Here is a 57,671-nt window from a genome sequence, read left to right on the forward strand (position 1 = left end):
GGGCCGCGGCCCAGCCTCGCTTCTTTAATAGGAATAGGAGGCACGGCATGAGGAAACCACAAGGAACAGCGAGGCGAAGAATGCGGGAAAAGATACGATCTTGTCCCCTCCAAAAGGAGCAGGACGCCTACTTCCTAAGGGTGGACACCCGCAACTACCTAAGGTCCCTTCGGCTGGAGGACCGCAACTCGGTCTCTCGGGACGGGAAGGGTGCGCCTGGTGTGGCGATGGGTTCCTGAGATATCATAGGGTTTGATGCTTGTCACTACCAGGAGCGACAAAGAAGAGCTCATCTGCGTTGGCCTTATGTCTGGGACGTCGGTGGACGCTATAGACGTCGCCATCGTGGGCATTTCAGGGGCACCTCCGGACCTCCAAGTACGGCTCATATACTTCGAGGCCGTTCCCTACGACGAGGAGATCCGCCAGAGGATATTTCGTCTGTTCGACCCCGCGGCGACAGTCGCAGAGCTCTCCGACATGCACTTTGCACTTGGACACGCCTTCGCCGACGCGGTGCTCACCGTCTTCGGGCAGGCAGGTATAGAAACATCTCAGGTGGCGTTCATCAGCTCCCACGGCCAGACGGTGTATCATCATCCAGAGCCTACTCCGATCGGCCCCTACCAGGTCACATCCACCCTCCAGATAGGCGAGCCGGCGGTGATCGCCGAACGGACGGGCATCCCCGTGGTCTCCGACTTCCGTCCGCGAGATATGGCGGCAGGTGGGCAGGGAGCACCCCTTGTGCCGTTCGTGGACTACCTGCTGCTCTCCCACCCCAGCAAGGGGAGGATCGCCGCTAATTTCGGAGGCATCGCCAACATCACAGTCCTACCAGCAGGTTGTCCTCCTGAGCAGGTAATAGCCTTTGATACTGGCCCTGGCAACATGCTCATCGATGGCCTAGTGCGCCGGATAACGGACGGAAGGCTAAATTACGATCAGGATGGGGAGATAGCCCGCCAGGGGAGCGTGAGGCCAGAGATGCTATCCAAGTGGCTGAAGCACCCTTATTTTGATCAGCCTCCACCCAAATCCACGGGACGAGAGCTCTTTGGCGAGCGGTGCGTGCGAGAGTGGTGGGAGGAGGGCCAGCGCCTAGGCATCTCACCAGAGGACCTCGTGGCCACGGCCACCGAGCTCACGGTCCGCAGCTTCACCGAGGCGATCAGGAGGTTCGTGCTGCCAAGATACCGGATCGACGAGGTGATTGTGGGTGGTGGGGGAGCTCACAACCTAGCGATCATGGAGGGAATAGCGCGAGCATTGCCCGACCAGAGGGTGATGACCCAGGAGGCCACAGGCATCCCCAGCGACGCCAAGGAGGCGGTAGCGTTTGCCGTGCTGGGCTACGAGGCCCTGCACCTACGTCCCAACAACCTCCCATCCGCCACCGGCGCAAGACATCAGGTCATCCTGGGCAAGCTCACCCCAGGTGCTAGATATAACCTTCCTAAAGAGAAATAGATGGGAACGGGGGCTTGCGCCCCCGAGGTTAGCCCATGTGGGTGGTGTGCTCAGGCCGCACGACTATAACCACGCGCTCGTCGCCCGGCTGGTGCCAGGGGTACTCGTCGACGCCCAGGTACTTCTTGGCCATGGAGTTGATGAAGCTGCGATCGGGATCTTCGTCGATGCGGACCACCCTGCCGCGGATCTCCAGGTATCTGTAGGGGTTCTCGGGATCCACTATCGACAGGGCGATGCGGGGATCACGCAGCAGGTTGCGGTACTTCTGGCGGGCCTTCGTCTGGCTGAAGAGGATGTGCTCGCCGTCCCAGCCGAACCAGACGGGGTTCACCTGAGGCTCTCCCTTAGGACCGATCGTCGCTACGTGTGCCAGAGCCTTGCTCTCCAGCAGGTCCTTGTGGCTCTCGGGGATAACGGACCTCTGAACCTGAACAGACATATAAACCTCCTTGTTTTGTTAGGTTTTACAACTATACGCTAATATTAGTTTAGCAGCTAATTTATCCCCACCTCAAAAGGGTATTGATTTAGGCGTTGAGCTGTATTAGAATCCGGTATAGACCTCTATATCTATATACCAACATTTGGAGCATGCAGATGAGCGAGCACAGGACGCTCAAACTCAACGCCTTAGATAAGGAGAGCCCAGTGCCTCTCTACTATCAGCTGGCCGAGCTGATACGCGAGAGCATACTCGCAGGAGATCTTCAACCCGGCGACAAGTTACCTGGAGAGCGCGAGCTGAGCGAGCAGGCAGGTATCAGCCGCATGACAGCCAGGCAGGCACTTAGCTACCTAGTGCGCGAGGGCATAGTCACCGTACGTCCGGGGGTGGGGACGTTCGTGGCCGAGCCCAAGCGCACCCATCCAGTGCTGCACCTGCTGGGGTTCACCGAAGAGGTCCTCAGGCAAGGAGGCAGAGCGCACTCTCGAGTGTTGGAGCAGAGGATCATAGAGGCTCCCCCATACGTAGCCTCGGTGCTTGGTTTGGCAGAAGGAGATCTCGTGATCAAGGTCACAAGATTGCGGCACGCCAACGACGACCCCATCCTGCTCGAGACCACGTACGTGCCCCAAGCCTTGTGCCCAGGGCTGGAGGAGTACGACCTGAGCAACAGCTCGATCTACGGGCTGATGGAGTCGCGCTATGGCCTCACCATAGCCGGTGCCCATCAGACGGTAGAGGCCTCGGTGGCCAACGAGTACGAGCTCCAGCAGTTCGGCCTCACACGTCCTATAGGGGTCATCGTGATGGAGGGTGTAACCTACTCCGAGGACGGTAGAGCCGTGGAGTACTCCAAGGCCATCTACAGGGGAGACAGGGTGAAGTTCGAGGTGCAGAGCGAGCGCGCACGTCCCACTTCGGAAACGACCACTGCTGTGGTCAGTCTACTGGTCGAATAAGTATACAAACATCTAAGGAGGTTGCGGGGTGGAAAGAACCATAAGGATAGGTGTGATAGGATGCGGCAGTGTAGCCATGGGGGCCTACCTACCGTTGGTGCAGCGGCTGCAGCTGCAGAGGTACCCATTGGAGCTCGTGTACGCTTGCGACCTCGACGCCTCGAAGGCCGCCGCAGCCCAGGAGAAGTTCGGCATCAAACGCACGACGACCGATTTCGAGGAGGTGCTAGCCTCTGAGGAGGTGGATCTGGTGCTGGTGCTCACGGCCATGCAGGCGCACGGCAAGGTGGCCCGCGCTGCGCTGGAGGCCGGCAAGCACGTGCTGGTCGAGAAACCCATGTCAATGAACCTAGAGGAAGCTGCAGAGATCGTGCGGATCTCTGAATCCAGCAAAGGACTTCTCGTGTGCGCGCCGCACGTGATCCTCAGCGAGACCTTCCAGGAGATGTGGCGCCGGGTGCACGGAGGCGACGTGTGAAAGGTGCACCTAGCACGCGCCTTCTACGGCTGGGCAGGTCCGTTCTGGGGCAGGTGGTACTACCTCCCTGGGGGTGGCCCGTTGTTCGATCTGGGAGTGTACAACGTCACCTCCTTAACCGGCCTGCTGGGGCCTGCCAAGAGGGTGATGGCGATGAGCGGGATAGCCATCCCTAGCAGAGAAGTGGATGGTAAGCTGATCGACGTGCAGACCGATGACAACTTCCAGATCCTGATCGACTTCGGAGATGCCACCTTCGCGGTGGTCACCACGGGCTTCACCATCCAAAGATATAAGGTGCCGGGGATAGAGCTCTACGGTACCGAGGGCACCATCCAGATGATCGGCGAGGACTGGAACCCACAGGGCTATGAGCTTTGGCGCAACGCCGACGGTTGCTGGAGGGTGTACGAGCAGCGCTCTCTCTGGCACTGGACAGACGGCCTCAGACACCTGGTGGAGTGCATCTTGGAACACAGAGCCCCCATCATCAGACCGCAACACGCTTACCACGTGCTGGAGATTATGGTCAGGGCTATGGAGTCCGGTCGAGATGGCACCGCCAAGGAGATAGAGAGCAGCTTCGAGCCACCGAGGTTCGATCTCGAACACGAGACGGTAGCCGCTCACCTAAGACACGATCCTACGAGGGAAGAATGAGCTACGTGCAATCACCGCGCCCAAGATACGATGCCCCTACCTACATCCCGTCCAACGCCGCGGTTCGCCATCTGTGGGGCGACGAGGTCTCTGGAGAGGTAGCAGACCGCATCTACGTCTCCAGCGATCTAATACATCAGCTGGTCTTCACTCTGCCTCCGGGTGGGGCATTCAGGCACTCGGCGGACTACAGGACGATATTCGCAGCAGACGAGGTGTACTACGTGCTCTCCGGCACGCTGGTGCTGTCCAATCCCGAGAGGGGAGAGGTACACCTGCTGCACCCAGGCGAGTACGCCTTCTTTCGCAAGGATACGTGGCACCATGGCTTCAGCTACGGTGAGACGGAGCTATCGGTGCTGGAGATCTTCGCCCCTCCACCAGCGCAGGGCACGTCCAGCGCCTACGCCCGCACGAAGGACCTCCTGCAGAGCCCGAGCTACTCCCAGGACGACCTTATAGGGTGCTGGCCTATGGCCCAGGACGTGGCCAGGAGCCGCAGCAGCATACGGATCATAAGGGAGCCCGATCTGCTGTGGAGGCTGGAAGGCAAGCACGGGCAGCTGCTGCTGGGTATAGCAGTCTCCACCGAGCACCTTACGGTTGGCACGGGGTATCTGCTGCCGGGCAAGCGCTCGGAGATGCACTCACACGGCGGTGATGAGATCATCTACCTGCTATCGGGGCAGATGAGCGTCAGGTCCTTCCATAAAGGCGATCAGGTCTGGGCGGAGCTGAGTCCTGGAGATGCCTTCTACGTACCACAGGGTTGCCCGCATCAGTACTACAACTTGTCGGGCACCCAAGCCAGGTTCATCTTCGGAGTCGCACCTTCGTATCTGCCGGACGAGGAGAGGCCATGAGTGGGGGAGAGGTAGCCATAGGGATAGACGTGGGAGGCACGAAGATAGCCGCGGGACTAGTGGAGATCACCAGCGGCAGGGTCCTATCCATGTACAGGGTGCCTACGGAGCCCGAGAGGGGCGGGGAGGCAGTGCTCCGGAAATGCTTGGATTTGGCGGGGAGGTTGGCCGAGGAGGCCTTGGCGGCGGGGACATGCCTTGCGGGGATCGGAGTGGGAGTCCCGGAGCTTGTGAGCCTCGAGGGCTCTATAACCAGCAACCAGACGATCGACTGGCGAGGCGTGCCCGTCGCCGAGTCCTTCGGCCGTATCGCACCTGCGGGCGTGGAATCCGACGTGCGTGCGGCAGCGCTCGCCGAGTCCACATACGGAGCTGGCAAAGAGTGCTTCAGCTTCCTGTACGTGACGATAGGCACCGGCATCAGCTGCACACTCGTGCAGGGTGGACTCCCCTACCGGGGAGCCAGGGGCAACGCCCTGGTGCTGGCTAGCGGCAAGCTCACGTGCTGGTGCGAGCGCTGTGGTGGGTTGGCGGTCACGGTGGTGGAGGAGTTCTCCTCAGGGCCCGCGATGGCGCGCAGGTACGCTGACCTGACAGGTGACTCGGCAGCCACCTCTGAGAATGTGTTGGCGCTGGCGGAGGCGGGCAATGCGACTGCTAGAGCAGTCGTCGTCAGCGCAGCTGAGCTGGTGGGTGGGGCAATAGGTTTCGCGGTCAACATCCTGGACCCCGAGATCGTGGTGATAGGCGGTGGGCTGGGCACGGCCGGAGGTACTTACTGGGCACACATGGTGAGGTCCACGCGAGAGCATATTTGGAGCGAGCAGACACGTAACCTGGAGATCTTGCGCTCCGAGCTGGGAGAACACGCGGGCTTGATAGGGGCCGCTCTTTTGGGCTGGCGAGCAGGACGTTCGCACGGCGTGGGCCATGAGGAGGATAGATGGTGGGTAGGGTCAAGTTAGCACTATTGGGATGCGGGGACGTGGCACAGCGAGATTACCTACCGGAGATGCACAGGTTGGCTGGTAGAGTGGAGCTGGTGGCCGTGTGCGGCAGATCCTCCGAGAGAGCAAGGCATGTCGCGGCCATATACGGCATCCCCCGTTGGTACACAGACTACAAACAGATGCTCGAGGAATCGGATGCCGACGCAGTGCTCAACCTGACCCCCATCCAGATGCATGCAGAGATCACACTCGAGTGTCTCCTAGCTGGCAAGCACGTCTACTCAGAGAAACCGGTGGCCACGGATCTGGAGGATGCGATGAGAATCCGGGAGGAGGCTTCCAAGAGAGGGCTCGTTGTGGTGTGTGCTCCATCGGTAATGCTCTTCCCGCAGGTTAAATACGTCCAGAGGCTGCTAGAGCGGGGAGCAGTGGGAGAAGTTCACCTGGTACACGCCCATGGGTACGGAGGCGTGCCTCCCTGGAGGGGCTATACCTCTGATCCCACCCCATTCTTCGCACCGGGTGGAGGTCCACTCATGGATATGGGCGTGTACCCACTGCACGTGCTCACGGGACTCTTTGGCCCAGTGAGGATGGTCGCAGCCATGAGCCATAGATCGCGCGAAGCTTTCGTGGTTGATGATGGCCCGTTCGCGGGCAAGCTGGTGCCCATAGCGGTGGACGACTGCTGGGAGTTGGTGCTGGAGATGGCGGTGGGGGTAACAGCAGTGGTGAGCGCCAACAACTGCGTAGTGGATACTCACTCTCCGGAGATGGAGATCTATGGGCTGGACGGAACGATAGGGCTAAGCCTCCTGGATGTATCAGCACCCGTCGCTCTCCTGCGCAGGGGTGGAGGGTGGGAGAGCCTCAAGGTGGATCATGGAGGCAGAGCGCAAGGGCCAGATCACCTGTTAGGAGTAGAGCACCTGGTGGACTGCATCACCAGCAATACTCCGCCCACCCTTAGCTTACAACAAGCTATTCACGTACTGGAGGTGATCAAAGGAGCAGAGAGATCCGCAGCAAGTGGACGTACGCAACAGATATTGTAAGGGCGTGAGGCAAACGGAAGACTCTTAGCAGTTCTCGATAGGAGGAAGGAGCACATAACATGTGGCAGGAAAAGTACTCTCTCACGATGAGCCGACGTAGGTTCATATCCCTGATCGGGGTCGGCAGCACAGCGCTGCTGATCTCAGCATGCGGGTCCAGGGCCCCCACTTCGACCCCGGCGACGGGCAGTACCTCAGAGCAGAAGGTAAAGCTCTCTTTCTGGCTACCGGGAGGCTCAGACACCTACTTTAAAGCCCACCAAGAGATAGCGAAGAAGTACGAGAGCGAGCATACGAACGTGGACGTCGAGGTCACTCGATACACGGGTGATCAGAGCTTCGTGGAGGTGTTGCTTGCGCGCATAGCAGCTGGCAACCCACCTAGCGCCACGGTGATATGGGACACTCCAGTGGCGCTCGGAGTTCGAGGGTCGCTGCTGGAGCTGGACGCGATGATGGCCACCTCGCAGAACTGCCAGGCGGATAACTGGCCCGCGGCGATCCTTGCCAGCTGCCAGTTCGGGGGCAAGACGTATGGCCTACCGGTCACGGCGGGCACCTACGGCATGTGGTACAACCAAGAGCTATTTGAACAGAAGGGGGTGCCATCCGACCCGTCCAAGTTCCCTAAGACCTGGGACGATATGAGACAGCTATCCAAGGAGTTCACCCGATGGCAAGGCGATAAGCTGGAGACCGCTGGCTTCGTCCCCATACCTGATCCCTACGTTCTCCCCATATGGTCAGCGCTCAACGGTTCCCAGATCTACGACGCAAAGAACCAAAAATACACCATAGACTCCGAGAACAACATCCAAATGATGGAGTACTTTCTCTCATGGCTTGACGAGGAGTACAAAGGAGATATCCAGAAAGTCCAGAACTCGGGCGCTTGGGGAGGTTATCCCGGCAGCAAGGGCCAGCCCCCAGCTTTCCAGACCGGCAGGTTGGCCATGATGCTCGAAGGCAGTTGGATGATGGGCGACTTCTATGCGTTCGGGCAGGCCAAGCTCAAGAGGTGGAACGTAGCCTACATCCCCGTTGGCCCTAGCGGCAGCAAGCAGGTCTCCGGCTACTGGCCCAACTGGCTGGCGATACCGAAAGGCTCCAACAACCCAGAGGAGGCATTCAAGTACCTGGACTTCATGAGCGTGGAGGGCGTGCAAGACTGGTTCGCTGCAGTGCCGGACATGCCCACCAACAAGAAGGTCCCCAAGAACTTGGTGCCGAAGGTCGTGGTGGAGAAGCGAGGGGATGCATTCGCCAAGCAGGTAATGGACTTCTTCCGGAAGCAGCAGGAGATCGCCACTCCGATGTGGGACTCACCAATACAGAGCTTTGCCATAGATCAGCTTCAGAGGGCCATAGAGCGCATCATGCGCAAAGCCGCCAAGCCCAAGGATGCCCTTGCCGAGGCCCAGAAGGCTTGCCAGGCCGAGCTGGAGAAGACCCTCAAGGGCTAGATCTGGCGAGGGGGAGAGATATGGTCATTAAATTACGTCATCGCTCCTATAGTCCCCTACGAAGGCGAGAGGCTTACGCCGGTCTGCTCTTCGTGCTGCCCTGGATAGCGAGCCTGCTGGTCTTCACCAGCTATCCAATAATAGCTGCCTTCTACTTCTCCTTTACCAGATACAACATCATAGAACCACCAAAGTGGGTGGGGCTCGAGAACTATAGAACTATGTTCTCGAACGATCCCTACTTCTGGATCTCGGTCAAGAACAGCCTCTACTACGCACTCGTATCTGTGCCGCTCAGCCTGGTAATAGCACTCCTGCTGGCGCTGCTCCTGAACGCCAACACCCGGTTTATAGGCATGTACCGCACGCTGTTCTACCTTCCAGCCCTCGTGCCACCCGTTGCGGGCACGATCGTGTTCATCCTTATGTTTAGCCCCGAGGGAGGACTGCTCAACAGCCTCCTAAGGATGGTGGGGCTGCCGGAGGTGGGGTGGCTGACCGACCCCCGCTGGTCCAAGCCAGCGCTGATCATCCTGAGCCTCTGGGGTGTGGGGACGAGCGCCCTCATCTTTCTCGCGGGATTAAAGGAGGTACCCAGGGTGCTGTTGGAGGCCGCGGAGATCGATGGCGCAGGAGCATGGCAGAAGTTCCGGCACGTCACCGTGCCGTTGCTCTCCCCGGTCATCCTGTTCAACCTGGTAATGGGAGTGATCTACTCCTTCCAGGTGTTCACGCCGGCGTTCGTGATCGGTGGCACTACGGGTGAGCCGCTGGACTCCACGCTGATGTTCATGGTACTGATCTACCGCAACGCTTTCCGCTACTTCTCCATGGGCTACGCCTCGGCTCTCGCCGTGATCCTGTTCCTGGCAGTGCTGTTCGTGACCTTGGTGATCTTCCGCTCAGCCAGGGTGTGGGTGTACTACGAGGGAGGGGAGAGATAGATGCAACTAGCACGTCGAGAGGCAACAAGCACCACCGTCGCCACCAGAAGAGGGCTGATCGGCAGGAGGCAGATGAAGGCGCTCCTGAGGCACCTGTCGCTAATAATGGTCTCAGCCATCTTCATGCTGCCCTTCTATTGGATGATCATATCGGCCCTCAAGGACAACGCTCAAATCTTCGCACAACCCATAAAGTGGTGGCCGGATCCCGTCCGCTGGGACAACTTCACCAGAGCCATGACTTACCCTGGTTTCCCCTACTTCCGCATGCTCTGGAACAGCATCTACTACTCCGGCCTCGTCACACTGGGGACAGTCGTCTCTAGCGCGGCCGTGGGGTACGGGTTTGCGCGCCTGCGTTTTCCAGGAAGGGGGTTGCTGTTCACCATCACCGTCTCCACGCTCATGATCCCCGCGATCGTTACATTCATCCCTACTTACGTCCTGTTCAAAGCGCTAGGCATGATAGGCACCTACGCCCCCCTGATCGTGCCCCGCTTCTTGGGTGATGCGTTCTTTATTTTCATGCTCAGGCAGTTCTTCCTGGGCATACCTTGGGAGCTTTCCGAAGCTGCCAAGGTGGACGGCGCTGGAGAGTTCAGGATCTTCTGGCAGATCATGCTGCCCATGGTCAAGCCGGCGCTGATGGTCACCGCCGTGTTCACCTGCCTGTACACCTGGCATGACTTCTTCGGGCCACTCATATACCTGTCGGACCCCAACAAGTACCCGCTAAGCCTGGGTCTGTTCGCGTTCAAGGCCCAGCGTACCACGGATTGGGATCTGCTCATGGCAGCTTCGACCTTGGTCACGCTGCCCTTGATCGTGCTGTTTGCGTTCACCCAGCGCTACTTCCTGGAAGGCATCACCATGACTGGTATCAAGGCCTAATTTTCATGGAGGTTTCTAACATGCCACAGAAAATCAAAGCAGGACTCATCGGGTGTGGCGCCCTATCGCTGATGGGCATACTACCCCAGATCACGCAGCCGGATGCCAGGGAGAGGCTAGAGCTGCTGGCGGTATGTGACGTGGTGGAGGAACGAGCGCGTGGGACGGCAGAGGCCTTCGACGTGCCGCTGTACTTCAGCGATCCCGGTGAGCTGATCGCCTTGCGAGACATCGACCTGGTGATCGTGGCCACACCCATCCCGTTCCACTACGAGCTGGCGATGCGCGCGCTCCAGGCCGGCAAGCACGTCTACGTCCAGAAGACGATGGCGACGACGTACAGAGAGGCCTCCGAGATGGTGCGCACCGCTCGCAGGTTGGGCCTAAAGCTCGCGGCCGCGCCCGGGCAGATGCTATCGCCCTCCATACGCAAGATGAGGGAACTCGTGACGAACGGCGCACTGGGCAAGGTCTACTGGGCATGGGGGAGCACCGGTGGTTGGGGGCACGACTACGAGCCCCAGCGGCGAGGCGAGGACGTGCTCCACTCAGTGGATCCCACTTGGTACTACAAAGCCGGTGGAGGTCCCCTGGTGGACGTCACGGTCTACGTCCTCCACAGCTTGACGGGCATACTGGGACCCGCGCTGCGCGTGGCGGCGATGAGCGGGATAGCAGTTCCGACACGTCAATGGAGGGACAAGACCATACAGCTGGAGGTGGACGACAACAGCCTGCTGATGCTGGATTTCGGCGACTCCACGTTCGCTGTGGCTGGGGGCCACAGCTGCATGACCGGCAGGCTGGTCACATGGGGATCGATGGGCATATACGGCTCCGAGGGGGCTATAGAGACCTTGGAGATAGAGCCCTTGTCGGGCCACCCCAGCAGGCTGTACATAACCTCCAGCCACGGACTTGCTGAGATCGGGGGCGAGAGGGACGGGGAGTACAGACCTAACACCTGGCTGCCCTACGTGGATGCACGTCACGCCGCCATACCTGAGCCCCATGTCTACGCTGATATCATGCATCTCGTAGACTGCATCATTGAGGACAAGGAGCCCCTTCCCTCCGGGGAACACGCCGCACACGTGGTGGAGATCATCGAGAAGGGCTACGTCGCAGCGCACACAGGCAGGACACAGAACCTGGAGAGCACTTTCAACCTACCTTAACAGGAGAGGACGATGACGAGGAATCCACTGGAGATCATAAGGCATCAGGGCTACATCCTAGGCGATGGAGGCTACCTCATCGAGCTGGAGAGGAGAGGATACGTCCAGAGCGGCTCGGACCGAGAGAAGGTGGGTACGGGCAAGGGCAGTGGGCAGTACACCCCGGAGGTGGCTATAGAACACCCGGACGCACTGAGGGAGCTGCATATGGAGTTCCTAATGGCTGGGTCGCAGGTACTGCAAGCGCTGACGTTCTTTGCCACCAGGGAGAAGCTCTCGCGAGCGGGCTATGGTCCGCAGACGGAGGCGATAAACATAGCGGCGGTGCGCATCGCCCGGGAGGTGGCTGGAGAGCGTGCTTTGGTGGCCGCTTCGGTGGCCCGCACGCAGCTCTTTGAGCGCGAGGGACCGGCGGCCGCTGAGCACGCCCGGGACCTCATAGCCGAGCAGATACGCATCCTTACAAGCGCGGGCGTGGATTTCCTTATCCTGGAGACCTTCTTCCACCTGCAGGAGATGCTCATAGCGCTGGAGTGCGCTCGCGACTGCGGACTCCCGGTTATGGCCACTATGAGCTTCAGGCCCAAGACCACTGAGAGCTCGGACGGTTACACACCCGAGGAATGCGCCCGCGCGATGGTGGATGCTGGAGCTGATATAGTCGGGGCCAACTGCGAGCAGGAGCCAAGCAGGATGCTGCCCATAGTGCTGCAGATGAGGGAGGCCGTAGACGTGCCTATAGCCGCCCAGCCGGCGGCTTTCAGGACCTCGGACGCTACCCCTTGTTTCACGCGCATGCCCCAGTTCCCCGACGATCTGGAGACCATCCAGGTATCCAGGCGAGAGTTCGCCGACTTCGCTAATCACGCACTGGCACATGGCATACAATACATAGGCGGTTGCTGTGGCGCAAACGCCGCCTACATTCGGGCCATGTCCAAAGCACTCTCTCGTGCTCGCACAACGGTCTGACCTTTTCTGGCAAAATACTATCATCAGATCGAGGAGGATATATGGCAAGGATCAAGCTGGCCTACATAGGTGGGGGTAGCACGCGTGCTCCAGGCACGATGGCCTCTTTCATCCACCAAGGCGAGAACTTCGACGGCTCAGAGGTCGTGCTGGTCGACCTCAACGAGGAGCACCTGGAGATCGTGCGCAAGATAGCAGAGAAGATGGCGCGCAACCGTGGCCTCGACATCAAGGTAAGCACCACAACCGACAGAAGGGAGGCCTTAGTCGACTGCGATGCCGTGCTCACCAGCTTCAGGCCTGGGGGCTTCGAGGCCCGATACATCGACGAGAGCGTGCCGCTCAAGCACGGGGTGATAGGTCAGGAGACGCAGGGCCCTGGAGGCTTCTTCATGGCGCTAAGGACCATCCACGTCATGCAGGGGATAGTCCGGGACATGGAGGAGCTGTGCCCCAACGCCTGGTTGATCAACTACACCAACCCCATAAACATAGTGTCCGAGGCGGTCACCCACCACAGCGAGATCCGCACGGTGTCCCTGTGCGAGGGCCCTATAATATTCCCGCGGCACATAGCGGAGATCGCGGGGCTCGATCCAGACAAGGTGGATGCAGTCATGATCGGCCTCAACCACGGCTGCTGGAGCATCAAGCACCTCTACGACGGCCAAGATATGATCCCCCTACTCAAGGAGGCCTACGAGCGCATGAGGGATGACCCATCCGCCGACGTCCACGGCCTGCGGATGCTCAAGCTGACCGCGCTCATGGAGTCCATACCTGCCTATTACTTCCAGTACTACTACTTCAAGGACGAGGTGCTCGAGGAGCTCCGCAACAAACCCACGACGAGAGCGCAGGACATCATGAGCTGGGTGCCGGACTACTGGCAGCACTACCGGGAGCAGGCAGAGGCCGAGGATCCTCAGCTCGATCCTTCTAGGTCGCGCGGAGGCATCCACGAGCTGGAGCTGGCCATAGACGTCATGGATGCCATATTCAACCGAAAGGATGAGGTGTGGCCGGTGAACGTGCCCAACAACGGCGCCATCGCTGATTTCCCCGACGACCTGGTGGTGGAGGTGCCGGGCAGGGTAAATGCTCAAGGCATACAACCCATACCACAGGGGGCTATGCCCAAGCACGTGTCCGGCCTCGTCAAGATGCTGGGGGAGTACCAGGCGCTGGCCGCGGAGGCGGCGTGGAGCGGGACCCGAAAGGATGCCATCAGGGCGCTGGCGAGCAACCCACTCTGCTTCTCTCTGGAGAAGGCTGAGCGCATCTACGACGAGATGGCCGCGGCGCTAAGGGAATACCTACCTGAGCGTCTGCTGAGGTAAGGGCATGAGGTTGGTGATCGCAAGAGACGCTGAGGAAATGCACGAACTGGCCACGGAGTTGGTGGCCTCAGAGATACGCTCCAAACCAAATGCGGTCGTGGTGCCAGCCATGGGCAACACCCCAATGGAGACCTACCGCCGACTGGCGGAGCTGAGGCAAGAAGGGCAGCTCGACACCTCCAGCCTGCGGGTCTGCCAGCTGGACGAGTACTTGGGCGTGTCGGATGACGATCCCAGATCCCTCTACGGCTGGCTGCGGAGGTCCTTCCTGGATCCACTGGGCATACCTCCCTCCAGGGTAAACCGCTTCCACGGGGATGCGTGCGATATCGAACGCGAGTGCCAGGAGTACGACAGGACCGTCGAGGCATGGGGAAGCTACGACCTGGTGATATTGGGCCTAGGGCCCAACGGCCACCTGGGGTTCAACGAGCCCCCCTCGGACAGTACATCGCCCACGCGGGCCGTCGAGCTGACGGAGGCCAGCCTCCTGAGCAACGCCACCTACTGGGGGGGCGTAGACCGAGTACCACGCGGGGCGCTGACGGCAGGGATGACCCAGCTCCTTGCAGCGCGCAAGATACTCCTGTTGGTCTGTGGACGACACAAGAGGGAGATACTCCATAGAGCCCTCAGCGGGCAGATGACACCCGAGGTGCCAGCATCGTTCTTGCAGGCACTCCCACAGGTAACAGTGCTGGCAGATCGGGATGCTTGGGGGAGATAGGTTTATGGGCTACGTGCTCGGGGTGGACGGGGGCAACTCCAAGACTGTGGCGCTCGTGGCCGACCTGGAGGGCCACATCCTCGGCAGCGGGCGCTCGGGCTGCAGCGATATCTACGGTGCGCCTTCGGAGCAAGCTGCGCTTGCGGAGCTGGATTTAGCCGTTGAGAGGGCGCTTGAGAGCGCTGGTGTGGCGGCGGGCTCCCTGGTAGCTGGCGTCTTCTCCCTGGCCGGAGCCGACTGGCCCGAGGACTTCGAGCTGCTCGAGGCACACGTGCGCTCTCGTGGATACGGACAGATGGTCAGCGTCTACAACGATGCCATAGGCGCGCTCAGGGCAGGATCCCCAGATGGCACCGGCGTCTCGGTGGTCTGCGGAACCGGCATGGCCATAGGCGCCCGCAGCGCGGGGGGCAGGATCTGGCACACCAGCTTCTGGCAGGAGCCCCAGGGCGCACAGGAGCTAGGGCACAAAGCCCTGCGCGCGGTGATGCGCGCCGAGCTGGGGATAGACCCTCCCACCGTCCTAAGGGAGAAGCTGCTGGCGCACTTCGGAGAGGAGTCCGTGGAGGCCTTCCTGCATGCCCTCACCGCCAGGGGCAGCCGTCGCAGGTACAACCTGGGGTCCTTCGCCAGGGTCCTGCTCGATACCGCGGTCGAGGGAGATCCCACGGCCCTCAGGATCGTTCTCGAGCATGGGAGATCGATCGGAGACTACGCATTGGCCGCCGCCCGCAAGGTCGAGATCGACCAAGAACCTTTTTACCTAGTACTTGCTGGTGGCGTGATCAGACATCCATCCAAGCTGGTGGCCCAGGCCATCATCGACAGAGTACTGGAGAGCGACCCTGACGTGCGACCAGTCTTCAGCAGGTTCGAGCCGGCAGTGGGAGCACTCCTGTTAGCCTTGGAGCAAGCAGGGGTGCTGATCAACCCTCTGGTGATCGAGGCAATCACCTGCTCACTGCCTCCAGCATCGCTGTTCGAGACATAAGCCCCAAGAGCCTATACCCACACAGGCTATATGAGGCCACCTTCTGTTTCCCCTATAGACGTGCTCCCCTTCTCTGGACCTAGATACTCCAACTCTTACCGCATTCTTATGTAGCCCTGACGATGCTCAGAAGCATGGGGCCTATCCTAATAACAGATCGATGACCGATCCATACCAAGCTCTCAAGGAGGCGATAGATGTCGAACACACGACGGCGCAACAAGCTCGTAGGTAGGGTAAGCGTGCTGCTGGGAACGTTCACCATGATGGGAGCTTTTCTAACGGCAACAACGAAGGCCTCCATCGACGACAAACTCCACGCAAACACCTCAGGGAGCCAGAACACACCCACGGTGGTAAACATACCTAGTTCTGGGCAGGGTATCAGCTCCACGAGCCTACAGGCAATCCCTGACTTCAGGACCAGGAGCTCGTAAGAGGTCTTGAGGATGGATAGATAGCAATATGAGCACAGGAGGTAGAGATGCAGGAGGTAACTAGAACCTTCAGGGCCATGAACACGGAAGTGCAGTTGAGGATCTTAGCTGGCGACGTTGAAGAGGCTCAACAGTATATACAACAAGTCGTAGCACTGTTCGGTGCAGTCGAGAGAAGGTTGAGCCGCTTCCTGCCCGATTCGGAGCTCTGGGCACTCAACGCAGCTGCTGGCAGACCGTTCCGAGCATCCAAGATGTTATTCGATGTGGTCCAAGCAGCAGTGGCAGCAGCCAGGGTAACGGACGGTATATTCGATCCCACAGTGCTACCATCGCTGATGGCCGCGGGCTACGACCGCAGTTTCGAGCTCCTAACAGGATCACAGGACCAAGAGGCCACATTGTCAACCGTCTCTAAGGCAGGCTGCTGGCGAGACATCAGTATGGACCCAGACACCAATACAATAACGCTCCCACCAGGCAGCGCTATAGACCTTGGAGGCATAGGCAAGGGATGGGCGGTAGATAGGGCCGTGGAGATCCTATCCGATTGGGTAAGTTTCGGCATCGACGCCGGTGGCGACCTGTACGTAGGTGGGAGCAAGCAAGGGCGCCCTTGGCTCATCTCGGTCGTCAACCCCAGGTTCCCCAACCGTGACCTCCTGACTCTAGGTCTTGAGGAGAGGGCAGTAGCCACCTCCAGCATAATGCAGCGGCGTTGGCTCCGAGGAGGAGAAGTCATGCACCACATCATAGATCCACGTACAGGTCTACCAGCTCAAACACACGTCGTCTCCGCTACAGTGATCGATGACTCGGTCACAAGGGCAGAGGTGCTGGCCAAATCGGCTATCATCCTAGGAGAGGAGCGGGGCATTCAACTAATCGAGGACGCCGGGGCGGATGGCGTGCTAGTGTTGGCCAACAACGACTATATTATGACAACTAATCTATCGGAGATGGTCTATGGGTAAACTGAAGTCTGCCGCTTTATGGTTAGTACTCTTCGCGCTCGGGATGTTGGTTGTATCATGGACTGTTGAGGGAGCAGTCGGCGGCACAACCAACATACCCTGGTATATCAGCAGAGCTGCGGGGCTAAGCGCCTACGTACTGCTATGGCTCAACATAGCCCTTGGGCTGGTGATACGCGATGGCGCCAGCACGGGCACCTTGCCCAGGTGGAGACTATACGACCTGCACCAATTCACCGCTCCCCTGGGTCTAGGCCTGCTAGCCCTGCACGTGAGCTCGCTGCTGTGGGACAGCTATGTAGGCTTTAGCCTACCACAGCTAGTGGTACCGATGCTATCCGCCTACAGACCCATACAGGTCACACTCGGCATATTGGCGATGTACTTGTTGCTGGTGATAACGCTGAGCTCCTACCTGGAACATAGAATCGGCCACAGAACTTGGCGCATACTCCACTACCTGAGCGTGCCAGCCTATATATTGTCGCTGTATCACGCGGTGCTCTCAGGCACCGACAGCAGAAATCCATGGGCAGTGGCTCTGTACTTGATCAGCTTCGTGATCCTAGCCTATCTCGCTAACAGGCGCTTTCGGTTCACCTCCGATCGCAGAAAGCAAGTTGTCGGGAGAGCGTGATGGGCTCAAACTCCAACGAGAGCATCGATCGGTGACGAAGATGCCTAAGGTAGACATGCCTAAATCGCTGCGGGCCCGCTTGACCACCTGGCATCTACTGGTGCTAGGTGCGGCACTGATCTTGTTCAGCTGCGTGCTCTACAGCCTGCTGTCAAGAAACCTCTACAGTCAGGTGGACCAATCACTGGTCGAGAGGGCATCCCAGGTAAGTAGGGCCATCGACCGGAGCGACAGGTTCCATAGCACAGGAGAGGCGATAGATATTCCACCACCGGACACATTTGCCTTCGCAGATACGTTCGTACAGATATCCGACGCTCATGGCCACGTACTGGCATCTTCCGATGCGCTGGGCAGCAAGTTGATGCCTTTGGAAGGCCAGGAGGTCAGCCAGAGTATCCCTCATTTCAGGACGATCGTGCTGGCTGGAGAGAGCGTACGGGTCTACACCACTCCCGTGGTGCTAGATAATGGTACCTTGTTGGTGGTCCAGGTGGGCAGAAGCTTGATGGGAGTAGAAGGCACGCTGCAGGCAGTAAGGCTGCTGGCTTTGGCGTGCTTCTTGATCGTGATGCTCGTGTCTGGGTTGGTAGTATCGGCCATGGCGAGGTCTGCCCTGTGGCCGCTGGCACAGTTGGTGGCCACGGCACAGGCGGTGGCTCGCTCTGGCGATCTCTCCAAGAGGGTGCAGGTGAAGTACGCACACGACGAGGTCGGCAGGCTGGCAACCACCTTCAACCAAATGCTGGATAGATTGCAGGCCTCTGATAGGCACCTACGAGAGCTGCTAGCCTCGCAACGCAGGTTCGTGGCAGATGCTTCCCATGAGCTGCGCACCCCTCTTACAAGCATCAGGGGGAATGCTGCGATGCTAAGACAGGTACCCCACATGTCGGAGGAGGACAAAGCAGCAGCGTTGGCCGAGATCCACGACGAGGCAGAGCGCATGAGCAGGCTGGTCAACGACCTGCTGACGCTTGCCAGGGCCGACGGTGGGATAGCTCTGAGAAGGGAGGTGGTCGATCTGGCTCAGATAGTGGAGGCCGGTGTCGCCCAAGCAGCACGCATGGACGGCAACAAGGAGCTATCGGTCGCTGAACTTCAGCCCATCCAAGTATGTGGTGACCCCGATGCACTACGCCAGCTGCTGCTGATCCTCCTGGACAATGCCCTAAAGTACACTCCTGCCGGGGGTAGCATCGAGGTGAGGCTGGAGGGGAATGCTTCCGAAGCCAAGGTCGAGGTCAGGGATACAGGCATCGGCATATCTCCCGAGCACCTGCCGTACATCTTCGACCGGTTCTACCAAGCAGACCCAGCACGCAGCAGCGGTGGCAGCGGGTTGGGGCTGTCGATCGCGCGATGGATCGTCGAGGCGCACGGAGGCCATATCGATGTGAACAGCACACCAGGATGTGGGTCGACGTTCACAGTACACTTACCTATATATAGCACCGAGTTGCCAGCATACAAGAATTCCTTGCAACTATCATCACGCTCTAACAGCTAGCGCAAATGTGGGCTGCAACTGTTCATCCCCAATCCGAGCACACCGCTGGGCTGATACTCCCAGGCGTGCCTGCACCGCCTGCAGATTCCCCTAGATCTCAGGCCGGCGGCAGAGACCACGCTCGCACCACCAGCGTAGAGGTATTTAGCGCACTGGGGAGGTGGGCACAAATAACGGACCTTCTTGATGCCTAGCGCCTGACCACCCTTACCAGCCCTCCTATGGCCAGGCACACCCCCGACAACTTGAGGATCGCCTTCAGGTTGTGGGTGCCGTCCTGCTTATAGATCCTCTCAGGAAAGCTGCTGTCTTCCGGCAGTCGGCCGCTCAGTGCCAGGTCCACCACTTCTGCGAGGTGCAACGCACGTCTGTGGGTACCCTGGGCTATCTGCTCCCTGCAGCTGAAGCCGTCGGCAACGATGATCGTCGAGGGGGCGGCCTTGCGCACCGCAGGCAGCAGGACCCTCTCCCCGGCGCACACCGAGACCTCGTAGTGCTCGCCTGATTCGAACCCGAAGGCCCCTGCCATGCCACAGCACCCTGAAGGCAGTACGTCGAACTCCACGCCCATCCTCCCTAGCACCTCACGCTCGTCGCTCATCCCCATGATCGCCTTGTGGTGGCAGTGGCCGTGGACAAGAGCCTTGCGCTCCAGCTTGGGCATCTGCCAATCCGACGCTCTCTTCTGCAGGAACTCGGAGAGCAGGTAAGTCTGCTGGCTGAGCCTTTGGGCGTCTTTGTCCTTCGGGAACAGGTTAGTGAGCTCGTCGCGAAACACAGATGCACAGCTGGGCTCGAGCACCACCACAGGCGTGCCGGCCTGTATCTCCTCCTCCAAGGCCTCGAGGATCTGCCGCAGCTGCCGCTTGGCCAGATCCAGCATGCCCCAGTCGTATAGGGGCCTACCGCAGCAGAGCGATCTCCTGGGTACCTCTACCTGGAAGCCTGCGGCCTCGAGCACGCGCACTGCAGCCTTCGCGGTCTCCGGCATGAAGTAGTTGTTGAACGTGTCGGCCCACAGGATGACCTTGCCCTTATGCCCACGAGATCCGTTGCGCGAGAGGAACCAGGACTTGAACGTCTGCGGGGCAAAGGGCGGGAATCGTCGTCTTGAGTCTATACCGCCCACAAGCTTGCACAACCTGCCCAATACCGGGGCGCGTAGCAGTAGATTGACCACGTCTGGCGCAAGGGTCGCTAGCCGAGCCCACCAGTAGATCAAGCCCATGGAGTAGGCAGCACGGGGTCTGAGTCTACCCTCGTAGTAGTGGGAGAGGAACTCCGCCTTGTAGGTTGCCATATCCACGCTCACCGGGCAGTCGGACTTACAGCCCTTACAAGCTAGGCACAGGTCCAACGCCTCCCTGACAGCCTCGCTCTTCCATCCTTCCGATACAGGATTACCTTGCAGCATCTCGAACAGCAGCCTGGCCCTGCCCCGAGTGGCGTGCATCTCCTCCCGAGTCACCATGTAGCTCGGGCACATGGTATCATCGTCGGGGTCGTTGCTCCCGTGTCGTCGACACTTGCCAACACCCACGCAGCGCAGTGCTGCCTTGGAGAAGTCCCCGTCGTCGCCCACGAAAGCAAAGTGCGTTCGCACCGAGGGCGGATCGTAGTGGGGACCGAGCCTCAGGTTCTCATCGAGCCGGTAAGGGTCTACCACCTTGCCGGGATTCATCTTGCCCTCTGGATCCCATATCGCCTTGAACTCCTGGAAGGCTTCCACTAACTCCTTGCCAAACATCTTCTCGAGCAGCTCCCCCCTGGCCTGCCCATCACCATGCTCACCCGAGAGCGAGCCCCCGTAGCTCACCACCAGGTCAGCGGCTTCGTAGATGAACTCCCTGAACTTCCGCACGCCATCGGCCGACTCCAGATCGAAGTCCGTGCTGGTATGCAAGCAGCCCTGCCCGAAGTGGCCGTAAAGCGAGCCATCGTAGCCGTACTTGTCCAGCAGCTTCCTGAAATCGCGCAGGTAGTCTCCTAGCTTCTCAGGTGCAACCGCCGAGTCCTCCCATCCCGGCCACTCCATGCGCGTGGTGCCAGGGATAAAGGTAGTGGCTCCCAGACCAGCCTCGCGCACCAGCCACATCTGGCGTTCCTCATGGGGATCATCGAACAGCTTCATGCTGGGAGAGGGTGACAGCTTCCGTAGGGCCCCCATCATCTCCCTAGCTCTGGTATCCGACTCTTCTTTGTCCTTACCACCGAACTCCACCAGCAGCCAGCCATGCCCCTTGGGCAGCAGCTTGATGCTGTCGGGGTGCAACCCCTGCATGAGGGAGTAGTCTATGAGCTTCTCGTCCAGACCCTCAAGAGCTATGGGGTCGTGCTCTAGCACGTCCGGCACATGGTCGGCGGCCGTGAAGACGTCCTCAAAACCTAGCACCACGAGGGTACGAGCCGGCGGGCTATCCACAAGCCTTAGCTTGGCATGCAGCACGGTCACGCAAGTGCTCTCGCTGCCCACCAGCGCCCGAGCCACGTTGAAGCCGTGCTCGGGCAGCAAGTGCACTAGGTTGTACCCCGACACCCTGCGGGGGATGTCGGGGAAGCGCTCGCGTATGAGGTCCGCGTATCTGTCCCGCAGGTCCCTGAGGGCCGCGTAGATCTCCCCGCGCCTACCGCCCTCGCTGATGATCTGCTCCAGCTCGGTTTCGCTGGTGGGGCCCACCCACATGCGCAGCCCGTCGTAGGTCAATATCTCCAACGCCTCCACGTTGTCATCGGTCTTGCCGGCCATCACTGAATGGACGCCACAGGAGTTGTTGCCTATCATACCTCCCAGCGTACAGTGGTCGTGAGTGGCTGGATCCGGGCCAAAGGTAAGGTGGTACCTCTCGGCGGCATCGCGCAGCTCGTCCAGGACGATCCCTGGCTCCACCACAGCGTACCGCTTGTCCGGACGGAGCTCCAGCAGCCGGTTGTAGTGCTTGGACATGTCCATGACTACCGCCACGTTGCAACACTGGCCTGCCAAGCTGGTACCCCCTCCCCTGGATAGGATCGGCACCCCGTACCGCCTGCAGGCCGCCACCGTCTCGACCACGTCCTCAGCTGATCGGGGCAACACCACGCCCAGGGGCACCTGCCGGTAGTTGGATGAGTCCGTGGCGTACAGCGCTCTGCTGCCGGCATCAAACCTCACCTCGCCGCTGATGCGCGAGGCGATCTCGTCGCTCAGAGATCGCAGATCATCCTGGGTAAGGTACAACATCTACACAGTCTCCTTTCCTACTGTATGCCTAGCCCACCACCAGCCAATCGACGGCCCTGGGTAGCGGCTGCGACAGCATCTGACAGCCCGTGGGCATCACGAGGACGTTGTCGTTGAGGCGTATCCCCCATTGCTCCTCCATGTAGGCCGCCGGCTCTACGTTGTGGGTCATGCTAGCTTGCAACACGTCTACCGAAGCGGGGTGTAGTCTGGGGCGAGCCGAATGGTTGATGGCTTGCAACCCAACCCCATGCCCCAGCCCGTGTCGAAAAGCCTCCGCAAGTCCGGCATCTCTCAGAACTCGCCTAGCGACCGCATCTACCGACCTGCCCTCTCGTCCCGAGCCGATAGCTTGCAGCGCCTCCCACTGCGCGCGCAGGCAGGCACCGAGCACCACCTCGCACCGACGCGAGATGTCCCCCACGAAGAACGTACGCGTGAGCTCCGCCCAGCAACCCCCAACACATACCTCCATCTGCACCAGCACCGGATCGCCGCGCTGGAGCATGCGGGCGGAGGTGGTGTTGTAGGCCCTGTACGCCAGGGCCGAGCGCTCACCTGACATCACGTGCACGTGAGCCGATACATGCTTCTCAGGATGATCCCTGCGCCCTGCGGTGATCATCGCCGCCACGGCCGCTGCCTCCACATCCGCCTCCGTGACCCCTGGCAGTATCGCCGACCGAGCTGCACGGAAACCAACGACAGCGAGGGCCGTGGCCTGGCGCATCAGCTTAAGCTCGTGCTGCGTCCTGAAAGACGACAACGCGTCCAACATAGGGGTGGCGTCCACGAGGCTGGCCTCCGGGCGCAGCTGGCTCAACAGATCCACGGTCGCCCGCCCCGGAACCCCGACTTGAGTGTAAGGAGATGTTATCGGGTAATGCCCACCTTCATAGCCCAACACGCACCGTGGGCCCAGAGCAGCAGAGATAAGGAGCAGCTGCAGACACTCCCTGACCGCCTGCAGGGTATCTTGTATACGGGAACCAGACTCCTCGCTGAAGGTGCGCACATCATCGGCAGCGCCCTCGGGCACCAGGTCGCGCTCGTCCTCAGGCACAGCCAGCAGCACCTGCAGCCTGCCACCTGTATCCAGCCTTACTAGACAGAGGGAGTTTCCCAGCACCGGTAGATAACCGGTGAGCATGAAGACGTGCTCCGGTATCCTGCACAGCAGGGCATCATACCCAAGGCGACTCATCATCTCTGCCGCCTGAGTAGCTCGCTCACTATCCATATCCAGCTCCTTACTCGGGCCAGATGAAACGACCCTCGTCATCAAACCTATAAGGTCGGGGCTCACTGACGATCTCGACGTTCGCCAGCTGATACGCCTCGGGCAGCAAGGCCTCCGATATCAGCAGCTCGTAGAGCCTGCTAGTATCGCGTACGTGACACACCCTGGGCGCCTTGTAAGGCATTACCGAAGCCAATGCCAGCTCTATGGCCTCCCTGTCGTTCTCAGCCACTACGGGCGTGTAACCCTCGATAGTGCTGCCGTCCTTGTTGGCACCAGTTAGGAGGTTCATCCAGGTGTTGTGGGCGTCCATCTTCTCCACCAGGCGTCGAGGCACGAAGTCGTTCAACCCCAGGCCTATAGCGTTGCCTAGGCTGGCGTCCGTAAGATCGAGGCTTACTATTCGTCGGAAGTTGGGAACCCTAGGGCCGCCCTCTATACGCCAGAAGCCGATGACGTTGGGATCCAGGCCCGAGCCAGCAACATCCTTCCCCATCTGGCTGCATACCAGCAAGTCCAGATCCTCAAAAGGGATGCGGCCCACCAGCGTGCGCGCCAGTCTTAGCTGCCTCTGGTCACAGGCTTTGAACTCCTCAGGCCGCACCACCTCCACATGAGCCGGCTCACGGTAGGCGTTCTCGACGATTGACACTCCTGCGATAACGTTGGATCTAGGTAGTGTAACCTCCTGTACGGCCAGCACGCTCTCGCCGAGTCCGTGGTGGTGGGCCGAGAACGCCCCCGCTTGCTTTCCAAGGCCCACCCCCACCATCTTCAGTAGCCCGCTGGCCACACCGTCGCTCCGCTCGCCGGCCTTGAGGTTGGGATGCACAGTCGTCCTGCCCAGCACCACTACGGCGTCGGCCTCGTGGGCGCTGACCGCGTAGTGAGCCTCGTAGCCGTTGGGGGCCTCCCCAAGCACTACCGTCTCCATCCTTGGGTCTATGGGAGCTCCTGCGCTCTCCTCGGTTATCCCCAGGCGCCTGAGAATCTCCACTTGACCCTCGGGCGTAGCCCCGCCGTGACTACCCATAGCCGGTATCAGGAAAGGTTCGGCGCCCAGGGACCTCAACTCCTGTACTACGGCACGCAATGCTTCCAAGGTGCCACCCGCACCCCTCGAGCCCACCGTTACGCCAACCCGCATGCCTGCATGCACCCGATCTTGCAGGTGCAGCGCCCCTAGGCGGGCACGCACCTCAGACCCTATGTCCTCCAGTCGGCTAGAGGGGAACAGCTGCCTCACCTTGACCAGCCTGGGTAAATCTCTGGCCCTTGGAAGCTCCATCTCCTTGCCCCTATATAACCTCGCGGATCTTGTCCTTGATGATCGTCTTGATGATCTCCATGCGATCCTTCTCTCCCCGCAGCATAGACTGCGCGAAGTGCACCGCCTGCTCCAGCGTGATGTTGCCGGGCATCGGAGGCTCACTGGCATCAACCACCGCCTGCACCAGACAAGGTCCCTGCTCCGACATAGCCCGACGCAGCACCTCGTCCGCCTGCGATGGGTCCTCTAGAGTGTAGCCTGGCACGCCCACCGCACGGGCGTAGAGCTCAAAGTCTATCGGGTGGAGGTCGTTGCCGTACTCAGGGTTACCCTCGAGTACTATCTGCTCCCACTTGATCTGCCCCAGGCTGTTGTTCTTGATGATTATCACCTTGACGGGCAGCGAGTACTTGGCCACTGTAGCCAGATCGCCCATCAGCATCGTAAAGCCTCCATCCCCCACGATCGCCACCACCTGCCTGTTGGGATAGGCCACGGCAGCCCCTATGGCGTAGGGCAGCCCGTTGGCCATCGTGGCCAGCATGCCAGAGGCCGAGAAAAGCATGTCGCCCCGAGCCTCTATATGGCGAGCCACCCATGTGGTGACGGTGCCGGTGTCGGAGATCACGATCGCATCCTCCGATAGATACTTGTTGAGGTGGTGCGTAACGACCTCAGGCTTCATAGGCACGTCCGTGCGCGTGCCCCTCTCCTCCATGAGGCGCCGCCAGTCCTCCATACCCTTCTGAGCTTTTTGGAGGAAGCTCTTATCCTCCTTGGGTTGCAACAAAGGCAGCAGCCTCTGAAGAACATCGGAGGAATCGCCAACCAAGCCCACCTCTACCGGGTACCTAAGGCCTATTCGGGTGGGGTCTATATCGATCTGCACCGCCCTGGCTTGAGCAGGTTTGGGATAGAACTCGATGTAAGGGAAGCTAGTGCCCACCATCAGGAGGGTGTCGCACTCCCGAACAGCGTCTACCGAGGGGGCGGTGCCCAGTAACCCGATGCCACCGGTCGTGTATGGGCTATCGTCCGGCACGGCCGTCTTACCCAGCAGAGGCTTGATTATCACAGCTCCTATCTTCTCGGCCAGATCCAAGAGCTCACGGCGAGCGCCCGCACCACCCCTGCCGGCGAACACCACCACCTTGGAGCCTGCGTTGATCACCTCCGCTGCTCGCCTCAGCTCCTCATCGGAGGGCACAGATCGAGCAGCAGCGAACAGGTCGGCGCTGTGCTCCGGGATATTGGCCGACGACCTCTGCGCGTCATCCACCTCCCAATCCTGTACGTCCTTAGGGATAGTGATGTGGGCCACCGTATGCTGCCCAAGCGCGGTCTTGATCGCTTCGTCCAGGGCATTGACAACGTGCGCCGGCCCCATCACCCTCTCGTTGTACGCGGCCACATCCTGGAACAGCTTGTCCAGATCCACGTCCTGCTGATAGTGGGTACCGATCAGATCATGGAAGGTGTGGCCTGTGATCGCCAACACCGGTGCCCCATCCATCTTGGCATCGTAGAGGCCATTGAGTAAGTGAATACCTCCCGGACCAGAGGTCGCTAGGCACACCCCCAGTCTGCCGGTAAACTTGGCGTACCCACAAGCCGCGAACGCTGCGCTCTCCTCGTGCCGTACCTGCACGAATTTGATACGATCCTGGCGCTTGCGCAGCGCCTCCATGATGCCGTTGATTCCATCGCCAGGCAGGCCGAACACCGTGTCGACTCCCCAGCTGATCAGCCTGTCCACGAGTACGTCTGCAGTTGTATCTGCCATGAGATTGACCTCCGTTCTGCTGTTACTCTAACCTTGCACCCAGGTAACAGCAGCCATCGCGCCACCGAGAATCAGCATAACAGCGGAAGGTGAAGGCCAAAGTGAAATTTGGTGACAGTTTGTAAATTGCCAGGTGTATAATCAGGACTGTGCAGATGAAGGAAAACTCGCGCAACAGCAGCTTTCTCCGGGATGCCCTGCGCACCATACGCTGGCTCACCATAGCTGCCCTGCTCATCCTGACCACGCTTGCTCCAGCTGAAGGCAGGCTAGGTCTGGAGAGCTGGCAACTGGTGCTGCTGTTTGCGGGTTACAACCTGGCAGTGGATCTTCTGGGCATGCCACGCTACCCTTGGCTGGCGGTATGCGACCTAGCGGCGAGCACAATCATCTATTTCTTGGGAGCTCAGCCCGACGCACTGCTGTTCGACCTCTTCTTCCTTGCAGTGATCTGTGCCTCCACCGCGATGTCGCCCAGGGGCAGCCTGGCCTACACCGTAGTCGTGGCGATCACCGTGGCAGCTATCCATCCCACGCTGCCACGGTGGCTACCCAACGAGATGGGCATCAAGGAACTAGCGGCTCGCATCCTGATCATGGCGCTGGTAGGGGCTGGCACATCCGCCCTCACTCGACGACTGCTCCTGGAGGAGGAAGAGCTGCATGCAGTCCGCCGAAAGGCCGAGCTAGAGCAGCTGCGCTCCCAGTTCCTCTCTTCGCTCTCCCACGACCTGCGCACTCCGATCACCTCCACCCGTGCGGCTGTGGGGATGCTGAGCACGAGCGCACACGACAGGCTGCAGGAGGATGAACGGGCATTATTAGCTAGTGCACGTAGGAGCATCGAGCGGCTGGAGCTGCTAGTGGACGACCTGCTCACGTTGAGCCAGCTGGAGGCGGGCGTGCTGCAGCTGGAGCCAAAGCAGCTCGACCTGGTATCCCTTGCCGAGGAAGTAACACAGGCCGTGGAGCCGCTGTTCGACCAGAAGGGACAGCGATTGGAGCTGGATGTGCCAGGATCTCTCGTGATGGTCGGCGATCCCAAGAGGCTAGCACAGGTACTGCTCAACCTCCTGCACAACGCTCACGCGCACACCCCCGCAGGCACCATCGTCAGGTTGAGTATCCGGTCCAACGGTGATGTGGAGGTTTGCGTAAGTGATAATGGTCCAGGCATCCCCACGGAAGAGCTGCCTAAGGTGTTCGACCGCTTCTACAGAGGGGGGAGTGCGGGCGCCGCTGGCCTGGGTCTTGCTACCTGTAAAGCTCTAATGGAGCTGCACGGCGGCAAGATATGGGCTGGATACTCTCCATCAGGAGGCACACAGGTGTGCTTTCACTTGCCTAGTGCACCTAGAAAGGAGCACACACAGCATGTTGCCCAGGATACTCATAGCGGAGGATGACCCTGAGGTCGCCGAGGTGATAGCGTTCGGTGCGAGGATGAACTGGCCTGGCTGCGAAGTTGAGGTGGCCACCAGCGGGGGTGAGGCGCTGGAGGTGTTTGGGGAGCGCGAGCCAGACCTGGTTGTATTGGATGTAACAATGCCTCCACCTAATGGCTTCGAGGTATGCAGGCGGATTCGCGAGAGGTCGGCCGTCCCTATCCTCATCCTCACCGTCCTAGATGACACCTTGAACAAGGTGAGGGCGCTGGACCTAGGAGCCGATGACTACCTCACCAAGCCCTTCGATCACCTCGAGCTGTTGGCCAGGCTGCGGGCACTCCTGCGCAGGGCCAACGGTGGCTTGTCCCCCAGCAGGCATGGCGATTCTGAGCTCGTGATCGACACTCGGACTCGTCAAGTATACCTGCAAGGCGAACCCATCTACCTGACCTCAACGGAGTACAGGCTGCTAGAGGTTCTCGTAACCAACGCTGGACAGGTACTGCCTCATAACTTGCTGCTCGAGAGGGTGTGGGGACCCTCCTACGTGGGCGACACCCAGCTGCTAAAGGCTTTCATCCGCAGGCTAAGGCGCAAGCTGGGCGACGACCCAGAACACCCAAGGTACATCCAGACAGAGTGGGGCATAGGATATAGATTCTGCAGCAGTTAGCGTTTACGAATTGTCACCAACTTTCACCGACAGTGTCACCTTGCAACGCTACACTAGAAGCAAAGCAGCATCCTTCAGGAGGAAACCAAGATGCAGGTGAACCTACATGGCAAGGTGGCGGTGGTCACCGGCGCCTCTTCGGGCATAGGCAAGTCGATAGCACTAGAGTTTGGCCGCTCCGGCGCCAGCGTGGTCGTAAACTACCACGGCCACCAGGAAGACGCCGAGGATGTGGTGAAGCAGATAGCCGATGCGGGCTCCAAGGCCATAGCTGTTCAAGGAGACGTTTCCCAACAGGAGGATGTCTGCAACCTCGTGGCCCAGGCGGTGGAGCACTTCGGCAAGCTGGACATCATGGTGAACAACGCCGGCGTGGAGCAGAAGATGCCCTTCCTGGACACCCCACTGGAGGTTTGGCAGAAGATAATAGCTGTCAACCTGACCGGCACTTGGCTGGGCTGCCAGGAAAGCGCTCGCCAGATGGTCAGGCAAGGCGGCGGCGGCCGGATCATCAACATCTCCTCGGTGCACGAGGAACTGCCCATGCCTACCAACGCGCCCTACTGCGCCGCCAAGGGGGGCATGCGTATGCTCATGCGCACCATCGCCGTGGAACTTGCACCCCATGGCATCACCGTCAACAACATAGCACCCGGGGCCATCGACACCCCCATGGACGCCAACCTCAAGCATGATCCCAAGCTGATGTCGCAGCTGCTTTCCGAGATCCCCCTGAGGCGGATGGGGAAACCCGAGGAGGTAGCCAAGCTGGCAGCGTTCCTGGCATCCGACGACGCAGCCTACATCACGGGCAGCACCTACTTCATAGACGGCGGCATGATCCGTCAGTCGGGTAGCCTCTAGGAGGTCGGATATGCCTACCGCCAGGGAGGTGGGGCAATCGGGTCGCGTGGCCTTCTACCAGGTACCGGACGACGAGCTAGCAGTGGGCAGCACTCTGGGCGGCCCCAAAGTAGCCACGATCATCAAGGCCACGGGTGCTATCGAGAAGGTGTACAGCATAGATACAGGACAGACGTTGTTGGGAGCCTTGGTGCTGCGACACTACGACGAGAGCACCACGATGCACCTTGCACAACAGCATAGCGGCACGTTCCTCATCCATCCAGAACACCAAGAGCACATCTTCACCCTGGAGAGCCGGTTGGAGGTGCACGAAGACATCTTCGTGCTCAACACCGGCCCCCATGCTGACGGAAGCGTCGACCCTCCGGCGGTCTACTACGTGGTCACGCTGCACAACGCTGGATACGAGCCATTACGGGTCTCCACATACGCCTTCGTCGACCTGCGAGGAGATACCGAGCACGACGTACACGTGGAGTACGATAGCAAGCTCCACGCGATAGTCGCCTGGAATGAGGGTTCTCCCCAAGACGCAAGGGTGGTGGGCTGCTCGATCGAACCTCGGAGCTTCGAGGCCACACTCGACTTCGCAAAATCTGTGTCCAAGAGCTGGCCAGGCCAGCTCTCCAACGAGACGAAGGTGGTGGGAGATCCGTTGGGGGTGCTGCACCTGTCCCACTCTCTGTCGCCCGAGGAGAAGACCAGCTTCTATTTCGTGATAACCTTCTCGCATCAAGGCAGGGATGACGCCAAGAAGGTGTTCGAATCTTGCCCGGATGCGCAGAAGGCATTGGATAGCACTCGCAGGTACTACGCCGAGGTCATGAGCAGATCCACCGTACTCACTCCTGACCCAGTGGTCAACTCCGGAGTGCTGTGGGCCAAGGCGGACATGTTGAGGGTCGAGACCAAGGCTCCCACAGGCTGGTGCTTCACCAACGACCCTACCAGATCCAACAACAGCGTGGGGCGGGACACCGCCTGGTTCGGGTTTGGCGCGGACTACCTCACTCCGGAGTTCGCCCGGGAGGCGCTGCTGGCCTATGTACGTCTCCAGCAGCCCAGCGGCAAGATCATAGAGTACTATGACATACGTAACGGGCGCACCGAGGACTACGGCCTCAACATCAACGATAACACCCCCCTGCTGATACTTGCACTCTGGCACCACTACAACGCCACCGGTGACAGGGGGTTCTTGGAGGAGGTCTACCCCGCTGCAGTCAAGGCCGCACGCTACATCTTATCTCAGAGGAACGAGCAAGGCTTGGTGTGGTGCAACGCCACTGGCACCAGCAACTGGGGGATAGTGGGATGGCGCAACGTGATCCCATCTTATAGGCTCTCAGGAGCTACCACGGAGGTCAACTCGGAGTGCTACAAGGCGCTGGAGACAGTATTCCACATGGCAAGAGAGCTCAACAGACACGACGAGAGCAAGGAATTCGCCCAGCACGCAGCCGAGCTAAAGGAGGCCATCAACAAGCACCTCTACAACCCTGAGAACGGCCTCTACTACCTGAACATAGATTTGGACGGCAGTCCTCGCAGCGACATCACCTCCGATCTGGTGTTCCCGGTCATGTTCGGGGTGGCAGATGATGACATAGCGGCCAACATCATAGCGCGCCTGAGCGGACCCGAATTCTGGACGGAGTCTGGCATCAGGACCGTGCCCAGGGACTCGGTGGACTACACCCCCAACGGTGGTTGGGGCCTGCTGGGAGGAGTATGGGTAGGGGTGTCCTTCTGGTACGCCTTCGCCGCCGCAAGGTACACGCCAGGCTTCATGGCGCACGCCCTGAGCACCAGCTTCCAGAGCTACTCTAGCGATCCCCGCCACAGGAACACGGTCCCGGGCCAGTTCTCCGAGTGGCTGCACGGCGAGACGCTGGTCAACCAGGGGATGATGCTCTCTCCTTGGTTCCCGCCCCGCTATCTATGGGCGGCCATAGAGGGCGTGGCAGGGCTGGACACCTCCGGGTCAGTGAGGGTGGACCCCAAGATGCCGCCCAATTGGAAGTGGCTGGCTGCTCAGAAAGTCCCTTATCGGGGCAAGTACCTAACTTGGGTGGCCGTCAGAGCACCCGATATCCTGATGTACACCAACTTCCAGTTTCAGGAGTCCACGCCCTACGTGATGTACGAGCACGACATTACCTCCCAGGTGCGGGCTAGCAGCGATGCGGTGTGTCCCGTGGGCCTCAGACAGGGCGACAATTTACTGCTCTTCGCCGGCAACACCGCCAACGAGACCATCAACTTGGGAGTACACTTGGAGCTAGAGCTATCTGGAGAATACAGGATACGAGCTTTCAACAGCTTGTTTGGGCAGTGGAGGGACCTCGGGCGCATTCCCAGCCAGAAGCTACAGCAGGGCTTGCCCCTGCAGATAGAGCGTAAGGGGTTCGTGGTGATGGACTTGAGGCAGGAGGTTTAGATATGTCCAACAATGGTCCCGACGTGGTGGTGCTCGGGGGCGGTTTAGCCGGTGTGTCGGCTGCGCGCGAGCTAACTAGGCAGCTGCCTGAAGCCAAGATAACGCTCGTCAACAGGACTAACTTCGCGGTGTTCACGCCGCTGCTGACCGAGACGGCCGTGGGCGAGATAGACATGAGGCACGCAGCGGTAAACCTACGGAAGATCTCACGTTCTGTGAGGTTCCAGCAAGGGGAAGTAGAGGAAGTCGATCTTGGCAATAAGAAGGTAAAGATAAGGGTCGGAGCCAAAGGCCTGGGGTTGCCAAAGGAGCAGCTAGAGCTACCGTACGACCACCTGGTGATCGCGCTGGGGTCGGTCACAAACTTCCACCACGTGCCCGGCGCCCAGGAGCACTCCCTGGGAATGAAGACCTTGGAGGACGCTGCCAACTTATATAACCACATCCTGGGCGCCTTCGAACTAGCTAACTCCTTATCGGACACCGCTGCACAGCAGCGCCTGCTGACCTTTGTTGTGGTTGGGGGAGGTCTATCTGGGGTAGAGACCACGGCCGCTGTCAACGCCTTCGTCCGCCGCCTCGTGCTACGCTATCCCAAAATCCATCCTAGTTATGTGCGAGTAGTTCTGGTCCACCATGGTCGAAGGTTGCTTGAGGAACTGGGTGAGAGGTTAGCGACCTACGCCCAGCAAGAACTGGAAGCATCGGGCGCAGAGGTGCTGCTGGGCACCGAGGTATCCGAGCTGGCAACAGATCACGTCCAACTCAAGGGAGGCATGAAAGTCCATGCCAAGACCGTGGTGTGGACCGCCGGGGTGTCGCCCAACCCCATAGTAGGCAGATTAGACGTGCCCAAGGGTGATCATGGTGGTATCAGGGTCGATCCCTACCTCAGCGTGCCGGGCCATGCCGACCTCTGGGCGGTAGGGGACTGCGCGGAGGTACCCAAGGTGGGTGGAGGCACCTATGCACCCACTGCCCAGAACGCCACGCGGGAAGGTAGAACCGTGGCGACCAACATAGCCCTCGTCTCGCAGGGGTACGCGCCAAGGCCCTTCAGGTACAACCCCATAGGGGAGCTAGCCCTCGTGGGCCGTAGGGCCGCCATAGCGGACCTCAAGGGCATCAAACTATCAGGGCTCCCCGCTTGGCTGCTCTGGCGTGGGACCTACCTAGCGAAGATCCCAAGCAGATCCCAGAAGCTGCGAGTGGCCGCCGATTGGCTGCTCGAGGTGCTTGTGGGGCGAGACATCAACGAGGTACCATCCATCCGTAGCGCCGTCCCATAGAGACGTTCCAATGTGGCAAGAGTGTCGACTAGTCCCAGCGATGCGTAGCGGGGATGATAACTGCCCACAAGATAGATAGCCTGGTAACAACCTAAAAGTGCTGTGCCGCTAGTCAGGCTCCCTAGATCCTTCGCCCGGCGGGATCGCTCACTCAGTGCCCTCATCCGTAGCTATTCCAAATGCCTCGCAGGGAGATCCCTGCTAAGCCCAAGATTTGGCACCGGTCGAGGAACAGATCCTGGTTATCACATGCTTGTAGCATGGGATAACCTAGAGCGCCAGGAGCTCACAGCAGGCGGACCGCCTCAAGCAGCTCATCCTAGCTGTTGGCCCCCATGCAGGAGGTGTTCTATACTGGAGTCGAGACACACTAGACTGGGGGCTCTATGAAGATACTGCTGGCTGGTGCCACTGGCGCGATAGGTAGGCTGCTGTTACCTTTACTAGTTGCGGCCAGGCACGAGGTAGTGGGCACCACCCGTAGCCCTGCTCGCCTAAAGCTGATCGCTGCTGCCGGTGGCGATCCTGCCCTAGTGGACTACCTTGACCGCGCCAAGGTATTTGAGCTGCTCAGGGGCAAGCGACCAGAAGTGGTAATCCACCAGCTGACCGACCTCAGCACCTATGACCTTGAGGCCAACTCCAGGCTGCGGATTGAGGGCACGCGCAACCTTGTGGACGCATCGCTTGAAGTCGGGGTAGAGCGCATGATAGTGCAGAGCATAGCCTTCGCCTATGCTCCGGGAAGCGGACCCGCCAAAGAGAGCGATCCCCTGCACCTGGAGGCAACTGGACCCCGCGGTCTCACGGTAGCAGGGATACAAGCCCTTGAGCAAGCTGTGGCCGAGATACCCACGGGCGTAGTGCTGCGCTACGGCGTACTCTACGGACCCGGCACTTGGTACTCACGGGACGGGCTCATTGCCGAGAGGTTGCGTAGAGGTGAATTGGTGGCCTCAGATGCTATCACATCCTTCGTACACGTTGTAGACGCCGCTCAAGCAGCGGTGGACGCCCTGGGGTGGCCAGCAGGACCTGTGAACATAGTGGACGACGAGCCAGCAGCCGAGCGGATCTGGCTGCAGCTGTTCGCCACAATGGTCGATGCCCCGATACCCATCTATAGGCCCGGCAGGGAAGGTTGGCAGCGAGGGGCAACCAACCAGAAGGCCAGGGAGCTGGGCTGGCAGCCCAGATATCCTACTTGGAGAAGAGGGTTCTTGGAGTCCTTATCCCCCAAGTAGTTGCATCCCATAAGGGGTAAGATCTCGAGCTAGCCAGCCGACCACCAGTATGTTAGAGTCAAGTGATAAGATGCAGGTTGGCGATAGGAGCTAGTACATGTGTGGGAGATTTGGTCTAGAAGCGGATACCGAGCAGATCGCCAGTAGGTTTCGGGTCACTCAGATGGAGATTCCCTGGCGGCCCAGGTACAACATCGCTCCCAGTCAGGAAGTACCGGTGGTCACTATGCAAGAGGGGCTAACGCTAATGCGTTGGGGCTATTCCCCGGGGTGGATGCAGGAGAAAAGCCCCTCCAGGCAGATCATCAACGCCAAGGCAGAGACCCTATTCGCAAGCAAGACCTTCCATGAAGCTGCCTTGCACGACCGGGTGATCGTGCCCTGCAGCTACTACTTCGAGTGGGACGAGAGCAAGCACCCCTACTTGTTTCGCCTACGGGACGAGAGTATCTTTGGTTTGGCGGGCGTACGCCTCGAGCAGGATGGCGAGAGCAGGTTCGTCATAGTGACGACCGAGCCCAACAAGGTCGCTGCGAAGGTGCACGATCGCATGCCGGCCATCCTGCGACCAGAGGACGAAGAGCTGTGGATCTCCGCCGACGAGGTCGATCCCTCCCGCCTTGAGAAGGTACTTCAACCTATACCAGACAGCTGGCTGGAGTATTACCCCGTATCCAGGCGCGTCAACAGCCCTCACAACGATACTCCAGACATCACTTACCCCGCACGCTAGGAGGGAAGTAGCCCATGAGATGCATGCGAGCTTGGATCAGTTGCCTTACTGCCATGGCCCTGCTAGCGTGCGGGATGGGCTCCAGCATCCGATCCAAGCTAGGGGCGTTCCTACCTAGACATCAAGCGAGGGTATAAGGTGCGCATATGGTGATCATGCATCCTCACCACAGTCCACTATCGCTCCCGCTCCCCAGCAGCCCCAACAGCACGCGCTCAGCTGCTCTTCCTAAATCGCCAGCGCTCCTCAGTTGAACCCCGATAATTCCACGTCGAACCGCTGCCAATCGTGCGTACCGCCGGTCGTCACCAGGCGATTGTCCCCGCTCGAGAGCACGTGCCATCCTATGGCCACGTTGTTCGGATCCACCTCCAAGACCCTCACGCTCACGGCATCGCTGGGGAGGGAGTCGGTCCTGATCCACACGCTGAAGACGTAGGAGAGCTCCGCATCTATCGGCACTAGGTTGCTCAGCATAAAGACGTCGTCGCCGGGGAGAGGCAGCACCCGCACCGACCTCTGCCCACCATGTACCTGGGTGGTATCAGTGGCCACCCTCTCAGGATGGTTGGCCTCCCAGGGACCTGCCTCGAACCCCGGATTGTCGAGGCCTGTCTCCTGTGCGCGGCCACTGTGGTTCATAGGCCATAGAACCAACAGGAGCACCAGTGCTAACATCGCGGGGATACCCTTCCTGCCCATCGCCGCCTCCTGAAATATAAAGCATTAATATGTTTATTCACGCATTAAATCATACATATTATTGCTTTAAATACAAGAGGTGCCTGGCTATCCCCTGCAGATTAGGTGCTGTACGTGCTCGGGAGAACGCTGCAGTCCCTGCTTGAGGAACGCTGGTAGTAAATTTACCTCAGATAACTCCCATATGGGAAACCACTTAAAGACGAACGAGGTACCGTTGACCTCTGTCCAAGGATAGCAGGTATCCAGGTCCACGCGATGGAAGTTGTCGGGTAAGAAGCACTCGTAGTACAGCGACAACTCATGGAAGCTGCGGTCGCCGAGCTCGAAGAAGTTCTCCACCACCCACAACAGTCCCTCAACCCTGACGTCCACCGACAGCTCTTCTCTGAGCTCCCTGCGCAAAGCATCCCTAGAGGACTCGCCTGCCTCACACCTACCGCCCGGCAGAAACCAGAAATCCATCCCCTCTTGCTGCACCAGCAGGACGTGCCGGGCCCTCCTACACACAGCAGCTACTCTGTAATTAAAAATGAAGCCACCTACCTCGAAGCTGATCATGCCCTCATCATCTCCAACTCGACGTTAATCCAGGGGTTGTAAAGCCAGGATAACAGAAACCGTGCATAAACTAGTGTGTCGATCCAAGGGCTACATCGAGAGCTTGGGGGAGTTGCAGGCCCAGTACCAGGAGCTGTCCGAGGCGCTTGGGCGTGGGTGTTCCATCAGCCGACGCGCTTACCTGCTGCTGGACCAAGCCAGGCGGAGACCGATAGAGGCCGGCTGGGGAGTGCAGGCGGCTGCTGTGGGATTTCGACGGGCTCTGAGACAGCTAGCCTACGCCAGCTCGCAGCTTGCGCAGGATTCCCCGTAACGCCTCGGTGTAGGACTCGCTGTAGGTCGGGAAAGGACGCACCACGTCGGCCAGGACCTCCACGGGCACCTCGGCACGGATCGCCAGCGCGGCCTCGCCTATCCACTCATCCACCTTCGGGCCCACCCCAGAGGCGCCCACCAGCACCCCGCGAGCAACGTCGGCCACCAGCTCCAGCCTGCCGATCCTTTCCCCCTCTACCGATGCCCGTGCAACCTCCGACAGCTCCACGCGCGCCGACACCACTTCGATCCCCACCTCCTCCGCCCGCTCCCTGGTCAGCCCCACCGCTGCCACGGGCGGCCAGGTGTACACGGTTCGCGGCACAGACCGGTAGTCGGCCACGACGCTTCGGCCCAGGAGGTTGGCCTCGACCACCCTAGCTTGGTAGTTCGCGGTGTGAGTGTAACTGGCCACGCCGGTCACATCCCCGGCGGCCCACACATGTGCCTGACCCTTTACTCGGCAGCGGGCGTCCACCCTTAGGGGGACTGTCGTGGCTATGCCCAGCTGCTCCAGCCCCAAGTCCTGGGTGTTGGGATCCCGACCAACGGCCACGAGCAGCCTGTCGGCAAGCACCTCGCCTCCCCCCTCGAGGTCGAGAGCCACGCCAGATGAGGTTCCCCTAGCCCCCAAGACGCTTCTGCCGGTCTGCACCCTCACCCCTTGGGAGCTGAGCACTTCGGCCATGAGCTCCCCCACCCAAGGAGATTCCCTGCTCAACAGCCGCGGTGAGCGCTGCACCACCGTGACCGCGGTGCCAAACGCTGCGTACACCTGCGCGAGCTCACAGGCCACCGCTCCCCCACCCAGTATCGCCAGCGACCCGGGCAGCTCGGACAAGCTCAGCGCCTGATCGCTCGTCCAGTAGGGCACGTCCTCCAACCCCCTTATGCGAGGCACCCTGGGATGCGAGCCCGTGCACACCACGAGATCACGCCAGCCGATCTCTAGACCTTCCACCTCGACCACGCCCAGGCTGGAGACCCTCCCACGACCCCGAAAGAGGCGCGCTCCGGCTCTCGCCAGCTCTTCGGCGTGGGCAGAGTCGTCGCGATGCTCCACGACTTCGTCCCTCCAGGCGATCGCCTCCTGGAAGGACTCGATGTCCGGGCCACCGCACAGCCGGTGCCTGTGGGCCAAGTGCAGCATCACCTTGCTGGGCATGCAGGCCAGGAAAGGGCACTCTCCTCCCACCAAGCCGTCGGCCACCACTGCCACGCTCACCCCCTCGCTCGCCAGCTCCAGGGCCAACGTCTCCCCGGCGGTGCCTGCTCCCAGCACCACCACGTCGAAATCCTCCATCTACCACCTCCGCAAGTCCGTGCACCCCACGTGTTGCAGGAAGCGTGCCTCAGCCGATATCTGCTAGAGGACCGCCTGGCGCAAGATCGAGATGTACAGGCAACTACGTGTCTCCAAGGTGTCATTGCACTTCCGAAGGCTCACTGGGCGGACGTAAATGTCATGGCTTCAAGAAAGCCCGAGCCCACCTGGGCGTTCCTGCAGGAGTTCCTTCAGGTCTGGATAGCGGACGTGCCCCTGCACTGCGTGTTCGAGGCCATCAAGGTGAGCAGGTAGGCACCTATTGACGCAACTATATACGCATTGTATAATATCATTGATGGCCTGAGAGGATGAAGGACTACTACCGCATACTGGGCGTGCCCTCTAACGCGAGCTACGAGGAGATCAGGCGAGCCTATCGCAGGCTCGCCAAGCAGTATCATCCCGACCTGAACCCCTACGATCCCTACGCCAACGAGAAGTTCAAGGAGATCAACGAGGCTTACCATGTGCTGAGCGATCCTTGCCAGAGGGAGAGCTATGACCTGGATAGGGAGTACGCCTATAGCCAGCAGGCTGCCGGTAGCTACTTCTACGGCGGCTACTCCCCTGGAGCCAACCCCCGCTGGTATGGCCAGTATGCTCCCTGGGACGCCGGTGGCTCGAGCCCACCAGGTAGCAGGGGGTATGCCGGGGCGGCGCACGCCACGACCGATCCCAAACCACCCAAGGATTTACACCTGCACCGTTACGTGCTGTGGGCGTTGGTGGCGATCGAGCTCATGCTTGGACTGCTGCTCTGGGTGGGGGGCACGCAAGCCGTCTTGGCGCTCATAGAGCGCAGGCCAAAGCAGGTGCGCGACGCGCTCATCGCCGGCACAGCCTTCTTCATCTTCAAGTTGGTGGCGACCTTGGGAACAGCTTTCGGCCCCACACCACCGGCTATCGAGCTGGTGTTGTGGGGGGTGCCCGTGGTCTCCGCCGCCCTGCTGTGGTGGGAGTACAACGAGTAAGAGCTCAAGTCCGACGCGCCTCGACCAGCTCCAACAGACCGAGCGCCCTGCGCTCCAGGTGCTCTACAGAGAACCCCTCTAGATGGTCCAGGGGATCCCGCAGCAAGTGGTCGCCCCACAGCCTGGCTACGGGCTCCAACGCCCGCTGGAGGGACCTCACCAGGGGCACGGGGCTCCGCACGTGCTCCAGCAGGAGCAGCCGGCCGCCGGGACGCAGCACCCTCCTGGCCTCCCGCAGGGCTGCAGCAGGATCCGGGATGGTGCACAGCCCCAAGGTGATGACCACCGTGTCAAAGGCGCTATCCGGTAGACCCAGGTGCTGGGCATCCCCCACAAGCAGCTTGACCCTGCGCCCCGCTTGCCTCGCCCGGCGATGTGCCCTCGCGAGCATGCCGGGGCTGAGGTCCACACCCACCAGCTGCACCTCGCTCGGGTAGTACGGCAGGTTAAGGCCTGTACCGATCGCCACCTCCAGCACCTTCCCCTCCGCCCTAGAACAGATCCGAGCGCGTGCTCCCCTTAGCAGCGCATCGAGGGGAAACAACAACAGGTCGTACAGGGGAGCGATCGCATCATAGATACCCCTCAGCTTGCCAAGGGTATCCTCACCCACCTAAGAGACCACCACTACGTCGCTGGCTCGCACGAAGGCGATCCTGTGGTTGAAGGATATCACGTAGAACAGCTCGTTACCATCTACCACCCTGTAGTCCTCCGGAGCGTTGAAGGTCACGGCGTAGTAGTCCTGGGCCCTAACGGGTCCCCAAGCCACGTAGTACTGCCCGGCGGGTATGGCGTACTGCAGGGGCTGGAGCGTGTGGATGATGGGCACGCCCGCGGAGGCGTAGTCCTCGGGCGAGGGGTAGGCCGCCCCATACACCTGCACGGCCGCCGCGCCCGGCCTGGGCGTCACCAACAGCCCACCGCTCTGCACCGTGTTGGCCCTGCCACCTGGGTTGTAGAACCAAGCCTTCACCCCACCATAGAAGATCGCGCTCCAGTCACCCCTCTGCTCAGCCAGGTAGAAGCGCTGACCGGTAACCGCCTTGTCACCCCAATCGTAGGCGAGCGTCGTGCCCGCCGAGCCGTCGGGGTGCAGCGCGGGATCGCTGATCAGTGGGGCATCGAAGCTCGGCGCGGTGTGCAGGTACACGAAGTTCGCTGGCTGGTTGGGCAGCGTGTACGCGTCGCCCTCCGAGTCGGTGTACGTCACGGTGGGCTTGTTGGTGTGGAAGTTGGGCGCGATCATGACGATCCTTCCAGCGGTCGTCCCGTGCGCCCGCTGAGACCTGGGAGCTACTCCGAGCAGGGCCATGTAGTGCGCCCAGTCCCAATACGGGCCCGGATCCCAGTGCATACCTCCCTGGTAGGCCGGCCCCGGCCCAGGCACATCGTCGTGCCCCAGGATGTGCGCCCGGTCCAGAGGGATGTGGAACCTCGCAGCCAAATACTTCACCAGCCTGGCGGAGGACCTGTACATCTGCTCGGTGTACCAAGTAGCACCCTCCACCGCAAAGCCCTCGTGCTCGATGCCGATGGAGTGGATGTTGACGTACCAGTTGCCCGCCTGCCAGGCAATGTCCTTGGTGGGCACAAGCTGCGTCACCAAACCATCGGAAGACCTGATGAGGTAGTGGGCGCTCACGTAGCTCTGCGAGGTGAAGGTCGATAGCGCGCTGGCATAGGACCCTTCAGTATCGTGGATGATGATGTACTGGATCTTGAGACCGTCAGCGGGCCTGTTCGCTAGGTCGTAATTACCGTAGTCCCCGGGATCGCTCGAGAACTGAGCGTACAGCGCGGGCACATAGTCGCAGGCCAACCCAGGCGGGCACTCAGCCTCGCGCTCCCTGAGGCTGCGCAGGTGCAGTCCCTTGGCAGTGCTCTTGTCGGGCACCACGTGCTGGGCTTGCAGGCGCACCACCTGCCCATCCGCAAGCACTCGGGCTGCGCCGCTGTTGATCGTGGCGTACACGTCGTCGGCGAAAGCCTTGGCAGCCTGCAGCACATCCGAGCCGCTGAACTTGGCAACGGCCCCGTACCACTTAGCTGGATCGCTCGGGGTACCCCCAATGAGCTGTCGCTCATAGCTCGCCAGGAGCGCTGCCCCTCCCCGGATGTTCTGCGCGGGGTCGCGCTTGAGCACCTCGGGAGATACTCCCAGCAACCTGGCAGCTGCCTCCAACGTATGGTAGCGAGGCACGGACTTGACCGAGACCCATCGTCGCTCCGGCCGACCACCCTGCCCTCGGCCGTCGACGACCGGCACCCGATCGACCTCCGAGAGCGCCATCACGCCGTAGGACCCGTCAGCGCTAGGCTGCCCGTCATGGTGCTCCCAGAGCGACTTGTTATAGGCCACCGCGAGCAACACCGGGAGCGGCACATGAAACTCCCTGGCTGCCCGGGAGAAGTCTCTCTGTAACCTGTAATGATCGGCGCTCGCCATCACCGGACGTGGCAACAACGCTCCCAGCAGGCATACTACCAGCAGCAAGGTCGGAAAAGGATCACATCGACGCAGCATCTTGATACCCTCCGTTGCAGATCGACGGCCTGATGGTAGCACCACCCACGACTGCAGGTCAATACCCCATAGGTATGGTACAATCCACCGGAACACGAGAGGAGTGGATATGGCGAACAGAGAAGTCAGGGTGAGGCAGAGCCCGAACATCATCGTCCGCGTAGTGTACTTCCTGTTCCTGGGATGGTGGCTGGGCGGGGCAGTATCGGGCCTGGCTTGGCTGCTGGTAGTGTCGATCATCGGCCTGCCGCTCGGCATCTACCTAATAAATAGGCTACCCACCTTCGTGACGCTGCGGATGCCCGACGAGCACCTCGTGGTGCAGGCCGGGACGATCGTCAGGGCCACCAGCAGCCAGCAGCTCCCGTTCCTGGCACGGGCCATCTACTTCCTGCTGGTAGGTTGGTGGTTCTCCGGGCTGTGGCTGTCAGTGGCTTACCTGCTGGTGCTGTCCGTGGTAGGTCTCCCGTTGGCCTTCTGGATGTACAACCGGGTGGGTGCTGTGACCACCCTCTTCAGGTATTAGCAGCTCTGGCAGAGAGTATGCTGGAGACGGTCACATGGAGATGCTAAGACGCCTGACATCGCTGCTGACTAGACGCTCGGAACGGGAGGACGACCCCGAGCTGCAGGACGGGGCGCGCATCCAGCTGCGGAGCATCTTCGGCGACGGCGAGGAGATCCCCCGTCGCTACACTTGCGACGGAGAGGATGTCTCTCCTCCTCTATGGTGGGAGGGAGTCCCCGAGGGCACTATCAGCCTGGCTCTCCTGGTGGACGATCCAGACGCCCCTCTGGGCACCTGGGGGCATTGGGTGCTGTTCAACCTACCACCGGATACCAAGGAGTTGCCCGAGGGGGTGCCGAGGGACCCGCGGCTTCCGAACGGCGCCGTGCAGGGACGTAACGACCTAAGGCGCACCGGCTATCAAGGACCTTGCCCCCCTAGGGGCACGCACAGGTACAGGTTCCGCCTCTACGCGCTGGACGCCCGGCTGGACATCGGACCCGACGCCAGACGCCCACAGCTACTGGAAGCCATGAGGGGCCACGTCCTGGGCTGGGGAGAGCTCGTCGGCACTTACGGGCGAGCACGCTAGCCCTACCCGACTACGAGGAAAGCGTCCACGTCCACCCGGGTACCAGTCGAGCCCGCGGGCCTAATGCCGGTTACGTACACCCTGAGCGTATGCTGCACGCGGGGGGCCAGCCCTGTGCGCACGAACACCAGACGCCGCGCCAGGTAGGAGCTGGAGTAGAGGTTTATAGTCGCCACCTTCACACCATCCAGGTACACGTAAGCGTAACCTCGGTTGCTGGCCCTGGGAGCCACCCACGCCACCTGGCTACCTCTGAAGCTGAATGTGGCAGAATACCCCCGCCTGCTGGCGTACGCAATGTACCTGCCGTAGGCGCTGGGCACCTCCCGCCGGTCCCAGGAGCCCACGTAGGTGATCGCCCGGCTCGCCTCTTGATAGGACCTCACACTGAAGGCTGCCGCTGCCTGCCAGGCGCTCCAGTTGCCCACCCTGTCCACGGCCCTCACCCGGAACTGGTACCTGCCCGGCGCAAGCTGCCTGTACAGTGAGGTCGATGTGGTGCCGCTCGTCACCCAGCTCCAGGGCTGCCAGGCTCCATCCACGTACCGCCTCTGCTGCACCTGGTACCTGGCCACCCCACTGGTGGCATCCCTCCCTGACCAGGTGATCCTCACTGGCACGCTCGTCGTGCCTAGCGCCGAGCCTGCTACCAACTCGTGGATGGGAGGGGTCACCCTGGGGCTCGTGGTATCCACCCGCCAGCTTGCACGCGCTGGGGTGGGATCGATGTTGCCCGCAGCGTCGATAGCCCTCACCCGGAAGGTGTGGGGACCCTGGGCAAGACCCGTGTACGTCCTGGGGGACGCGCAGGCAGCAAAGGGGGCCCCATCCAAGCTGCACTGGAAGATGGAGTCGGGCTCAGTAGATGAGAACTCGAAGGTGGCCGAGGTGCTCTTCACCAGGCCGGACTGATCAGCAGTCACTTTTGTGTCCGGTGCCACCTCGTCCGGATGGCACTGACCCGTGCCGGCATCGTTCCAGCCCTGCCCGGATATCGGGACAAACTCGTAGTCGTAGCCCTCGGAACGCAGCGTGAGCTTGAGCACGCCGAAGGCCTCATCGTTCTGCACCTGGCTGCCGGCGGCTACTGTACCCAGCCCCCATAGGTTCTTACCTCCGGTCCCGACCACAAACTCCCTCATACCGATGGGGTCCTCTTGGAGATCGGGGTTGAGCGGGGCGAACCGCTCGTACAGGTGCGAGTGACCCGCGAGCACGATGTCCCCGCCCGCGTCATAGAAGGCCTGCCAGAGAGGCTTGACTGCCGGCGTGGCGAAGGTCTCCGTCCTGCCGTTAATGGGCGAGATTGCGGTGGACGCCACGTACGGGTGGTGCATGAACATGAGCTGACACATGCCTTGGTGCTCCGCGAGGTCCCGACGCAGCCAACGCTCTTGGGGCGAGCCCTCCGCACAGGACACCCTCGCACAGTTACTGTTGACCGCGTAGATGCGCCAGGACCCGAGCGTGAAGGCGTAGTAGCCCTTGTCCCTGTCCCCAGCCATGCCACTGAAGTTGCTACGGCCATTGAAGTAATCAAAGTAGCCGCAGGCCGGGCTGTTACCGCATGTGGGGTTGCCGTACTCGTGGTTGCCCGGCACGGGACGCAGCTTAGTTTTGACACGACCCCACGACCGATCGAAGTAGCTCAGGAAGTCCTCGTAGAGACCCTGCTCGTACTGCAGATCCCCAAGCGCCAGCACAGCATCAGGGTTAATGGCAGTGGGCAGCAGCAGATCCGAAGTCTCCAAGTCCTTGCAGGGCTGGGAAGCCCGCTGATCCCCGTTACAGGCGATATCCCCCGCAGCCGCAATCACCGGATCGGTGGCCGCACGAGCAGTCCGTAGTGGAAAATAGCCTACCAAGATGACCAATAGGTAGAGGAGGACGAAGACCCGGATACATCCCTTCCTCAATGCACACTCTCCTATAGACATCATTATATACAGAGCAGTACATTCTGCTTAGACGTATACTCCCAAAGTGTAGTATGTAGCTGGGAGCAATGCTAATAGCCAGATAGTACTACCGACAAGCAGGATCGGGGGTATGGGGTCTCCCTGCCCACGCAGATGGCGCTACCACGTTCGAAGAAGCTCCCTGCGCCCGAGGACACTCTCATCAACACCAACAGTACCAGCAGGTACCAAGGGACCGCGCCCCTGGAAGACTTCCCGACAACACCCTTTGTCGATAAGTGCTTGGAGGTATTCTTGCCAGCGACCGCCTCATTGATCGGCTGGTCCAAGGACGACAAGAGTCACCATCACCGGCCTTGTTGACCCCATCGCCTTGGGTGTCTCCAGGCTTCTTGTCGCCTGCAAAGAGTATGGGGACATACCACTGACTATCACCTGGTGATCGCCAGGTCTGCACACATCTGCCGTCGTAGCAGGTGCTCTGGTTAGGCTTGTCCTTGGAGGAGAATGTACAGCGGCTTCCCGCTGGAATCGGTAAGGATGTTGCCGTAATCCTTGTTGTGCATTACCATCACACCAGCTTCGGTCTCCGCCCAGGAAACGGCAGCGAAGACTAGCGGCAGGTAGCATCAAGCAGAATAGATAGCAGGATGCGCAGTGCTCTAAAAACATTGACCCTCCTCGGGCTGAACCTCTGCTCCCTACTACACTCCTTTTCGGCGGCCTTCCTGCAGGAAGAGGCTGCGTAAGACGTGGACCACGTTGCCATGCGGCATCACCAGCAGCTGTTGCGCATCCCGCCAACACGTGCGAGGGAGGTATAGATCAGCACGAACTTATCCGCATCTATATAGTTACAGCGCCAGCATACTTCCAGCGAGGTCGACGACCAGTCCAGTCAAGGTAGTCCGATAAAGGAAGATTACGTTTACCTTCTACCACCTGGGTATGTCGAGGGAAGTAGATCCACGCCCCAGATTCCGCCAGCAATGCGGCCGTAACGCAGCTAGCAACCTGTATCTGCTCACACCTGGTAGCGGCCAGGTCGTGAGCGAGGGCGAAAGCCGCCTCCGGCGGCAGGGCTATGGTGACGGCCTAGGAGGTATCGCGGGCCCACCTCTCGTAGTCCCGGCGGGAGGAAAAGGCGTTAGTGCCTGCACCGGGCCCTTACTGGAAAGCGCCGTACCGAATGACAACAACGCACTCTCGAAGACCCCATAGGCTGCCTAGTTATGTGCGCCGTTACCTGGCGGGAGGACAGTAACGGCGCACAATGACCGAATCTTACCCCAGCACGGGCGGCACCATCAGAGCATCCATGAAGCAGTGCGCATAGAGGTGTTTCCCGCACGTATCAAACCCGTGACGGGTCTGCCTCGGCGGGGAGGTCCTCCGGGCGTATCCTTACATCTCCTTAGAGAGGGGTTCCACCAGATCCCCCAGGATCCGTGGCCGACATCCTCCGGTAGATCGAGGGACTGCGCGAGGCACTCCACCAGCTCTTCAGGCAACTCTATCTCCCTGTAGTCCATCGGACATCTCTCCTCGTACATATCTGGCTGTCATTGACTAGCCCTGGGCGGGCCTTACGTCCGACGCTAGGCTGCGCAGCAGGACAGCTTCTTCACGTCGCGGCTGAAGGACTGCGCGGCGAGCTTGAGCCCCTCCGCCATAGTGAGATAGGGAGCGAAGGTGTCGAGTAGGTCGGAGACCCTCAGCCCGAATCTAGTCGCCAGCACAGCAGCGTAGATCACGTCGCCCGCGTTCTCTGCCACCACCTGGACGCCGAGCAGTCTGTCGGAGGAGGACTCGACCACGAGCTTGAAGAGCCCCAGGTCGTCCTCGTTCACCCGGGCCCTGGGCACGGCGTCCAGCGGCAGGATAGACGTCTTGACCTCGAGGCCCTTGGCCCTGGCCTCTGCCTCGGTCATCCCGACGGAGGCTATCTGGGGCTGGGTGAAGATCACGCTGGGGAGGGCGCTCAGGTCCCTGTAGGTCCTGCTATTTGTAAGCGCGTTCTCCGCCGCCAGCCCCCCCTCGTAGGCCGCCACGTACACGAACTGTGGCGTCCGGGTGACGTCGCCAGCAGCCCACACCCTGGGGTTGGTGGTCCTCTGGGCTTCGTCCACGGCTATCGCGCCGGTATGGTCGAGCTGCACGCCTGCCACGGGAAGATCCAGGGCCTCCACGTTGGGACTCCTGCCGGTGGCCACGAGGATCTCCTCCCCCCTCAAGGTGACGATGCCATCTCCGGTGCGCACCTCCAGGAGCTTGGAACCGCCGTCGCGCAGGACACGCTCGACCCTCGACCCGGTCAGCACGGCTATCCCCTCCCGCCGGAGCACCTCCATCACTACATCCGAGACCTCGGCATCGTACTCTCTTAGTAGCCTGTTTCCCCGCTGCATGATGGTCACCTGGCTCCCCAGTCGGCGGAACACCATCCCCAGCTCGAGCGCCACGTACCCCGCCCCTATGATAAGCAGCGAACTCGGGACGTGGTCCAGCTCCATCGCTGTGGTGCTCGTGAGGTATCCTGCCTCCTCCAGCCCCGGTATCGGAGGCACGCTAGGGTGGGCACCGGTCGCCAACAGGTAGTGCCTGCCCCTCACCCTGCGATCGTTCACCTCGAGGGTGCTCCCGTCAACGAAGCGCGCCTCCCCTAGCTCCAGCTCCCAGCCATACTCACCTATCAGGTCCAGGTACTTCTCCTGCCGGAGCTGCTTGATGAGCTCCCCCTTCTGTCGCACGAGCTCGCCCAGATCGACCGAGGAAGCGTGGGTCTCGATGCCATCGTAGGGTTGGTGGCCCGCCTCGTGATACACCTCCGCGGAACGCAGGAGGAACTTACTGGGGATGCAACCCACGTTGACACAGGTACCACCTATGGTGCCTCTCTCTATCATGAGCACCCGTGCACCCAGCTCGGTAGCCCTTATGGCAGCGGCAAACGCCGCACCTCCCGAGCCCACGACCACGAGGTCGTAGTCGTGACCATCGTGCATCACCCCACGGCGCTCCTCCTGGGTCACGTCGACCACGCCGTCGGGCACGTAGCCGGCCTCGATCACCGCCTGCCGCAGGGCACTCAGGGCACCTTCGAAGTAGAAGCTGGCTTCGCCCTTAAGGTAATCCACACTCACTTCCTGGGCTCCCGCCCTCTCCAGCGCGCCCATGACCACCTCGGCACAGTGGCTGCAGGTCATGCCCTGTACCCTCATCCTGTAGTGCCTAGCCCTATCCGTTGTCATCATGGCTCTCTCCTTATAATTGGTTAATGCTCTTGTTGCCTGGAGCTCACCACCCTGGCGGTGTAGTGGTGCACCGTGCCCCTAGCTGCCTCCTCGATCGCTCGTACCAATGTCTCTGGCGCCAGCTCCGCCGCGTGGTACACCTCCGCCATGCCGGTCTGCCAATTCACATCCGCCCGCACTACGCTCCCGAGCCCCATGAGTGCCGACCGCACCCTCTCGCCGCAGCGCTCTCAGGTCATGTCATCGATCTCTAGCAGCGTCCTCCAGATAGCTTGTGGCTCCATTGGGATCCTTACACCTCCTGCAAGCGGCTGGTATATCATCCATACTTGATATAGCACAGGGCCTGCCGCATCCTAGCGCTTGGCATCTAGGCCCGCAGGTTGTAAATTATATCAGCAAGACATGATATCATGGTTACATGAATTATTGCAAACTACGGGTGCGAGACTATGGGCAGATACATCAAGGTAGATCTTGGCTTGCTGGCCTGGACACTCCTGGGAGCACTTATGGCCGGCTGCGGCTATACGACGAACCAGGCACTTGGCGAGGGGACGACGCCGGCCGCGCAAGCCACTCCAGATCCAGGGCCCACCCTTGGGACCACTCCAGCGATAACTCCCACGCTCGAGAAGAGCTGGGTCCTCAAGGAGCGTAGCACTTGGAGGAGGGCAAACGCCGGTAACAGGGCGCATCCAAGGACAAACGGGCCCGACAAGACGCCATCGCGGGCGACCAAGCCGCGAGTGCGCTCGCGCACGGTGGATGTGTTGGTGTGGCTCCGCCTGCAAGAAGTGCGCATCAGCAGCCAGGCTCTGCGGGAAGCCAGATTCCGCTCTCGCCTGGTAAGGCTGCTGGAGGGGACCAGGGGTGTGGCGTCAGCTAGGGCAGGTAGCTCCCCTGCTGGCGTGTCCATCTACCTACGCCTGAGTCCCAGGCACCCGGACCTAGGGCCACCGCTCGACTTCGTCGTGCGCCAGATCAAGTCCCATCTGGGAGAGGGCGTCAAGATCAGGCTGCTGCTAGTGGACAGACAGGGTAAGCCTTTGCCTGTTGGCTGCGGTTGCCCTCTGCCACCGACCAGCTAGCGGGAATTACTTAGGGAGGTATCGCTTATGTTACGTAGAATCATCGGGGTGTTGCTTCTGGGCACTGGGGTGATCGCCTGCCCGTGCCACCTACCACTGACCCTGCCCATCATGGTGGGGCTGCTCGGCGGCACGGCTCTGGGTTCCCTGTTGACGAGCAACCCTCTGATCCTCGGGATCGGCATGCTGATATACTTCGTGCTCGCCATCGCTGCGGGCATCAAGCTGCTGGGCTCTGGCAGTCGAGAGCGCAATGTCAACGCAGACTGCTGCGGGATTGATCACCTCCGTTCGGAGGGCCAAAGTGGAAAGGAGGCTGAGAATGTCGTCCGCAGATAAGAAGATTAGCTCATCTAATTCCTCGTCCCGGGCGGGTGGCGGGGGAGTACTCCTGCTGGTTGGGGTGGTCATGCTCGCGGCCTTCTTGGTGGGCGCCCTCCTGCTGGGTCGAGAGAGCTGGCCGCGGCTGGGCCCGGGGCAGGCAGGGAGCTCGGCGCAGCAGCGGGCTCCGGACTTCAGCGTGACCACGCTGTCTGGGAGCATCTTCACGCTCTCAGCCAACAGAGGCAAGGCAGTCGTGCTCATGTTCACCGCTCCCTGGTGCTACTCCTGCATCCCCGAGATAGCCAAGCTGAACCAGCTGTACGACAAGTACCACGGCCAGGGGCTAGAGGTGCTGGTGCTGGACGTCGAGAGCGACGACAGCAGGCAGGATCTTCTGAGCTTCAAGCGGCAGACCAAAGGCGGGAACTACGGCTGGGCGGTCGACCGTGACTATAAAGTGACCACGGCCTACGGCGTGCAGGTCGCCGACACCAAGGTGATCATAGACAGGCAGGGGAGGGTGATTGCTAGGTTCGAGGGTGGTACCTCCCAAGGGGAGCTCGAGGCGGCGGTGCGGGAGGCATTGAGATGAGCTCGGCTCCCATCGCGCTGGCCTTCTCGGCAGGGTTGGTGGCGGCGTTCAACCCCTGCGGCTTCGCCGTGCTGCCAGCGCTGCTGTCCTACGTGCTGCACGAGGTCGCCTCCCCCACCGAGCACCCTGGTGCGGGTAGGCTAGCCACGGGGCTGCTGTTCGGCCTGATGATAACCTTCGGGTTCGTCAGCGTGTTCCTCTTGTTCGGGGCGCTCCTGACTCTGGGAAGTAGAGCTATCATGAGCTACATGCCGTACGTCTCGCTCTTGGTGGGGACGGTACTGGTGCTGCTGGGTGCCTACCTCCTGACTGGACATCAGCTGCATCTGAGGTGGGTTCCGGGCGTACGGGTGCACAAAGGTGGTGGGGTTGTGTCGTTTTTCGCTTTGGGGATAGGTTACGCGCTCGCCTCCCTCTCCTGCACCATCCCCATCTTCCTGGTCGCGATTGGGGCCTCGGTGGCTGCCGGGGGAGCGCTCGCAGGACTGCTGGCGTTCGTGAGCTACGCACTGGGCATGGGCGTTGTGGTGACTGGAGTGGCGATGGCGACCGCCATCGCGGGGACCATTGCAGTGGGAAGGCTAAGAGGCGTACTCCCGTACGTGCAGAGAGCGAGTGCAGCTATCGTTCTGCTAGCCGGCCTGTACCTGATCTACTACCAGCTAAGCTTACTTGCCCTGCGGTAAGGGTCAGATTATACTATTAGATAATTACATAGTTACCTATCATAAGTTGCTTGTGTTGTAGGAGGTGAAGGTGAGTTCCGAGCTGACCTCTACGCGGAGCTACCGGCGCGAGGGTTTGGTCGGCATAGCTCTGCTGTTGGGCCTGGCGCTGGTTGGCCTGTACTTCGTCAAGTGGGATCCCTACTTCCATAAGGCACTCAAGGCGCTATCGACCCACACGCTGGGCAACCCAATAGTATACGATAGATCCGGCCAGGCTCCTGCACCCTCGCTCTCCAGTGGTCTGGAATACGCCCTGACATATTTCAAGGCCGTGTGGCAGGCGATGCTTTTAGGGCTGCTGATGGCGGCCACCATCGAGACGTTCATCCCCAGAGACTGGCTGGCGAAGGTGCTCGGCAGCAGCAGCATGCGCTCATCCTTCCTGGGAGCGGTCATGGCCCTGCCGTGCATGATGTGTACCTGCTGTGTGGCCCCGGTGGTCAGGGGCATCAGGAGGCGTGGAGCTTCCACGGGCAGCGCAGTCGCCTTCTTTCTGGGTAACCCCACGCTCAACCCCGCAGTGATCGTGTTCACGCTCTTTGTGCTTGGTTGGCGCTGGGCGCTGCTGCGCTCGGTACTTGGTGTGTGCCTGGTGCTAGTGGCTGCCGCCCTAGCTAACAGGATAGCCGGGTCGCAGGAGGTATCGATGGAAGCCCTGTATACATCCCTGCCGGAAACTAGCTCGGCATCCAATCCCTTGGTGCGCTGGCTACGCAACTTCGCCGGGATAACCCTCAAGCTCGTACCGGAGTACGCGGTTATAGTGCTTGCCTTGGGAGCTCTGAGAGGCTACATCTTCCCGCAGCTGGACGGCGGCTTATCCCTGTCCTGGGATGGGGTGGTCCTCTTGGCGCTGGTGGGTACGCTGTTCGTGATCCCCACTGCCGGCGAGGTACCGATCGTCCAGGCGATACTCGCTGCGGGGCTTGGGCCAGCTCCCGCCGCCGCGCTGCTGATGACGCTGGCACCTATCAGCTTGCCATCGATCGCCATGGTCTGGACGAGCTTCCCCAGGAGGGTACTGCTGCTGTTGGCCACGCTCACGTGCGTGTGCGGGGTGCTCGCAGCGGCGATAGCCTCTGTGGTCATGGCAACCTAAGCTCTTAGGATTGGATCCCTCGCACAGGCCCGCCAGCCTAAACAATATCAGCGCTGGCCAAGCGCAGCCAGCGCTGCGAGCCCGGGAGCTCCCCTTCATGAGCCACTGCTTTGTTCCCCACCACTCCGTGGACGCCACGCAGCCCCAGGCGAAGTAGAGCTTTTGGGTGCCACTCCTCGCGTTAGCTGGTTATCGTCTGGTATGAGCACCGCTCCTCAGCACCAGTGCCACCATCCGCCGGGGCCACGAGGCTCGCTAGCTGCTAGGTGTAACGCTCGCCTTACCTATATAATAGGGGTAGATATACCACACAGGAGGATCGTCTTTTGAGCGAGGCCATCACTCAGGGGGCACAGGAGCCCTACAGCGACACGGAGCTCAAGGCCAGGTTCTTCCGCGTGCTGGGCGATCCCGTGCGCATGGGCATCCTGGAGCTACTGCTGGAGGGAGAGAAGAACGTCTCCGAGATCGTGAGCAGGCTGGGGATGTCACAGAGCAGGGTATCCAACCACTTGGCGTGCTTGCGATGGTGCGGGTTGGTATCTGTCCGCCGCAAGGGGAGCTTCATCTACTACAGCATAGCTGACGAGCAGCTTAGAACGCTTCTGGAGCTTGCAAACGATAGAGTGGATCACTTCGCTCAATCGCTTGCAAGCTGCGGCAAACTTAACGAAGAAGGGGTGCCCTCCTACTAGGGCACCCCTTCAATCTATTTAGGAAGCTCTCCGAACCTCAACTCCCCGCCCACAGCCGCCCTGAGGGACACCTCCTGCTTACCCGGCTGCACGGAATCGTACAAGTGACAGGCAACAAAGTGCCCCGGGCGTATCTCTCGCAGGCGAGGTACCACTTCCTTGAAGCTGGGCTGTACATAGGGACACCTGGGGTGGAAACGGCACCCCGAAGGCGGATGCAGCAGGTCTGGAGGTGATCCAGGTATGCCGGTTAGCTTGCGCTTCTCGCCGCTGATCGAAGGGAAGGAGTTCATTAGCCCGTAGGTGTAGGGATGCAGCGGGTTGTCGAACAGCTCCCTGGAGGGAGCCATCTCAACTATCTGTCCAGCATACATTATGGCTATACGGTCTGAGAACTCCACCAGAAGCGATAGGTCGTGGGTGATGAACAGGATGGAGAACCCAAGACGGTCCTTGAGCTCCTCGATCTGCTGCATGATCTCCTTCTGCACCACCACGTCGAGCGCGGTCGTGGGCTCATCCATAATCATCAGCGGTGGATTGAGGGCCAGGGCGGTGGCGATCACGGCTCTCTGCCGCATGCCGCCCGACAGCTGATGTGGGTAGGATCGCAGGCGAGAGGACTCAATGCCCACGATCTCCAGCAGCTCAGCTGCCCTCTCCCATGCCCGCCGCTCGGACATGTCCGAATGGGAGGTAATGGCATCCACGATCTGGTCACCGATCGTCATCACCGGGTTGAGGGAGTTCATGGCGCTCTGAAACACCATGGAGACGGAGGACCATCTAAAGCGCTCCAGCTCCTCGTCGCTCATCGAGAGCACGTCCTTGTCCTGAAACCTGATGCGGCCGCCGGTAATGATCGCCGGTGGACGCAGGATGCGCATGATAGCGTGCGCTACGGTGGATTTACCACAGCCCGACTCGCCCGCCAGGCCGAACACCTCGCCGGGGGCTATCGAAAAGGATACGCCCTCCACAGCCCTCACCGGCCCCCCGCCGGTGACGTACTCCACGTGCAGGTCCTCGACCTGCAGCAGCGCATCTCTACTTGGCTCGGAGGACAGGGGTTGCCCTGCTGAACGGGATCTTGTGCTTTCTGAGGACATGCGAACCTTCCCTTTCTGCTCGAAGTCTTGGGTTTGTGATCTCGTCTACCGCGTAGTTGATCAGCGAGAACGCGAACGCCACCAGGGCTATAGCCAGACCAGCCGGCACGAACGTCCACCATGCGCCGGTCAGCAGCCCCGCGTTGTTCTGCGCCCAGAACAGGATGGTGCCCCAGGTCACGGTGCTCACGTTGCCCAGCCCCAGGAACTCCAGCCCGGCCTCGGCGCCTATGGCGTAGGTAACGCTGCCGAAGAAGCCAGCGACAACGATTGAGGTCATGTTGGGCAGGATCTCCCTGAAGATGATTCTGGGCGTGCTCTCACCGCTCACTATCGCCGCCGCTACGAAGTCCTTCTCTCTTAGCGACAGCGTCTGTGAGCGCAGCACTCGGGCACCCCAGGGCCAACCTGTGGCCGCGAGCACCAATACTATAGTGAGGGGACCAGGGGGTAGAAACGTGGCCAGCACCACCAGCAAGGGCAGGCCTGGGATGATCAGCACTATGTTCATGAACATCGACAGGATGTCGTCCATCCTGCCGCCCACGTAGCCGGCGGTCATGCCTATGGCTATGCCTATCAAAGTCGTAACTATACCTACGGCGAAGGCTATACCCAGCGAGGTGCGCGCACCCCACACCAGCTGCGCGAACATGTCGGCGCCCTGGCCGTTCGTGCCCAGTATGTACTGCCTGGATGGCGGTTGGTTCGGGGGGCCCACGAAGGCGTTGGGATCACCCGGCGCGATCACTGGAGCGAGTATGGCCAGGAGGACGAACGCCCCTATTATCACGAAGCCCACCACGGCCTTGCGGTTGGCAAGCATCATCTTCATCCAACGCCACCGCTCGGCCCTGGGGGCGGGAGCGGCGCTAGGGATCACCATCGCCTGGCCTGTGGGAGATACCTCTACGGTGTCTACCTTGTCTTGTGGATCAATCGTTGCCATCACTACCTCCAGAGAACTAACTGACCCTCACACGAGGATCAAGCCTAACGTACAGTATGTCCACCAGCAGGTTAGCCAGAAGCACCGCCAGAGTGATCATCAGGAAAAGCGCCTGCATCAGTGGGTAGTCTAGGTTCTGCACGGCCCTGTAAAGCTGAAAGCCCACCCCTGGATAGCTGAATACTATCTCGGTGACTATCTGGCCGCTGACGACGAAGCCCAACGCCATGCCGAACGAGGTGACGCTCGGCAGCAGGGCGTTGCGGGCAGCGTAGTTGAACATGACACGCCGCTGGGGTAGGCCCTTGGCCTCTGCCATCGTCACGTAGTCCTCTCCCAGAACGGATATCATGGTATTACGCATCCCCAGCAGCCAGCCACCAATGGACACGATGATGATCGTGAGCGCGGGCAGGATCATATGGTAGATCACGCTCCAGATGAACCTCCAACTGAGCTGGGGCGCGAGGTTATCCGCGTAGGCATGTCCCATGGGGAAGATGTTCATCTTGAAGCCCAACAAGAACAGAAGCAGCATAGCGAACCAGAAGTAAGGGAAAGAGCCCACGAATATGGTAAGGGGAGGCAAGACCGTATCGATCCAACTTCCCCTCCTCCAGGCCGCCAGTATACCCAGTAGGTTGCCCAGCAGGAAGCCCAGAATCAAAGTTACCGCACCCAGCAGCAGCGTCCAGGCCAGGCCCGTAGAGATCACCGTGGTGACCTTGGCGGGGAAGGACGATATAGATATGCCGAAGTTGAAGGAAAATATCTGGCCAAGGTAGGTGAAATACTGCTTCCAAAGCGGCCCCTCTACGAAGCCGTAGGCTTCCTTCAGGCTCTGTAGCTGCTCTGGCCTGAGCTGCCCCCTGAAGGAGGCGAAGATCACCGAGGCTGGGTCCCCAGGCATAGCGCGAGGCAGGAAGAAGTTCAAGGTGATGGAAGCCCAAGCAGCTATCAAGTAGAAGCCTATCCTCCTGATTAAGAACCTCATAGCTCTATTCCTTTCGCTTATCTAGAGAGCTGGGTGGTGGCATATATTGCTAGCCACCACCCATATATTACTTCTACTCAGGCTTAACTGTGGTGAGAACGATCAGAGCCTCAGGCATCCAAGTAGACCCTACCGCATATGGATTCTTCTCGTTAGGAAAGTCCGTGAAGCGCCGAGTGTTGTACTCGTACCACATCGGGCCAGGGAACAATGGGATAGATGGAGCATTCTCGACGAACAGCAGCTGGAGCTGCTCGGCGATCTTCTTCTGTTCGTTAATGTCAGAAGTAGCAGCAAATTGATCTAGCAGCTTATCGGCCTGTTCGTTCTTATACCTATGCCAGTTCTCGCCAGCAGCCGTGCCTATAGGCTGGTAACTCAGCCTAGACATCTGGCCACGATAGAAGTTGAACGGAGTTGGGCCTCCAGAGCTCCAACCTATTGACATATCGAAATCGCCCTTTTGGACTTTATCGAACCAGACGTTGTAATCGTAGCTCTTGACCGAGACGTTGAAGCCCACCTGCTTGAGGTTTTGGGCCATGATCTGGCAGGCGGAGACCCAGTCGGTCCACCCAGCCACCACGTTGAGTTGGTAGACCAGCGGTCTGCCCTGATAGGTGCGGATGCCACCAGCGCCGCGCCTAAGGCCAGCTGCATCAAGCATCTGGTTGGCTTTGTTGGGATCGTACTTGACCCAGTCCCCCTTCTGTATGGCCTCCTGACTCTTCCAGGTGCTGTAGGCATCGCTCAGGCCAGTGGCATCAGCAGGGTGGGTGTATCCATACTCAGCCACCTTAGCTATCTGATCCCTGTTGATCGCCATGCTGATGGCCTTGCGGACGTTGGGATCATCGAAAGGCTTCTTGGTGGTGTTTAGGTACAGCATCACATCCGCACCCAACGCTGGGAACCAATACCCAAAGTGCTGAGGATCTTTGGCGACAAAAGTGCGCTGGATATCAGGGATGAAGTTCGCGGCCCAATCAACCTCGCCCTTTATGGTCGCTAGATTCGCCTGGTCGTTGCCTGGGTAGGCCGGCATCCTCAAAACCTCGATGTACGGCTTGCCTTGCTGCCAGTAGTTGGGGTTCTTGCCCAGCTCGTACACTTGATTACGGAAGGTCTTGACTTGAGTGAATGGGCCGGTGGCCACCGGGTTGGGGTTGGTGAACTTGGCAGGGTCCTTCACGTCCTTCCAGATATGCTCCGGCACTATCACCTGCCCACCGATATCGTAGAACCCTATAGTGTAGAGCTTCTTGAACTTGAACTGCACCGTCTTCTCATCTAGAGCCTTAACCGAGCTCAGATATTCCCAGGCGCCAGAGCCACCACCCACTAGCCCCTTATTCTGACGCATGTAGTTGAACGTGAACTCTACATCCTTAGCCGTGAACGGCTGACCATCCGACCACTTTACACCGTCGCGGACCGTGAAAGTCAGGGTCTTGTTATCATCACTCCACTCCCACTTGGTCGCCAGCCAGGGCACCACCTGCTGCTTGACGGTGTTGTAGATGATCATCGGCTCATAGATGCCGTTGGTGGTTGGCCAGAGGTTGTTGGCCGAGAACGGGTTGAAGTTGCGTATCCAAGTAGATTGCAGTTGAGCGGAGACGGTTAGCGCCTTGCCCCCACCCGAGGTCTGCCCACCAGTAGGCTGGGTAGCCGCAGGTGTGGGGCTACCAGCTGGAGACGCAGCCGGCGTCGCAGAAGCCGCCGGAGACGGCGAGGCTGCCGATGGGCTGGGAGAGGCCGCCGATGGACTGGGCGATGCGGTCGAAGGACTGGGGGAAGCAGCGGATGGACTAGGAGAGGCCCCTCCAGTAGTAGTGGTGGGGGTGCTGCCCGCACCACCTCCACATGCCACCAATACGGCACTTCCGGCCGCCGCAGCGGAGATCCGCAGGAATTTCCTCCTATCAAGCTTGTTACCTTCTGCCAATTTTACTACTCCTTTCAAATAGCTCATGCTTCGACGAATTTGGCTTAGTAAGTAAGGGTCAAGTCCAGCAAGGTAGATAAGACCAGACTTAAAACCCTATAGAACCACCTCCTTTACATACATAGCGCCCATGGCTCAAGCTATCAGACGCCATGCGAGCTCACATTGCTGGAGTCGCCGACCTGAGCATCTCTGCCCGGCCCATATAGATGACACCTAACCCAATGGTTGGTTTCCACCACCTCCACTCCGGGCATAACTTGCCTGCAGATATCCATCACATGCGGACACCGGGGCGCGAACGGACACCCTGGCGGGGGGTCAATCAGGGATGGCACCTCGCCTCTGGCCTCCAGCCTCCTCTTCTTCAGA

The 57,671-nt window shown here is 60.3% G+C and carries 56 protein-coding genes and 2 pseudogenes (1 of these 58 running past the window's edge); 38 read left to right on the top strand and 20 right to left on the bottom strand.

Annotation, left to right across the window (positions count from 1 at the left end; all coding sequences use genetic code 11):
• Positions 1-239 (top strand): hypothetical protein (locus N2245_RS13950; RefSeq protein WP_494537311.1); only part of this gene is annotated, 239 nt, incomplete at its 5' end.
• 16 nt (positions 240-255) lie between these two features.
• Positions 256-1,470 (top strand): anhydro-N-acetylmuramic acid kinase, encoded by a 1,215-nt coding sequence (locus N2245_RS13955; protein ID WP_494537312.1) that lies wholly within the window; start codon positions 256-258, stop codon positions 1,468-1,470.
• Positions 1,471-1,498: 28 nt separating this feature from the next.
• Here the strand turns inward: N2245_RS13955 and N2245_RS13960 are convergent, their stop codons facing one another.
• Positions 1,499-1,912 carry a PPOX class F420-dependent oxidoreductase gene (locus tag N2245_RS13960; protein ID WP_494537313.1) on the bottom strand — a complete coding sequence of 138 codons (414 nt, stop codon included), beginning with the start codon at positions 1,910-1,912 and terminating at the stop codon, positions 1,499-1,501.
• Between the two features lie 158 nt (positions 1,913-2,070).
• Here N2245_RS13960 and N2245_RS13965 point away from each other — a divergent pair, with 158 nt between their 5' ends.
• The 19 genes from N2245_RS13965 (at position 2,071) to N2245_RS14055 (ending at position 19,141) form a co-directional block, all read left to right on the top strand.
• Positions 2,071-2,877 carry a GntR family transcriptional regulator gene (locus N2245_RS13965; RefSeq protein WP_494537314.1) on the top strand — a complete coding sequence of 269 codons (807 nt, stop codon included), beginning with the start codon at positions 2,071-2,073 and terminating at the stop codon, positions 2,875-2,877.
• Between the two features lie 28 nt (positions 2,878-2,905).
• Positions 2,906-3,355: a Gfo/Idh/MocA family protein gene (locus N2245_RS13970; protein WP_494537315.1), complete on the top strand. Its 450-nt coding sequence runs from the start codon at positions 2,906-2,908 to the stop codon at positions 3,353-3,355.
• Between the two features lie 3 nt (positions 3,356-3,358).
• Entirely contained in the window at positions 3,359-4,015 is a 657-nt protein-coding gene (locus N2245_RS13975) for a Gfo/Idh/MocA family protein (protein ID WP_494537316.1), read from the top strand.
• Positions 4,012-4,878 carry a cupin domain-containing protein gene (locus N2245_RS13980; protein ID WP_494537317.1) on the top strand — a complete coding sequence of 289 codons (867 nt, stop codon included), beginning with the start codon at positions 4,012-4,014 and terminating at the stop codon, positions 4,876-4,878. Before N2245_RS13975 ends, N2245_RS13980 begins: the two co-directional genes overlap by 4 nt.
• The gene (locus N2245_RS13985; RefSeq protein WP_494537318.1) at positions 4,875-5,843 is read left to right on the top strand and encodes an ROK family protein; all 969 of its coding nucleotides are present in this window, start codon (positions 4,875-4,877) and stop codon (positions 5,841-5,843) included. The genes N2245_RS13980 and N2245_RS13985 overlap by 4 nt, the downstream gene beginning before the upstream one ends.
• Positions 5,822-6,883, top strand: a complete 1,062-nt coding sequence (locus N2245_RS13990) for a Gfo/Idh/MocA family protein (protein ID WP_494537319.1) — start codon at positions 5,822-5,824, stop codon at positions 6,881-6,883. Before N2245_RS13985 ends, N2245_RS13990 begins: the two co-directional genes overlap by 22 nt.
• A gap of 59 nt (positions 6,884-6,942) precedes the next feature.
• Complete coding sequence (locus tag N2245_RS13995; protein WP_494537320.1) at positions 6,943-8,346, top strand: ABC transporter substrate-binding protein; 1,404 nt, start codon at positions 6,943-6,945, stop codon at positions 8,344-8,346.
• A gap of 20 nt (positions 8,347-8,366) precedes the next feature.
• Positions 8,367-9,290 carry a carbohydrate ABC transporter permease gene (locus tag N2245_RS14000; protein WP_494537321.1) on the top strand — a complete coding sequence of 308 codons (924 nt, stop codon included), beginning with the start codon at positions 8,367-8,369 and terminating at the stop codon, positions 9,288-9,290.
• Positions 9,291-10,181 carry a carbohydrate ABC transporter permease gene (locus N2245_RS14005; protein WP_494537322.1) on the top strand — a complete coding sequence of 297 codons (891 nt, stop codon included), beginning with the start codon at positions 9,291-9,293 and terminating at the stop codon, positions 10,179-10,181.
• On the top strand, positions 10,067-11,359 hold the full coding sequence (locus N2245_RS14010) for a Gfo/Idh/MocA family protein (protein WP_494537323.1): 1,293 nt from the start codon (positions 10,067-10,069) through the stop codon (positions 11,357-11,359). The genes N2245_RS14005 and N2245_RS14010 overlap by 115 nt, the downstream gene beginning before the upstream one ends.
• Before the next feature lie 12 nt (positions 11,360-11,371).
• Positions 11,372-12,331: a homocysteine S-methyltransferase family protein gene (locus tag N2245_RS14015; RefSeq protein WP_494537324.1), complete on the top strand. Its 960-nt coding sequence runs from the start codon at positions 11,372-11,374 to the stop codon at positions 12,329-12,331.
• 41 nt (positions 12,332-12,372) lie between these two features.
• Positions 12,373-13,671, top strand: coding sequence for a family 4 glycosyl hydrolase (locus N2245_RS14020; RefSeq protein WP_494537325.1), 1,299 nt, complete (start codon positions 12,373-12,375; stop codon positions 13,669-13,671).
• 4 nt (positions 13,672-13,675) lie between these two features.
• Positions 13,676-14,398 (top strand): 6-phosphogluconolactonase, encoded by a 723-nt coding sequence (locus tag N2245_RS14025; protein ID WP_494537326.1) that lies wholly within the window; start codon positions 13,676-13,678, stop codon positions 14,396-14,398.
• A gap of 4 nt (positions 14,399-14,402) precedes the next feature.
• Complete coding sequence (locus tag N2245_RS14030) at positions 14,403-15,389, top strand: N-acetylglucosamine kinase (RefSeq protein WP_494537327.1); 987 nt, start codon at positions 14,403-14,405, stop codon at positions 15,387-15,389.
• Positions 15,390-15,586: 197 nt separating this feature from the next.
• Complete coding sequence (locus N2245_RS14035) at positions 15,587-15,826, top strand: hypothetical protein (RefSeq protein WP_494537328.1); 240 nt, start codon at positions 15,587-15,589, stop codon at positions 15,824-15,826.
• A 47-nt stretch (positions 15,827-15,873) separates the two neighbouring features.
• On the top strand, positions 15,874-16,800 hold the full coding sequence (locus tag N2245_RS14040) for an FAD:protein FMN transferase (RefSeq protein ID WP_494537329.1): 927 nt from the start codon (positions 15,874-15,876) through the stop codon (positions 16,798-16,800).
• Entirely contained in the window at positions 16,793-17,437 is a 645-nt protein-coding gene (locus N2245_RS14045) for a ferric reductase-like transmembrane domain-containing protein (protein ID WP_494537330.1), read from the top strand. Before N2245_RS14040 ends, N2245_RS14045 begins: the two co-directional genes overlap by 8 nt.
• Before the next feature lie 40 nt (positions 17,438-17,477).
• A complete protein-coding gene (locus N2245_RS14050; protein ID WP_494537331.1) occupies positions 17,478-18,947 on the top strand; it encodes an ATP-binding protein in 1,470 nt (489 codons plus the stop codon).
• A gap of 5 nt (positions 18,948-18,952) precedes the next feature.
• Positions 18,953-19,141, top strand: a complete 189-nt coding sequence (locus N2245_RS14055) for a hypothetical protein (RefSeq protein WP_494537332.1) — start codon at positions 18,953-18,955, stop codon at positions 19,139-19,141.
• Here N2245_RS14055 and N2245_RS14060 read toward each other — a convergent pair.
• From N2245_RS14060 to N2245_RS14075, 4 genes are read right to left on the bottom strand one after another with little or no spacing between them, the layout of a single operon-like run.
• On the bottom strand, positions 19,138-22,167 hold the full coding sequence (locus tag N2245_RS14060) for an FAD-binding and (Fe-S)-binding domain-containing protein (protein WP_494537333.1): 3,030 nt from the start codon (positions 22,165-22,167) through the stop codon (positions 19,138-19,140). The two genes, N2245_RS14055 and N2245_RS14060, sit on opposite strands and share 4 nt — an antisense overlap.
• A 28-nt stretch (positions 22,168-22,195) precedes the next feature.
• A complete protein-coding gene (locus tag N2245_RS14065) occupies positions 22,196-23,407 on the bottom strand; it encodes a M24 family metallopeptidase (protein WP_494537334.1) in 1,212 nt (403 codons plus the stop codon).
• Positions 23,408-23,417: 10 nt separating this feature from the next.
• Entirely contained in the window at positions 23,418-24,695 is a 1,278-nt protein-coding gene (locus N2245_RS14070; protein ID WP_494537335.1) for a hypothetical protein, read from the bottom strand.
• Positions 24,696-24,705: 10 nt separating this feature from the next.
• Complete coding sequence (locus N2245_RS14075) at positions 24,706-26,460, bottom strand: thiamine pyrophosphate-dependent enzyme (protein WP_494537336.1); 1,755 nt, start codon at positions 26,458-26,460, stop codon at positions 24,706-24,708.
• Positions 26,461-26,615: 155 nt separating this feature from the next.
• Here N2245_RS14075 and N2245_RS14080 point away from each other — a divergent pair, with 155 nt between their 5' ends.
• From N2245_RS14080 to N2245_RS14110, 7 genes are all read left to right on the top strand, one after another.
• A complete protein-coding gene (locus N2245_RS14080; protein ID WP_494537337.1) occupies positions 26,616-27,866 on the top strand; it encodes a sensor histidine kinase in 1,251 nt (416 codons plus the stop codon).
• Positions 27,835-28,521, top strand: a complete 687-nt coding sequence (locus N2245_RS14085; protein ID WP_494537338.1) for a response regulator transcription factor — start codon at positions 27,835-27,837, stop codon at positions 28,519-28,521. The genes N2245_RS14080 and N2245_RS14085 overlap by 32 nt, the downstream gene beginning before the upstream one ends.
• A gap of 90 nt (positions 28,522-28,611) precedes the next feature.
• Positions 28,612-29,385, top strand: a complete 774-nt coding sequence (locus tag N2245_RS14090; RefSeq protein ID WP_494537339.1) for an SDR family oxidoreductase — start codon at positions 28,612-28,614, stop codon at positions 29,383-29,385.
• Between the two features lie 10 nt (positions 29,386-29,395).
• Positions 29,396-31,828, top strand: a complete 2,433-nt coding sequence (locus tag N2245_RS14095) for an MGH1-like glycoside hydrolase domain-containing protein (protein WP_494537340.1) — start codon at positions 29,396-29,398, stop codon at positions 31,826-31,828.
• Positions 31,829-31,830: 2 nt separating this feature from the next.
• On the top strand, positions 31,831-33,117 hold the full coding sequence (locus N2245_RS14100) for an NAD(P)/FAD-dependent oxidoreductase (RefSeq protein WP_494537341.1): 1,287 nt from the start codon (positions 31,831-31,833) through the stop codon (positions 33,115-33,117).
• A gap of 386 nt (positions 33,118-33,503) precedes the next feature.
• Positions 33,504-34,361: an NAD-dependent epimerase/dehydratase family protein gene (locus N2245_RS14105; protein WP_494537342.1), complete on the top strand. Its 858-nt coding sequence runs from the start codon at positions 33,504-33,506 to the stop codon at positions 34,359-34,361.
• Between the two features lie 97 nt (positions 34,362-34,458).
• A complete protein-coding gene (locus tag N2245_RS14110; protein ID WP_494537343.1) occupies positions 34,459-35,094 on the top strand; it encodes an SOS response-associated peptidase in 636 nt (211 codons plus the stop codon).
• Positions 35,095-35,340: 246 nt separating this feature from the next.
• On the opposite strand, the gene N2245_RS14115 is transcribed toward N2245_RS14110, so the two are convergent.
• Together N2245_RS14115 and N2245_RS14120 are read right to left on the bottom strand one after the other, a co-directional pair.
• On the bottom strand, positions 35,341-35,796 hold the full coding sequence (locus tag N2245_RS14115; protein WP_494537344.1) for a carbohydrate binding domain-containing protein: 456 nt from the start codon (positions 35,794-35,796) through the stop codon (positions 35,341-35,343).
• 87 nt (positions 35,797-35,883) lie between these two features.
• Positions 35,884-36,357 (bottom strand): NUDIX hydrolase, encoded by a 474-nt coding sequence (locus N2245_RS14120; protein WP_494537345.1) that lies wholly within the window; start codon positions 36,355-36,357, stop codon positions 35,884-35,886.
• Positions 36,358-36,418: 61 nt separating this feature from the next.
• Between N2245_RS14120 and N2245_RS14125 the strand changes: the two genes are divergently transcribed.
• On the top strand, positions 36,419-36,670 hold the full coding sequence (locus N2245_RS14125; RefSeq protein ID WP_494537346.1) for a hypothetical protein: 252 nt from the start codon (positions 36,419-36,421) through the stop codon (positions 36,668-36,670).
• Here the strand turns inward: N2245_RS14125 and N2245_RS14130 are convergent.
• Positions 36,629-37,975, bottom strand: a complete 1,347-nt coding sequence (locus N2245_RS14130) for a dihydrolipoyl dehydrogenase family protein (RefSeq protein ID WP_494537347.1) — start codon at positions 37,973-37,975, stop codon at positions 36,629-36,631. The two genes, N2245_RS14125 and N2245_RS14130, sit on opposite strands and share 42 nt — an antisense overlap.
• A gap of 332 nt (positions 37,976-38,307) precedes the next feature.
• On the opposite strand from N2245_RS14130, the gene N2245_RS14135 reads away from it, so the two are divergent.
• On the top strand, positions 38,308-38,970 hold the full coding sequence (locus N2245_RS14135; protein ID WP_494537348.1) for a DnaJ domain-containing protein: 663 nt from the start codon (positions 38,308-38,310) through the stop codon (positions 38,968-38,970).
• 4 nt (positions 38,971-38,974) lie between these two features.
• On the opposite strand, the gene N2245_RS14140 is transcribed toward N2245_RS14135, so the two are convergent.
• Both N2245_RS14140 and N2245_RS14145 read right to left on the bottom strand, forming a co-directional pair.
• The gene (locus tag N2245_RS14140) at positions 38,975-39,583 is read right to left on the bottom strand and encodes a class I SAM-dependent methyltransferase (protein ID WP_494537349.1); all 609 of its coding nucleotides are present in this window, start codon (positions 39,581-39,583) and stop codon (positions 38,975-38,977) included.
• Complete coding sequence (locus N2245_RS14145; protein ID WP_494537350.1) at positions 39,584-41,497, bottom strand: N-acetylmuramoyl-L-alanine amidase; 1,914 nt, start codon at positions 41,495-41,497, stop codon at positions 39,584-39,586. It lies immediately after the preceding gene.
• 109 nt (positions 41,498-41,606) lie between these two features.
• Here N2245_RS14145 and N2245_RS14150 point away from each other — a divergent pair, with 109 nt between their 5' ends.
• Both N2245_RS14150 and N2245_RS14155 read left to right on the top strand, forming a co-directional pair.
• Positions 41,607-42,023, top strand: coding sequence for a YccF domain-containing protein (locus tag N2245_RS14150; RefSeq protein ID WP_494537351.1), 417 nt, complete (start codon positions 41,607-41,609; stop codon positions 42,021-42,023).
• A 34-nt stretch (positions 42,024-42,057) separates the two neighbouring features.
• A complete protein-coding gene (locus N2245_RS14155; protein ID WP_494537352.1) occupies positions 42,058-42,597 on the top strand; it encodes a YbhB/YbcL family Raf kinase inhibitor-like protein in 540 nt (179 codons plus the stop codon).
• A 2-nt stretch (positions 42,598-42,599) separates the two neighbouring features.
• Here N2245_RS14155 and N2245_RS14160 read toward each other — a convergent pair whose 3' ends face one another.
• The 5 genes and pseudogenes from N2245_RS14160 to N2245_RS14180 all read right to left on the bottom strand — a co-directional run bounded on the left by N2245_RS14160 (position 42,600) and on the right by N2245_RS14180 (position 47,982).
• Positions 42,600-43,739, bottom strand: a complete 1,140-nt coding sequence (locus N2245_RS14160) for a hypothetical protein (RefSeq protein ID WP_494537372.1) — start codon at positions 43,737-43,739, stop codon at positions 42,600-42,602.
• A gap of 111 nt (positions 43,740-43,850) precedes the next feature.
• Positions 43,851-44,537: pseudogene (locus N2245_RS14165) on the bottom strand (metallophosphoesterase family protein); the annotation flags it as partial.
• A gap of 1,263 nt (positions 44,538-45,800) precedes the next feature.
• Positions 45,801-45,851: pseudogene (locus N2245_RS14170) on the bottom strand (hypothetical protein); the annotation flags it as partial.
• A gap of 263 nt (positions 45,852-46,114) precedes the next feature.
• Complete coding sequence (gene merA / locus N2245_RS14175) at positions 46,115-47,767, bottom strand: mercury(II) reductase (RefSeq protein WP_494537370.1); 1,653 nt, start codon at positions 47,765-47,767, stop codon at positions 46,115-46,117.
• A gap of 23 nt (positions 47,768-47,790) precedes the next feature.
• Positions 47,791-47,982, bottom strand: a complete 192-nt coding sequence (locus tag N2245_RS14180) for a hypothetical protein (protein WP_494537353.1) — start codon at positions 47,980-47,982, stop codon at positions 47,791-47,793.
• A 240-nt stretch (positions 47,983-48,222) separates the two neighbouring features.
• On the opposite strand from N2245_RS14180, the gene N2245_RS14185 reads away from it, so the two are divergent.
• The 6 genes from N2245_RS14185 (at position 48,223) to N2245_RS14210 (ending at position 52,299) form a co-directional block, all read left to right on the top strand.
• A complete protein-coding gene (locus tag N2245_RS14185; RefSeq protein ID WP_494537354.1) occupies positions 48,223-48,861 on the top strand; it encodes a hypothetical protein in 639 nt (212 codons plus the stop codon).
• Between the two features lie 27 nt (positions 48,862-48,888).
• Positions 48,889-49,200 carry a hypothetical protein gene (locus N2245_RS14190; RefSeq protein WP_494537355.1) on the top strand — a complete coding sequence of 104 codons (312 nt, stop codon included), beginning with the start codon at positions 48,889-48,891 and terminating at the stop codon, positions 49,198-49,200.
• Positions 49,184-49,777 carry a TlpA family protein disulfide reductase gene (locus tag N2245_RS14195; RefSeq protein ID WP_494537356.1) on the top strand — a complete coding sequence of 198 codons (594 nt, stop codon included), beginning with the start codon at positions 49,184-49,186 and terminating at the stop codon, positions 49,775-49,777. Before N2245_RS14190 ends, N2245_RS14195 begins: the two co-directional genes overlap by 17 nt.
• Positions 49,774-50,463, top strand: a complete 690-nt coding sequence (locus N2245_RS14200) for a cytochrome c biogenesis CcdA family protein (RefSeq protein ID WP_494537357.1) — start codon at positions 49,774-49,776, stop codon at positions 50,461-50,463. The genes N2245_RS14195 and N2245_RS14200 overlap by 4 nt, the downstream gene beginning before the upstream one ends.
• A gap of 70 nt (positions 50,464-50,533) precedes the next feature.
• A complete protein-coding gene (locus N2245_RS14205; protein WP_494537358.1) occupies positions 50,534-51,604 on the top strand; it encodes a permease in 1,071 nt (356 codons plus the stop codon).
• Positions 51,605-51,930: 326 nt separating this feature from the next.
• A complete protein-coding gene (locus tag N2245_RS14210) occupies positions 51,931-52,299 on the top strand; it encodes an ArsR/SmtB family transcription factor (RefSeq protein ID WP_494537359.1) in 369 nt (122 codons plus the stop codon).
• A gap of 14 nt (positions 52,300-52,313) precedes the next feature.
• Here N2245_RS14210 and N2245_RS14215 read toward each other — a convergent pair whose 3' ends face one another.
• The 5 genes from N2245_RS14215 to N2245_RS14235 form a co-directional block, all read right to left on the bottom strand.
• Entirely contained in the window at positions 52,314-53,315 is a 1,002-nt protein-coding gene (locus N2245_RS14215) for an ABC transporter ATP-binding protein (RefSeq protein WP_494537371.1), read from the bottom strand.
• A 31-nt stretch (positions 53,316-53,346) separates the two neighbouring features.
• Entirely contained in the window at positions 53,347-54,357 is a 1,011-nt protein-coding gene (locus N2245_RS14220) for an ABC transporter permease (RefSeq protein ID WP_494537360.1), read from the bottom strand.
• A 16-nt stretch (positions 54,358-54,373) separates the two neighbouring features.
• Positions 54,374-55,351, bottom strand: a complete 978-nt coding sequence (locus tag N2245_RS14225) for an ABC transporter permease (protein ID WP_494537361.1) — start codon at positions 55,349-55,351, stop codon at positions 54,374-54,376.
• A 73-nt stretch (positions 55,352-55,424) separates the two neighbouring features.
• Entirely contained in the window at positions 55,425-57,299 is a 1,875-nt protein-coding gene (locus tag N2245_RS14230; protein WP_494537362.1) for an ABC transporter substrate-binding protein, read from the bottom strand.
• Positions 57,300-57,442: 143 nt separating this feature from the next.
• Positions 57,443-57,671: the 3' portion of an ABC transporter ATP-binding protein gene (locus tag N2245_RS14235; protein ID WP_494537363.1), read on the bottom strand. 818 nt of this gene lie beyond the right edge of the window; only the last 229 of its 1,047 coding nucleotides appear in the window; the start codon falls outside the window, past its right edge; its stop codon occupies positions 57,443-57,445.

The organism is Thermobaculum sp. T2p, assembly GCF_059335935.1.

Bases quoted from the DNA above. Each gene is read 5' to 3' on its own strand.
- N2245_RS14060 (WP_494537333.1), bottom strand. From the start codon at position 22,167: ATGTTGTACCTTACCCAGGATGATCTGCGATCTCTGAGCGACGAGATC.
- N2245_RS14220 (WP_494537360.1), bottom strand. From the start codon at position 54,357: ATGGCAACGATTGATCCACAAGACAAGGTAGACACCGTAGAGGTATCT.
- N2245_RS14185 (WP_494537354.1), top strand. From the start codon at position 48,223: ATGGGCAGATACATCAAGGTAGATCTTGGCTTGCTGGCCTGGACACTC.
- N2245_RS13980 (WP_494537317.1), top strand. From the start codon at position 4,012: ATGAGCTACGTGCAATCACCGCGCCCAAGATACGATGCCCCTACCTAC.
- merA (WP_494537370.1), bottom strand. From the start codon at position 47,767: ATGACAACGGATAGGGCTAGGCACTACAGGATGAGGGTACAGGGCATG.
- N2245_RS14225 (WP_494537361.1), bottom strand. From the start codon at position 55,351: ATGAGGTTCTTAATCAGGAGGATAGGCTTCTACTTGATAGCTGCTTGG.
- N2245_RS14080 (WP_494537337.1), top strand. From the start codon at position 26,616: ATGAAGGAAAACTCGCGCAACAGCAGCTTTCTCCGGGATGCCCTGCGC.
- N2245_RS14075 (WP_494537336.1), bottom strand. From the start codon at position 26,460: ATGGCAGATACAACTGCAGACGTACTCGTGGACAGGCTGATCAGCTGG.
- N2245_RS14000 (WP_494537321.1), top strand. From the start codon at position 8,367: ATGGTCATTAAATTACGTCATCGCTCCTATAGTCCCCTACGAAGGCGA.
- N2245_RS14030 (WP_494537327.1), top strand. From the start codon at position 14,403: ATGGGCTACGTGCTCGGGGTGGACGGGGGCAACTCCAAGACTGTGGCG.
- N2245_RS14110 (WP_494537343.1), top strand. From the start codon at position 34,459: ATGTGTGGGAGATTTGGTCTAGAAGCGGATACCGAGCAGATCGCCAGT.
- N2245_RS13955 (WP_494537312.1), top strand. From the start codon at position 256: ATGCTTGTCACTACCAGGAGCGACAAAGAAGAGCTCATCTGCGTTGGC.
- N2245_RS14150 (WP_494537351.1), top strand. From the start codon at position 41,607: ATGGCGAACAGAGAAGTCAGGGTGAGGCAGAGCCCGAACATCATCGTC.
- N2245_RS13990 (WP_494537319.1), top strand. From the start codon at position 5,822: ATGGTGGGTAGGGTCAAGTTAGCACTATTGGGATGCGGGGACGTGGCA.
- N2245_RS14200 (WP_494537357.1), top strand. From the start codon at position 49,774: ATGAGCTCGGCTCCCATCGCGCTGGCCTTCTCGGCAGGGTTGGTGGCG.
- N2245_RS14095 (WP_494537340.1), top strand. From the start codon at position 29,396: ATGCCTACCGCCAGGGAGGTGGGGCAATCGGGTCGCGTGGCCTTCTAC.
- N2245_RS14115 (WP_494537344.1), bottom strand. From the start codon at position 35,796: ATGGGCAGGAAGGGTATCCCCGCGATGTTAGCACTGGTGCTCCTGTTG.
- N2245_RS14105 (WP_494537342.1), top strand. From the start codon at position 33,504: ATGAAGATACTGCTGGCTGGTGCCACTGGCGCGATAGGTAGGCTGCTG.
- N2245_RS14120 (WP_494537345.1), bottom strand. From the start codon at position 36,357: ATGATCAGCTTCGAGGTAGGTGGCTTCATTTTTAATTACAGAGTAGCT.
- N2245_RS14160 (WP_494537372.1), bottom strand. From the start codon at position 43,739: ATGAGGGAGTTTGTGGTCGGGACCGGAGGTAAGAACCTATGGGGGCTG.
- N2245_RS14035 (WP_494537328.1), top strand. From the start codon at position 15,587: ATGTCGAACACACGACGGCGCAACAAGCTCGTAGGTAGGGTAAGCGTG.
- N2245_RS14040 (WP_494537329.1), top strand. From the start codon at position 15,874: ATGCAGGAGGTAACTAGAACCTTCAGGGCCATGAACACGGAAGTGCAG.
- N2245_RS13960 (WP_494537313.1), bottom strand. From the start codon at position 1,912: ATGTCTGTTCAGGTTCAGAGGTCCGTTATCCCCGAGAGCCACAAGGAC.
- N2245_RS14025 (WP_494537326.1), top strand. From the start codon at position 13,676: ATGAGGTTGGTGATCGCAAGAGACGCTGAGGAAATGCACGAACTGGCC.
- N2245_RS14145 (WP_494537350.1), bottom strand. From the start codon at position 41,497: ATGCTGCGTCGATGTGATCCTTTTCCGACCTTGCTGCTGGTAGTATGC.
- N2245_RS14135 (WP_494537348.1), top strand. From the start codon at position 38,308: ATGAAGGACTACTACCGCATACTGGGCGTGCCCTCTAACGCGAGCTAC.
- N2245_RS13965 (WP_494537314.1), top strand. From the start codon at position 2,071: ATGAGCGAGCACAGGACGCTCAAACTCAACGCCTTAGATAAGGAGAGC.
- N2245_RS14070 (WP_494537335.1), bottom strand. From the start codon at position 24,695: ATGGAGCTTCCAAGGGCCAGAGATTTACCCAGGCTGGTCAAGGTGAGG.
- N2245_RS13985 (WP_494537318.1), top strand. From the start codon at position 4,875: ATGAGTGGGGGAGAGGTAGCCATAGGGATAGACGTGGGAGGCACGAAG.
- N2245_RS14085 (WP_494537338.1), top strand. From the start codon at position 27,835: ATGTTGCCCAGGATACTCATAGCGGAGGATGACCCTGAGGTCGCCGAG.
- N2245_RS14020 (WP_494537325.1), top strand. From the start codon at position 12,373: ATGGCAAGGATCAAGCTGGCCTACATAGGTGGGGGTAGCACGCGTGCT.
- N2245_RS14155 (WP_494537352.1), top strand. From the start codon at position 42,058: ATGGAGATGCTAAGACGCCTGACATCGCTGCTGACTAGACGCTCGGAA.
- N2245_RS13995 (WP_494537320.1), top strand. From the start codon at position 6,943: ATGTGGCAGGAAAAGTACTCTCTCACGATGAGCCGACGTAGGTTCATA.
- N2245_RS14190 (WP_494537355.1), top strand. From the start codon at position 48,889: ATGTTACGTAGAATCATCGGGGTGTTGCTTCTGGGCACTGGGGTGATC.
- N2245_RS14005 (WP_494537322.1), top strand. From the start codon at position 9,291: ATGCAACTAGCACGTCGAGAGGCAACAAGCACCACCGTCGCCACCAGA.
- N2245_RS14195 (WP_494537356.1), top strand. From the start codon at position 49,184: ATGTCGTCCGCAGATAAGAAGATTAGCTCATCTAATTCCTCGTCCCGG.
- N2245_RS14050 (WP_494537331.1), top strand. From the start codon at position 17,478: ATGCCTAAGGTAGACATGCCTAAATCGCTGCGGGCCCGCTTGACCACC.
- N2245_RS14130 (WP_494537347.1), bottom strand. From the start codon at position 37,975: ATGGAGGATTTCGACGTGGTGGTGCTGGGAGCAGGCACCGCCGGGGAG.
- N2245_RS14090 (WP_494537339.1), top strand. From the start codon at position 28,612: ATGCAGGTGAACCTACATGGCAAGGTGGCGGTGGTCACCGGCGCCTCT.
- N2245_RS14055 (WP_494537332.1), top strand. From the start codon at position 18,953: ATGTGGGCTGCAACTGTTCATCCCCAATCCGAGCACACCGCTGGGCTG.
- N2245_RS14065 (WP_494537334.1), bottom strand. From the start codon at position 23,407: ATGGATAGTGAGCGAGCTACTCAGGCGGCAGAGATGATGAGTCGCCTT.
- N2245_RS14045 (WP_494537330.1), top strand. From the start codon at position 16,793: ATGGGTAAACTGAAGTCTGCCGCTTTATGGTTAGTACTCTTCGCGCTC.
- N2245_RS14015 (WP_494537324.1), top strand. From the start codon at position 11,372: ATGACGAGGAATCCACTGGAGATCATAAGGCATCAGGGCTACATCCTA.
- N2245_RS14100 (WP_494537341.1), top strand. From the start codon at position 31,831: ATGTCCAACAATGGTCCCGACGTGGTGGTGCTCGGGGGCGGTTTAGCC.